Source organism: Tardiphaga sp. (assembly GCF_044340795.1).
GTDB lineage: Bacteria > Pseudomonadota > Alphaproteobacteria > Rhizobiales > Xanthobacteraceae > Tardiphaga.
Genome location: NZ_JBIISY010000004.1, coordinates 1 through 56,772 on the forward strand (window position 1 = coordinate 1; position 56,772 = coordinate 56,772).

General features: G+C 62.5%; 53 protein-coding genes (1 of these 53 only partly in view). 22 read left to right on the forward strand and 31 right to left on the reverse strand.

Annotated features, from left to right (window positions below):
• The coding region (locus ACIQ17_RS01195; protein WP_398464515.1) for an ABC transporter transmembrane domain-containing protein at positions 1-1,296 on the reverse strand (1,296 nt) is incomplete at its 3' end.
• 303 nt (positions 1,297-1,599) lie between these two features.
• Between ACIQ17_RS01195 and ACIQ17_RS01200 the strand changes: the two genes are divergently transcribed.
• The 4 genes from ACIQ17_RS01200 to ACIQ17_RS01215 all read left to right on the forward strand — a co-directional run bounded on the left by ACIQ17_RS01200 (position 1,600) and on the right by ACIQ17_RS01215 (position 6,317).
• Positions 1,600-2,976 (forward strand): glycosyltransferase family 4 protein, encoded by a 1,377-nt coding sequence (locus ACIQ17_RS01200; RefSeq protein ID WP_398464517.1) that lies wholly within the window; start codon positions 1,600-1,602, stop codon positions 2,974-2,976.
• 1 nt (position 2,977) lies between these two features.
• Entirely contained in the window at positions 2,978-4,111 is a 1,134-nt protein-coding gene (locus ACIQ17_RS01205) for a radical SAM/SPASM domain-containing protein (protein ID WP_398464519.1), read from the forward strand.
• A gap of 20 nt (positions 4,112-4,131) precedes the next feature.
• On the forward strand, positions 4,132-5,400 hold the full coding sequence (locus ACIQ17_RS01210) for a glycosyltransferase family 4 protein (RefSeq protein WP_398464521.1): 1,269 nt from the start codon (positions 4,132-4,134) through the stop codon (positions 5,398-5,400).
• Positions 5,401-5,606: 206 nt separating this feature from the next.
• The gene (locus ACIQ17_RS01215; protein ID WP_398464523.1) at positions 5,607-6,317 is read left to right on the forward strand and encodes a hypothetical protein; all 711 of its coding nucleotides are present in this window, start codon (positions 5,607-5,609) and stop codon (positions 6,315-6,317) included.
• Between the two features lie 94 nt (positions 6,318-6,411).
• Here the strand turns inward: ACIQ17_RS01215 and ACIQ17_RS01220 are convergent, their stop codons facing one another.
• Together ACIQ17_RS01220 and ACIQ17_RS01225 are read right to left on the reverse strand one after the other, a co-directional pair.
• Positions 6,412-6,639 (reverse strand): hypothetical protein, encoded by a 228-nt coding sequence (locus ACIQ17_RS01220; RefSeq protein ID WP_398464525.1) that lies wholly within the window; start codon positions 6,637-6,639, stop codon positions 6,412-6,414.
• A gap of 322 nt (positions 6,640-6,961) precedes the next feature.
• Positions 6,962-8,155, reverse strand: coding sequence for a serine hydrolase domain-containing protein (locus tag ACIQ17_RS01225; protein WP_398464527.1), 1,194 nt, complete (start codon positions 8,153-8,155; stop codon positions 6,962-6,964).
• A gap of 19 nt (positions 8,156-8,174) precedes the next feature.
• On the opposite strand from ACIQ17_RS01225, the gene ACIQ17_RS01230 reads away from it, so the two are divergent.
• Positions 8,175-8,513: a hypothetical protein gene (locus ACIQ17_RS01230; RefSeq protein WP_398464529.1), complete on the forward strand. Its 339-nt coding sequence runs from the start codon at positions 8,175-8,177 to the stop codon at positions 8,511-8,513.
• 124 nt (positions 8,514-8,637) lie between these two features.
• On the opposite strand, the gene ACIQ17_RS01235 is transcribed toward ACIQ17_RS01230, so the two are convergent.
• The gene (locus ACIQ17_RS01235; RefSeq protein WP_398464531.1) at positions 8,638-10,284 is read right to left on the reverse strand and encodes an amidohydrolase; all 1,647 of its coding nucleotides are present in this window, start codon (positions 10,282-10,284) and stop codon (positions 8,638-8,640) included.
• 161 nt (positions 10,285-10,445) lie between these two features.
• Between ACIQ17_RS01235 and nthA the strand changes: the two genes are divergently transcribed.
• The 3 genes from nthA to ACIQ17_RS01250 are packed head-to-tail and all read left to right on the forward strand — an operon-like array spanning position 10,446 to position 12,144.
• A complete protein-coding gene (gene nthA / locus ACIQ17_RS01240) occupies positions 10,446-11,093 on the forward strand; it encodes a nitrile hydratase subunit alpha (RefSeq protein WP_398464533.1) in 648 nt (215 codons plus the stop codon).
• Positions 11,093-11,752, forward strand: a complete 660-nt coding sequence (gene nthB / locus ACIQ17_RS01245; protein WP_398464535.1) for a nitrile hydratase subunit beta — start codon at positions 11,093-11,095, stop codon at positions 11,750-11,752. Before nthA ends, nthB begins: the two co-directional genes overlap by 1 nt.
• An 8-nt stretch (positions 11,753-11,760) precedes the next feature.
• A complete protein-coding gene (locus ACIQ17_RS01250; RefSeq protein ID WP_398464636.1) occupies positions 11,761-12,144 on the forward strand; it encodes a nitrile hydratase accessory protein in 384 nt (127 codons plus the stop codon).
• 126 nt (positions 12,145-12,270) lie between these two features.
• Here ACIQ17_RS01250 and ACIQ17_RS01255 read toward each other — a convergent pair whose 3' ends face one another.
• From ACIQ17_RS01255 to ACIQ17_RS01275, 5 genes are all read right to left on the reverse strand, one after another.
• On the reverse strand, positions 12,271-13,422 hold the full coding sequence (locus ACIQ17_RS01255) for a serine hydrolase domain-containing protein (protein ID WP_398464537.1): 1,152 nt from the start codon (positions 13,420-13,422) through the stop codon (positions 12,271-12,273).
• A gap of 216 nt (positions 13,423-13,638) precedes the next feature.
• Positions 13,639-13,833, reverse strand: a complete 195-nt coding sequence (locus ACIQ17_RS01260) for a hypothetical protein (RefSeq protein WP_398464539.1) — start codon at positions 13,831-13,833, stop codon at positions 13,639-13,641.
• Between the two features lie 977 nt (positions 13,834-14,810).
• The gene (locus tag ACIQ17_RS01265) at positions 14,811-15,812 is read right to left on the reverse strand and encodes an NADP-dependent oxidoreductase (RefSeq protein WP_398464542.1); all 1,002 of its coding nucleotides are present in this window, start codon (positions 15,810-15,812) and stop codon (positions 14,811-14,813) included.
• Positions 15,813-15,879: 67 nt separating this feature from the next.
• On the reverse strand, positions 15,880-17,202 hold the full coding sequence (locus ACIQ17_RS01270; RefSeq protein WP_398464544.1) for a bifunctional folylpolyglutamate synthase/dihydrofolate synthase: 1,323 nt from the start codon (positions 17,200-17,202) through the stop codon (positions 15,880-15,882).
• Positions 17,195-18,202, reverse strand: coding sequence for a RimK family alpha-L-glutamate ligase (locus ACIQ17_RS01275; RefSeq protein WP_398464546.1), 1,008 nt, complete (start codon positions 18,200-18,202; stop codon positions 17,195-17,197). The genes ACIQ17_RS01270 and ACIQ17_RS01275 overlap by 8 nt, the downstream gene beginning before the upstream one ends.
• 373 nt (positions 18,203-18,575) lie before the next feature.
• On the opposite strand from ACIQ17_RS01275, the gene ACIQ17_RS01280 reads away from it, so the two are divergent.
• Together ACIQ17_RS01280 and ACIQ17_RS01285 are read left to right on the forward strand one after the other, a co-directional pair.
• The gene (locus ACIQ17_RS01280) at positions 18,576-19,349 is read left to right on the forward strand and encodes a ferredoxin--NADP reductase (protein ID WP_398464548.1); all 774 of its coding nucleotides are present in this window, start codon (positions 18,576-18,578) and stop codon (positions 19,347-19,349) included.
• A gap of 174 nt (positions 19,350-19,523) precedes the next feature.
• On the forward strand, positions 19,524-21,164 hold the full coding sequence (locus ACIQ17_RS01285) for an FMN-binding glutamate synthase family protein (RefSeq protein WP_398464550.1): 1,641 nt from the start codon (positions 19,524-19,526) through the stop codon (positions 21,162-21,164).
• A 228-nt stretch (positions 21,165-21,392) separates the two neighbouring features.
• Here ACIQ17_RS01285 and ACIQ17_RS01290 read toward each other — a convergent pair whose 3' ends face one another.
• The 3 genes from ACIQ17_RS01290 to ACIQ17_RS01300 form a co-directional block, all read right to left on the reverse strand.
• Complete coding sequence (locus ACIQ17_RS01290) at positions 21,393-23,387, reverse strand: carbohydrate porin (protein ID WP_398464552.1); 1,995 nt, start codon at positions 23,385-23,387, stop codon at positions 21,393-21,395.
• 278 nt (positions 23,388-23,665) lie between these two features.
• Complete coding sequence (locus tag ACIQ17_RS01295; protein WP_398464554.1) at positions 23,666-23,935, reverse strand: hypothetical protein; 270 nt, start codon at positions 23,933-23,935, stop codon at positions 23,666-23,668.
• Between the two features lie 219 nt (positions 23,936-24,154).
• Positions 24,155-24,976 (reverse strand): creatininase family protein, encoded by an 822-nt coding sequence (locus ACIQ17_RS01300; protein WP_398464556.1) that lies wholly within the window; start codon positions 24,974-24,976, stop codon positions 24,155-24,157.
• An 84-nt stretch (positions 24,977-25,060) separates the two neighbouring features.
• On the opposite strand from ACIQ17_RS01300, the gene ACIQ17_RS01305 reads away from it, so the two are divergent.
• From ACIQ17_RS01305 to ACIQ17_RS01325, 5 genes are read left to right on the forward strand one after another with little or no spacing between them, the layout of a single operon-like run.
• Entirely contained in the window at positions 25,061-26,098 is a 1,038-nt protein-coding gene (locus tag ACIQ17_RS01305) for an ABC transporter substrate-binding protein (RefSeq protein ID WP_398464558.1), read from the forward strand.
• A gap of 12 nt (positions 26,099-26,110) precedes the next feature.
• On the forward strand, positions 26,111-26,884 hold the full coding sequence (locus ACIQ17_RS01310; RefSeq protein WP_398464560.1) for an ABC transporter ATP-binding protein: 774 nt from the start codon (positions 26,111-26,113) through the stop codon (positions 26,882-26,884).
• Positions 26,881-27,705 carry an ABC transporter permease gene (locus tag ACIQ17_RS01315; RefSeq protein WP_398464562.1) on the forward strand — a complete coding sequence of 275 codons (825 nt, stop codon included), beginning with the start codon at positions 26,881-26,883 and terminating at the stop codon, positions 27,703-27,705. The genes ACIQ17_RS01310 and ACIQ17_RS01315 overlap by 4 nt, the downstream gene beginning before the upstream one ends.
• A complete protein-coding gene (locus ACIQ17_RS01320; RefSeq protein WP_398464564.1) occupies positions 27,705-28,688 on the forward strand; it encodes a 2-hydroxyacid dehydrogenase in 984 nt (327 codons plus the stop codon). Before ACIQ17_RS01315 ends, ACIQ17_RS01320 begins: the two co-directional genes overlap by 1 nt.
• 20 nt (positions 28,689-28,708) lie before the next feature.
• A complete protein-coding gene (locus ACIQ17_RS01325; protein ID WP_398464638.1) occupies positions 28,709-29,392 on the forward strand; it encodes an AprI/Inh family metalloprotease inhibitor in 684 nt (227 codons plus the stop codon).
• Here ACIQ17_RS01325 and radC read toward each other — a convergent pair whose 3' ends face one another.
• The 4 genes from radC to ACIQ17_RS01345 form a co-directional block, all read right to left on the reverse strand.
• On the reverse strand, positions 29,393-30,106 hold the full coding sequence (gene radC / locus ACIQ17_RS01330; protein WP_398464566.1) for a DNA repair protein RadC: 714 nt from the start codon (positions 30,104-30,106) through the stop codon (positions 29,393-29,395). It abuts the gene before it with no gap.
• Positions 30,107-30,302: 196 nt separating this feature from the next.
• A complete protein-coding gene (gene map / locus ACIQ17_RS01335) occupies positions 30,303-31,127 on the reverse strand; it encodes a type I methionyl aminopeptidase (RefSeq protein ID WP_398464568.1) in 825 nt (274 codons plus the stop codon).
• Between the two features lie 119 nt (positions 31,128-31,246).
• Entirely contained in the window at positions 31,247-31,960 is a 714-nt protein-coding gene (gene sfsA / locus ACIQ17_RS01340; RefSeq protein WP_398464570.1) for a DNA/RNA nuclease SfsA, read from the reverse strand.
• 4 nt (positions 31,961-31,964) lie between these two features.
• The gene (locus ACIQ17_RS01345; RefSeq protein WP_398464572.1) at positions 31,965-33,287 is read right to left on the reverse strand and encodes a mechanosensitive ion channel family protein; all 1,323 of its coding nucleotides are present in this window, start codon (positions 33,285-33,287) and stop codon (positions 31,965-31,967) included.
• A gap of 223 nt (positions 33,288-33,510) precedes the next feature.
• Between ACIQ17_RS01345 and ACIQ17_RS01350 the strand changes: the two genes are divergently transcribed.
• Positions 33,511-35,307: a potassium/proton antiporter gene (locus tag ACIQ17_RS01350; RefSeq protein ID WP_398464574.1), complete on the forward strand. Its 1,797-nt coding sequence runs from the start codon at positions 33,511-33,513 to the stop codon at positions 35,305-35,307.
• A gap of 1 nt (position 35,308) precedes the next feature.
• Here ACIQ17_RS01350 and modC read toward each other — a convergent pair whose 3' ends face one another.
• From modC to mepA, 6 genes are all read right to left on the reverse strand, one after another.
• On the reverse strand, positions 35,309-35,992 hold the full coding sequence (gene modC / locus ACIQ17_RS01355; RefSeq protein WP_398464576.1) for a molybdenum ABC transporter ATP-binding protein: 684 nt from the start codon (positions 35,990-35,992) through the stop codon (positions 35,309-35,311).
• A 1-nt stretch (position 35,993) separates the two neighbouring features.
• Complete coding sequence (gene modB, locus ACIQ17_RS01360) at positions 35,994-36,689, reverse strand: molybdate ABC transporter permease subunit (RefSeq protein ID WP_398464578.1); 696 nt, start codon at positions 36,687-36,689, stop codon at positions 35,994-35,996.
• A gap of 106 nt (positions 36,690-36,795) precedes the next feature.
• Positions 36,796-37,581, reverse strand: a complete 786-nt coding sequence (gene modA, locus ACIQ17_RS01365; protein ID WP_398464580.1) for a molybdate ABC transporter substrate-binding protein — start codon at positions 37,579-37,581, stop codon at positions 36,796-36,798.
• Positions 37,582-37,755: 174 nt separating this feature from the next.
• Entirely contained in the window at positions 37,756-38,253 is a 498-nt protein-coding gene (locus tag ACIQ17_RS01370; RefSeq protein ID WP_398464582.1) for a hypothetical protein, read from the reverse strand.
• Between the two features lie 2 nt (positions 38,254-38,255).
• The gene (locus ACIQ17_RS01375) at positions 38,256-38,465 is read right to left on the reverse strand and encodes a molybdopterin-binding protein (RefSeq protein WP_398464584.1); all 210 of its coding nucleotides are present in this window, start codon (positions 38,463-38,465) and stop codon (positions 38,256-38,258) included.
• 148 nt (positions 38,466-38,613) lie between these two features.
• Positions 38,614-39,546: a penicillin-insensitive murein endopeptidase gene (mepA, locus tag ACIQ17_RS01380; protein ID WP_398464586.1), complete on the reverse strand. Its 933-nt coding sequence runs from the start codon at positions 39,544-39,546 to the stop codon at positions 38,614-38,616.
• A gap of 380 nt (positions 39,547-39,926) precedes the next feature.
• Between mepA and ACIQ17_RS01385 the strand changes: the two genes are divergently transcribed.
• From ACIQ17_RS01385 to ACIQ17_RS01395, 3 genes are all read left to right on the forward strand, one after another.
• Positions 39,927-42,149 carry an EAL domain-containing protein gene (locus ACIQ17_RS01385; protein ID WP_398464588.1) on the forward strand — a complete coding sequence of 741 codons (2,223 nt, stop codon included), beginning with the start codon at positions 39,927-39,929 and terminating at the stop codon, positions 42,147-42,149.
• Positions 42,150-42,405: 256 nt separating this feature from the next.
• Positions 42,406-43,023, forward strand: coding sequence for a glutathione S-transferase family protein (locus ACIQ17_RS01390; RefSeq protein ID WP_398464590.1), 618 nt, complete (start codon positions 42,406-42,408; stop codon positions 43,021-43,023).
• Between the two features lie 56 nt (positions 43,024-43,079).
• Positions 43,080-45,155, forward strand: coding sequence for a pyridoxamine 5'-phosphate oxidase family protein (locus tag ACIQ17_RS01395; RefSeq protein WP_398464592.1), 2,076 nt, complete (start codon positions 43,080-43,082; stop codon positions 45,153-45,155).
• 123 nt (positions 45,156-45,278) lie between these two features.
• Here the strand turns inward: ACIQ17_RS01395 and ACIQ17_RS01400 are convergent, their stop codons facing one another.
• The 4 genes from ACIQ17_RS01400 to lepA all read right to left on the reverse strand — a co-directional run bounded on the left by ACIQ17_RS01400 (position 45,279) and on the right by lepA (position 48,952).
• Positions 45,279-46,511, reverse strand: coding sequence for an ABC transporter substrate-binding protein (locus ACIQ17_RS01400; protein WP_398464594.1), 1,233 nt, complete (start codon positions 46,509-46,511; stop codon positions 45,279-45,281).
• 101 nt (positions 46,512-46,612) lie between these two features.
• Positions 46,613-46,807: a DUF2283 domain-containing protein gene (locus ACIQ17_RS01405; protein ID WP_398464596.1), complete on the reverse strand. Its 195-nt coding sequence runs from the start codon at positions 46,805-46,807 to the stop codon at positions 46,613-46,615.
• A complete protein-coding gene (locus ACIQ17_RS01410) occupies positions 46,804-47,067 on the reverse strand; it encodes a DUF4258 domain-containing protein (RefSeq protein ID WP_398464598.1) in 264 nt (87 codons plus the stop codon). Before ACIQ17_RS01410 ends, ACIQ17_RS01405 begins: the two co-directional genes overlap by 4 nt.
• A 79-nt stretch (positions 47,068-47,146) precedes the next feature.
• On the reverse strand, positions 47,147-48,952 hold the full coding sequence (lepA, locus tag ACIQ17_RS01415; RefSeq protein ID WP_398464600.1) for a translation elongation factor 4: 1,806 nt from the start codon (positions 48,950-48,952) through the stop codon (positions 47,147-47,149).
• Between the two features lie 140 nt (positions 48,953-49,092).
• Here lepA and ACIQ17_RS01420 point away from each other — a divergent pair, with 140 nt between their 5' ends.
• Entirely contained in the window at positions 49,093-50,739 is a 1,647-nt protein-coding gene (locus ACIQ17_RS01420) for a glycosyltransferase family 39 protein (RefSeq protein ID WP_398464602.1), read from the forward strand.
• 100 nt (positions 50,740-50,839) lie between these two features.
• On the opposite strand, the gene ACIQ17_RS01425 is transcribed toward ACIQ17_RS01420, so the two are convergent.
• The 5 genes from ACIQ17_RS01425 to ACIQ17_RS01445 all read right to left on the reverse strand — a co-directional run bounded on the left by ACIQ17_RS01425 (position 50,840) and on the right by ACIQ17_RS01445 (position 54,784).
• A complete protein-coding gene (locus ACIQ17_RS01425; RefSeq protein ID WP_398464604.1) occupies positions 50,840-51,115 on the reverse strand; it encodes an HPr family phosphocarrier protein in 276 nt (91 codons plus the stop codon).
• A complete protein-coding gene (locus ACIQ17_RS01430) occupies positions 51,112-51,513 on the reverse strand; it encodes a PTS sugar transporter subunit IIA (protein WP_211911731.1) in 402 nt (133 codons plus the stop codon). Before ACIQ17_RS01430 ends, ACIQ17_RS01425 begins: the two co-directional genes overlap by 4 nt.
• A gap of 188 nt (positions 51,514-51,701) precedes the next feature.
• Positions 51,702-52,172 (reverse strand): HPr kinase/phosphorylase, encoded by a 471-nt coding sequence (locus ACIQ17_RS01435; protein ID WP_398464607.1) that lies wholly within the window; start codon positions 52,170-52,172, stop codon positions 51,702-51,704.
• Positions 52,169-53,971: a stimulus-sensing domain-containing protein gene (locus tag ACIQ17_RS01440; protein ID WP_398464609.1), complete on the reverse strand. Its 1,803-nt coding sequence runs from the start codon at positions 53,969-53,971 to the stop codon at positions 52,169-52,171. The genes ACIQ17_RS01435 and ACIQ17_RS01440 overlap by 4 nt, the downstream gene beginning before the upstream one ends.
• A gap of 111 nt (positions 53,972-54,082) precedes the next feature.
• A complete protein-coding gene (locus ACIQ17_RS01445) occupies positions 54,083-54,784 on the reverse strand; it encodes a response regulator transcription factor (RefSeq protein WP_233023325.1) in 702 nt (233 codons plus the stop codon).
• A 216-nt stretch (positions 54,785-55,000) separates the two neighbouring features.
• On the opposite strand from ACIQ17_RS01445, the gene ACIQ17_RS01450 reads away from it, so the two are divergent.
• Together ACIQ17_RS01450 and ACIQ17_RS01455 are read left to right on the forward strand one after the other, a co-directional pair.
• Positions 55,001-55,741 (forward strand): HugZ family protein, encoded by a 741-nt coding sequence (locus tag ACIQ17_RS01450; protein ID WP_398464612.1) that lies wholly within the window; start codon positions 55,001-55,003, stop codon positions 55,739-55,741.
• 182 nt (positions 55,742-55,923) lie between these two features.
• On the forward strand, positions 55,924-56,772 hold the 5' portion of the coding sequence (locus ACIQ17_RS01455; RefSeq protein WP_398464614.1) for a phosphoenolpyruvate carboxykinase. Its footprint extends 765 nt past the window's final position; 849 of the gene's 1,614 nt are visible here — the first part of the coding sequence; the start codon lies at positions 55,924-55,926; its stop codon lies beyond the right edge, outside the window.

Below are 56,772 nucleotides of genomic sequence, written 5' to 3' on the forward strand. Positions count from 1 at the left end.
CTGCCAGACCTGGGCGAGGCGCAGGATCGGTGCGTTCACGCGATTGGCAAGCAGGTTGAACGCAACCAGCTCACCGACGGTGAGGGCACCGTCAATGACGAGCTTTGCGCCAAAATACAGGATCATGGCACTGACGATCTTGCTGATGAACTGGACCGACTGGCTGGCGTAGTTGCCGAGATTGAGAACACGAAAACTGGAGGTGACATAGCCGGCAAGCAGCTCCTCCCAACGACGTTGCATCTGGGGCTCGACGGCCATGGATTTCAGCATCTCGATTGCAGTCACGCTTTCGACGAGAAACGCCTGGTTTTCGGCGCCGCGCTGGAATTTCTCGTCCAGTCGCCGCTGGAAAAGCGGCGTCGCGAAGGCGGAGATGGCGATATAAACCGGAAAAGCGGCGATCACGATCCAGGCCAACAGCGACGAATACGCAAACAGGACCGCCACGAAGATCAGGGTAAAGAACAGATCGATCACGATGGTCAGGGACGAACCGGTCAGGAAGTTCCGGATGTTCTCGAGTTCGCGAACCCGGGCGACGGAGTCGCCGACACGCCGGGCCTGGAAATAGCCGATCGGCAGAGCAAGCAGGTGCCGGAATAGCCGGGCGCCGAGTTCGACGTCGATGCGATTGGTCGTGTGGGACAGGAGGTAAGTGCGCAAGGTCGCGAGGATGGTCTCGAACAATGCGATGGCAAGAAGGCCGATCACAAGCACATCAAGCGTGCTCATGCCGCGTTGCACGAGCACCTTGTCGACGACGACCTGAAAAAACAGCGGTGAAACCAGTGCGAAGATCTGCAGGAAGAAAGATGCCAGCAGAACTTCGCCAAGAAGGGCGCGATATTTGTAGATCGCGGTGACGAACCAGGCGATGTCAAATCGCCGGGACAGATCCGACAGCGACGCGCGGCGCGTCATCAGCACGAGCTGACCGCCCCACACGAGCGACAGCTCGGTCTGCGACATTATTCTTGGTTGGCTTTTTCCAGGCTCGAGCACGATCACCTGCTCGCCCTCAGCCTTCCCGAGCAGGAGGAAACCGCCGGTTTTCAAAATCGCGATGGCAGGCATCGGGGTTTTAGGAAGGCGGCTCCAGCTGCTGCGCACCACGCGCGCTTTCAGGCCAAGGTCCTTTGCACTTCGCAGCATTTCCACCACGCCAATCGGCTTGCGCCCGAACTGATGGCGGATGCGCTCAGGATCGACGCTGACACCCTGAAAGCGGAGCATCATGACAAGGGCGATCAATCCTTCATCAAATGACGCGGTGGACTCAGCTCCTTCCTGCATCGTTCACTCTTTTGGAAAACGCTCATACGGTATGACGATGCTGGTCCGGTCCGCCGCGCGTGACGATCGCGCAGTCGGACAGGGATGTTGGCTGATCGACACCATAGTCCATCGCAAGGACTGGAGTTGACCGCCGTCAATATGACCTTCCCACCCGCCTCTAGGCTTCAGGAGGTGCTCAAGCATCTCGCATTCAAAAGAGCCAAGGGGCGGGTCGCGTATGCCGTTCAATCTGGAAAGATATGCCGCAGCGTCCCGGATGTTTCCGTTGTCTGCGCCAGATGCAGGACCGGGGCTGAGCCGATGATCGTGTCGCCGCTCGATCTTGGCGCCGATGCAACGCCTGCGGGGGCTGTCCAGCAGCGGCATTCCATCACGCGTTCGCTTCAGCCCGCGAGCCGGTCGTTCGATGCCGCGATGGATGGCGCAGCTTCCGCGTCCGACGCGGTTCGGAAGATCCTGTTCGCAAACAAGTTTCTGTTCCGCAATGGTGGCTCTGAAGCGGTCATGTTCGACGAGATGGCGTGGCTCGGGCAACGCGATCTGGAGATCGTCGACTTTTCCATGCGTGACCGGCGCAACCGTCCATCACGCTTCGAACGGTATTTCGTTTCGGAAAAGAGCTACCGTGGCGGATCGCGCATCAACAAGCTGAAGTCGGTCGCCTCTCTGATCCGGTCGAAGGAGGCGGTCGATAACATCGTCCGGCTGATCCGTGACGAAGCACCGGATGTGGTTCACTGCCACAATATCTATCACCAGCTGACGCCGTCGATCATCAGCGCGGCCACGCGGCTGCGGACTCCGGTTGTTCTGACGCTGCATGACTACAAGCCCGTTTGTCCCGTCTACACGCAATTGTCGAATGGCGAGGTCTGCAACAGTTGTTCCGATGGGAAATTCGAAACGTTGCTGTCGAAGCGTTGCGCCGATGGCTCGCTCGGCAAGAGCGCCCTGCTGTGGGCCGAAGCGCGCTTTCATGCGCTGGCCGGGAGCTATCACAAAGTCAGCAGGTTCATTGCGCCAAGCATGTTCATGCGCGATGCCGTTGCTCGTCGGTTCGGTGACGACAAGGTCGTCCACATCGCCAATGGGATCGATGCCAGCCGGATCGCGGTGTCGTCCCAGGATGATGGCTACGTGCTTTATCTCGGGCGGCTCTCCGCCGAGAAAGGTGTGGCGACGCTGCTGAAAGCCCATGCCGCCGATGACGGCGCGTGGCGGCTGGTGGTGGCCGGAACGGGGCCGCTGCTGCAGGACTATCAGGCGAACTATCCCGCCGCCGAATTCCCGGGTTATCTGAGCGGCAATGATCTGGCTGAGGTGATCCGCAAGGCGGCGATGGTCGTTGTGCCGTCGGAGTGGAATGAGAACAGTCCGCTCTCGATCCTCGAGGCGATGGCCTACGGCAAGCCCGTGGTCGCATCACGCATCGGTGGCATTCCCGAACTGGTTCGGCACGGCAAGACCGGACTGCTGTTCACTCCGAAGAACCATGAAGAACTCGGGATCGGCATTCGGACACTGCTGTCCAATGCCGAGCGGCGGGCATCCATGGGCGCAAAGGCCCGCGAGACTGTCGAAAAGCATCATTCCCTGGAGGCACACGGCGCGGCCCTGTTGGCGCTGTATCGAACCGTTGCGTCGGAATTCAACAGGCAGAGCAAGGCTGGACTGTAACATGGACCTGACCATCATCTCGACCTTCCGTTGCAATTCGAAATGCCAGATGTGCTACATCTGGCAAAATCCGACGGATCCGCGCGAGGAGATATCCCTCGAGACACTGTCGAAGCTGCCATCTGGTTTCGACAATCTGAACGTCTCCGGCGGCGAGCCGACGCTGCGGAAAGACCTCGGCGAACTGGCCGATCTTCTCTATCCGAAGGCGCGGGTTCTGGAGATCTCGTCCAACGGACTGCATCCGGAGCGTCTCGTTCCGATCATCAAGAAATACCCGAACATCAAGGTGCGTTTTTCGGTCGAGGGCGATCAGAAGACGAGCGATACCATCCGCGGCGAGAAGGGCGGCTACGACACCAAGGTCGCCGGGTTGCGTATGTTGAAGGAGGCCGGCGGTACCGATCTCGGCTTCGCCATGGTGATCCAGGACGAGAATGTCGACCAGCTCGTGGACGTCTATGAACTCGCCCGCAAGGAGGGGTACGAGCTCGCGACCTCGACGCTGCACAATGCCTGGCAGTTCTACAAGAACGACAACTATTTCTACGACCGCCGCGCCGTGGCCCGCAAGGTCGAGGGGTTGGTTGAGGCGCTGCTGAAGAGCTCCAAGCCGAAGAATTGGTTCCGGGCCTATCTGAACCTCGGCCTCATCGAGAAGATCCTCGGGCATGACCGGTTGATTCCGTGCAGTGCAGGCAAGGATTTCGCCTTCATCGATCCGTGGTCGGACATCTGGGCCTGCAACGTGCGTTCGGACCTTCCGCTCGGCAATCTCGCCAAGCAGTCCTGGGACGAGGTGATGAATAGCGAAACGGCGCGGCAGACCATGCGGAAGGTGGCCGGCTGTGCACAGAACTGCTGGATGGTGACGACCGCACGCACCGCGATGCGCTCGCGGATCGTGCCGCAGATGCCGAAGCAGGAGCCGCTGATGTGGGTCCTGAAGAACAAGGCGAAAGTGTCGATGGGCAAGAAGATCTGCTTCGACAGCTACATCGACTACTCCGACGCCAGGCCATCTCCGATCGTCCCGCGGCCATCCTTCCTCGGTCAGGCGGTCAAGGCCAAGCTCGTAAAAGGGCGGATCACGCCCGATGAGCACTACCCTCTGAAATCGTTCATCAACGACTAAGCGTCAAGGGAGGCGATGCCGTGAGCAGGAGCGAGATCTATACATTCGGATTCCGCGGGTTTCCCGAAGTTCAGGGCGGTATCGAGACGCATGCAGAGAACCTCGCGCCGCGTCTTGCCAGGCTTGGTCATGACGTCACGGCCTGTGTGCGGTCACCTTACATGGAGAAGCGGTCGGGGGAGTATGCGGGAGTACGCATTCTGCGACTTTGGACCGTGCGGAATGCCTATCTCGAAACCCTGCTGCACTCGGTCATCTGCGCCGTGGTGGCTGCGGCGCGTCGGCCACGTCTTGTGCACGTTCATGGCATCGGGCCCGCGATCGTGACGCCGTTGCTGCGCTTGTTCGGGCTTCGCGTCGTCGTCACTCATCATGGCGAAGACTACAATCGGGAGAAGTGGGGATGGGCGGCACGTAACATCCTGCGGGCCGGTGAGTTGCTCGGCATGTACTTCGCGCATAGGCGGATCGCCGTCAGCCACAGCATCGGCAAGCTGATCGAGACGAAATACGGAAAATCATGCGACGTGATTCCGAATGGCGTCGTATTCTCGGAAATGCCGGTCGAAACCGACAAGATCCGTGAACTCGGCCTGGAGCCCGGGCGCTATGTCCTGACGGTGGGACGCCTCGTGCCGGAGAAACGCCAGCTGGATCTGCTGCATGCATTCCGGGAGATGAACGGGCAAGGTCTGAAACTGGCCATTGTCGGACGTATCGATCACAAGAATGACTATGCCGATCGTCTGGTCGCGGAAGCAAAGGCGCAGCCGGATGTCGTGATGGCCGGCTACCAGAGCGGCGAGACGCTGCGGCAGCTCTATGCCCATGCCGCGCTGTTCGTGTTGCCGTCGTCCCATGAGGGATTGCCCATCGTATTGCTCGAGGCCCTGAGCTACGGCCTGTCGGTACTGGTAAGTGATATTCCGTCCAACCGGGAAGTCGTGTCGGATCGGGCACGGATCTTCGAGGTGGGCAATTGCCGGGAGCTTGGCACCAAGATCGCGACGTTGACGGCGAGCATGCCCGGCGTCGCGGAGCGTGAAGCCGTGCGTCTGGAGAATATTCGGCGCTACGACTGGAACGATATCGCGACCCGGACGTCCGACGTCTATCTGGCGGCGCTCGATCAGGTGCGACCGACTGATGTGGCAGTTGCGTCTGCCAAGCTCCCCGGTGAGCTCCTGGTCACGCGGCCGGTCCGTCCGGCACCGGTGCCGCGTCCTGTCCTGGTGAAATCCGACGTCACCATGACCGGGGTACAGAGCGATCTGCGGAGCCGGCCATAGGAGGACAAGGCCTCAGGCTGGCATGGTCATATTTCCGGTCGGCCTGTTTCCCTTTCGTGCCAGGGATGAGGGAGAACAACAGAATAAATTCGTCTGGTTGGTCGAGCCGAATATGCTAACATGAAGGCGTCGCGATCCGGGGGAGGGTCTGACTGGGTACATCATTCGGTGCACTCAATTGAGGCTCCGGGACGATTGTTATTCTGGTGTCGGATTCGGAAGTTCAGAGCGAAGTTCATCCTCTTCTGGAGGGGCTCTCACTTTCTGCGGATGCTTACATCCGTGGCAACGTCGCGCGTGATGCGCCCTATGTGCCGGATCGCCTGAGACCTTCCATCATCGACATCAGCGACCGGCTGGCAACTGTGCTCGATGCATTGTTCGAAATCGACGCACTCTGTGATGATGCGGCGGTTCTGGGCTTGATGGCCGAATCGCAGCATCCTTTCGGCGACATCAGCGCCTATCAGGCTCACCGCATGTTCGAAGCGCACAAGTCCTGTTTGGATGGTGCCTTTCCGGAAGCTCTGTTCCGACTGACCAACGCGTTCAATGCAACGCTCCAGGCAGCTTCCGCCGATGAAGAGCAGATCGATCTCGCGCGGATCATGCGCGAGGCGGGCGGCGGTTGGCAGTTTTCGGCGGTGCGATCCGAACACGGGTCCGGGGTTGGCCGCACTGACCAACCGCTAGGTGGTGCCCCGTATGCGGAAGGTCGGCAACTCCGGGAATGGCCGCCGCTTGCAAGGGTCTCCGATCACCAACAGTCCGAACTACGGCGGCAGTTGCGGGATCAGCATGAATGCATGCAGGCGGCCCTGACGGCAATCCTGAAAGCCCACGGTCCTGCGCTTCTCGAACTGGTCGATCGTCACAATGCGATGATGCAGAATTTCGAACGTCGTTCACGGGAGTAACGAAGTCGCATCGCCGACAATGGCCGAGAGGGATGAGATATTTGGAGGCGGGATTGCTCGCTAATCCAGCGATCGAAAGTCTTCGGAATGTACATCAATCCCTGAGTGCGATGATGTTTTCCTGAGCTTGTCCTATCCTGAGCGCTGCCGCGCGATATTTGCTGGCGACGGGGTCATCGGTGTAAGTGATCAGGCATTCCCATCCATATTCAAGCCTGTAGATGAAAATATCGAGACCTTGCGGCCATGGCCCGAGCTGGCGAATGGCCTCCGATTCAATGACTTGAATGATTTCACTTGAGGTCATCACATTCTTGGACATGTGTTGCTCAAATTATGCGGCGCGATCAATCTCGTGAACGATGGCTGGGATGCGGATATGTCACTTGAGGCCCGGTGTCTCAAGGCTGAGAGGCTGACAGTCGCAGGTGATTCAACGGACCAGATCGAATTACAATCTTGATATCATCTGTATCATATTACGACTTTCAGCGCGCCATCAACCATACTTACGTTGCGGCAACTATCGTTTTGAAAAAAGAATCTTGCATCGCCTGTAATTCATACTCGCGCCTCCGCAGTCCCGTGCGAAGGCCTGGGTTGATGATGTTAAGTATCAAGCCGGCGGGACAGCGTCAGAGAGGTCATCCAGCCAGATAATCGCTTGCCGCATCCGCGAAGTTGAGTGTCAGTTCGGTCAGTTGCGCATCCAGTGGTGATGCCTGGGACGAGGCCTTGGCGATCACGATGTGATGGGCGCGATCGACGAACAGGTGCTGGCCGTGAATGCCAAGCCCCATGGCCGTCCGGCGATCGCGCGCGACATACCATTTGTTGCGGTAGTGCATCGAGCGACCGCCGAAATAGGGCGCGAGATCGCCATTGGCCCAGGCTTGGGGATCACCGTTTGCGAAGATGTCGTCGATCCACCTTGCAGGAATGATCGAGGTACCATCGCGCTTTCCGTTCTGCAGCATCAATTGCCCGACACGTGCGAGATCCGGCACCGTCATGCAGATGCCGCCGGCGCAGCGCGGTGCGCCGTAGCGATCGACGGTGACATAGGCGGGGTGCTGCGCACCCAGCGGCCTCCAGATGTGATCGCTCATGAGATCGGCGAAGCGCGTCCCGGTGGCGCGCTCGAGGAGCCAGCCCAAGAGATCGGAATTCGGCGAGACATAGTGAAACGGGCCACCATCGGCACCGTCGCGATCGGTCAGGGTGGTGAGGAAATGGCGGAGATCGTTCGGGCTGTCGCCGGGCCCGAGCGGATTCCATCCCGTCGCCTTGCGATATTCCACGATCGGACCGGACGTGGCGAAATAGTTCTCGTCGAATTTGAGGCCGACGCGCATGTCCAGCACATGGCGGACGGTTGTTGTTGCATAGACGGAAACGCGCAGCTCCGGAATGATCGCGGTGACAAGTTGATCCGGGTCCAGCGCGCCCGTGGCGACGACGCAGCCCGCGACCAGCGCGGTCATCGATTTCGAAACCGACATCAGGATGTGCGGCGTGTGTGCGGTCATCCCATTGGCATAGTGCGCGAAGACGAGCTTGCCGCGATGCAGGATCACCAGACCATCGGTGTCGGTCTCGCGGATGAACCGGTCGAGCGAAAAGGTGCTGTCACGATGTTTGAAAGACAGCGTCGAAAGGTCTTTCGGCTGTGCGTCGAGCTGCCAGAGATTGTCGGGCGCATTCGGGATATCCGCCGATGGCACGATCTCCCGCACATGATGAAACCCCCATTTGTTGTAAGGGCCCGTGCGCCAGTTCGCCAGGCTGGCCTGATCTGCTTCGGGGGACGGGAAACCGGACATTAACGGTGGCGACATCTGCTTCTCCAGGGGACGCATGGTTAAGCAAATTCTGACCGTTTCAGCGTGGCGCGTCGAGAGCCACGAATCGCGCGATTTCCGCGGGTTTTCCGCGAAACGGAAGCGAAGCAACGGCATCGCGGAACGCAATGCCGTTTGCCTTCTCTCAACCATCGAGGCCGTTCATCTGCCGGAAACCACGCCTGTTAGGCCGCGGGAAGTTCGCCCGAGCGATGCTGCCTCCACGATCGAAAAAAATTTCGACATGGAGGCGAATTTGGCTCTTACCGTTCTTCCCTATATCGCTGCAGCGCTCGGCGTTGCTGTCTTCGCACTTGCCACCGCGCCTGCGCGCGTCGAGGAGGATGCGAACTAGTTGTCGTCCCGGCGAATGCCGGGACCCATAACCTCCGAAGTCGTGGCGTGGCTCCGTTGCTGCCACATCACGCTTCGCAGCGAACTCCGTGTCTATGGATCCCGGCATTCGCCGGGATGACACGTCACTCTGCCGCTGTCGCGATCTGCCCGAGGCGATCGAACACGACCTCGCCGCCGAGAATGGTGAGATCGCAGCGCGCATCCATTTCCACCTGCTCCGGTGCCACGCTGAACACGTCGTGGCTCAGCACTGCGATATCCGCGAGCTGGCCCGGCACCAGGCGCCCCACATTGTTTTCGGCAAACTGCGTATAGGCGCCGAAGTAGGTATAGGCGTGGACCGCCTCGGCCATCGACAGCTTCTGGCTTTCGCCGAGCACCGTGTGCCGGTTCGACATCCGCGTGGTCATCGTGAACAGGTTCTTGAACGGATCGGTGGTGGACACCGGCGCGTCCGAACTCGCGGCCGGATGCAGGCCGGCTTCGATCCACTTGCGCATGGGATAGGCGACGTCGGTGCGCGCCTGGCCGACATTGGTGATGTAGAGATCGCCGAATTCATACATGAAGACCGGCTGCGGCACCGGATCGATGCCGCCCGCCGCCATGCGTGCGATCTGGCTGTCCGAGAGAAAGCCGCAATGCTCGATGCGGTGGCGGCGGCCGAGGATCGGATTGGCTTCGGTGCCGGCCTTCTCGATGCCCGACAGCACCTGCTCGATGGCGGCATCGCCGATGGCGTGGATCGCGAGCTGATAGCCGCGATTGTGATAATGCGACAGGAAGTCGTGCATTTCCTTGTCGGTGTAGCAGAAGATGCCGCGATTGGCGGGATCGCCCACCAGATAAGGTTCGCTCATTGCCGCAGTGAGCCCGCCGGCGCTGCCATCGCCGAACACTTTCATGGCGCCGTAGCGCAGCTTGCCCACCTCGCGGCCGAAGCGATAGCCGGCGTCATAGGCCTTGTCGCCGATGCCGTCGGTATTGCCATAGATGCAGACCCAGGTGCGGATCGGCAGCGTGTCGGTCTTTGCCAGATGCTCATAGGCATCGATCTCGTCCATGCCCGCAGCCATGCCGACCGCGGCATCCATCACGCTGGTGAAACCCTGCGACAGCATGAAGCGGCTGGCGTTATCGATCGCATCGCGCAGGCGCTCGCTGCTCGGCTTCGGCGCGGCATCGACAATCAGGCGCAGCGCGCGCTCGGCGATCAGGCCGGTGAGCTTGTTGTCGCGCCGCTCGATCATGCCGCCATCGGGCTCCGGTGTGTTGTGACCGATGCCGGCTGCGCGCATCGCTTGCGTATTGATCACCGCCACATGGCCGCAGGTGCGTTTCAGATAGACCGGATTGTTCGGCGCGACGGTGTCGAGCTCCTCGGCGGTCGGGTGGCGGCCTTCGGCGAGTTCGTTGTGGTCATAGCCGCGGCCATTGATCCATTCGCCGGGCTTCATCGTCTTCGCCTTTTCGGCGACGCGGCGCAGGATTTCGCCGATGCTGTTCGCGCCGGTCTCCGGGCGAAGATTGATCTCCGTCATGGTCAGGCCGAGCGGCAGGAGATGCATATGTGCGTCATTGAGGCCGGGGATGGCCGTGCGGCCGGCCAGCTCGATCACCCGCGTGTCGGGCCCCGCCATCTCCGTGATCTCAGCGGCGCTGCCGGTGGCGAGCACGCGGTCGCCGGAGAGGGCGATCGCCTCGGCAAAACCGTCGTTGAGGCCGCAGAAAATGCGGCCGCCGGTGAGGATCAGGCTGGGCTTGGACATGGTGGACCTTCCGTCGTCGTTGACATCAGGCGAATGGCGCAAATCCGTAGCGCCCGCAAGATTGTAGAGTGGGCAGCGCGCCTGCGGTTTCGGCAGGGGATCGCATGTTGCCTGTGCGCGGCATCTGTGGTGCATTCAGCGCAAATCTGGGAGATGCTGCCATGAGCGGGCACGATCATCACGACCACGGTCATCATCACGGGCATGACCATGACCATTCGGAATTGTCCGAAACCGAGCTGCGCGTGCGTGCGCTGGAAAGCATTCTGGTCGAGAAGGGCTATGTCGATCCCGCCGCCCTGGATGAACTGATCCAGACCTACGAGACCAAGGTCGGCCCGCGCAACGGCGCCCGCGTCATCGCCAAGGCCTGGAGCGATCCCGCTTACTACGACCGCCTGCTGAAGGATGCGACGCCGGCCATCGCCGAACTCGGCTATGAAGGCCGCCAGGGCGAACACATCGTCGCGGTGGTGAACACGCCGGATACCCACAACATGGTCGTGTGCACGCTGTGCTCCTGCTATCCGTGGTCGGTGCTCGGCCTGCCGCCGGTCTGGTACAAGGCCGCGCCGTATCGATCGAAAGCGGTCCGCGATCCGCGCGGCGTGCTGGATGACTTCGGTGTGTCTCTGCCGAAGGAGACCAGGATCAAGGTGTGGGATTCCACCGCCGAGATCCGCTACCTCGTCGTCCCGATGCGGCCGAAGGGCACCGAGGGCTGGAGCGAGGAGAAGCTCGCCGATCTCGTCACCCGCGACAGCATGATCGGCACGGGCGTCGCGCGTATGCCGGCGGAGGTGGCGTGATGGACGGTGCGCATGACATGGGCGGTCATCAGGGGTTCGGCAAGGTCGAGCCCGAGGTGAATGAGCCGATCTTCCACGGCGAGTGGGAGCGCCGCATGCTCGCGATGACGCTGGCCATGGCCAAGCCCGGTCAGTGGAACATCGACATGTCGCGCTATGCCCGCGAGAATCGCTCGCCGCGCGACTATCTCAATCGCACTTATTACGAGGTCTGGCTCGGCGGGCTCGAAGCGCTGATGGAAGAGCGCGGCCTCGTTTCGCGCGAAGAGCTCGACAGCGGACAGGCGCTGCTGCCGCGCAAGAACGTGCCGGTGCTGAAGCCGGACGAAGTCGATGCCATGCTCCGTCGCGGCGGTCCCACCGAACGCCCGACCGATGCGCCTGCGCGCTTCAAGGTCGGCGATCGCGTCCGCGCCAGGGTGATGGCGCCCACCACGCATACGCGCCTGCCACGCTATGTCCGCGGCCATGTCGGCACCATCGAGCTGCTGCACGGCGCCCATGTGTTTCCGGACAGCAATGCCATGGGCCAGGGCGAAGCGCCGCAATGGCTCTATACCGTGCGCTTCGACGGCAGCGAGCTGTGGGGCGAAGACGGCGATCCCGATGCTTCGGTGTCGGTGGACGCGTGGGATTCCTATCTGGAGCCGGTGTCGTGACCGACGGGATGACCGATGACCGCGCAGCCGCGATCGTTGCGGTTGCATCGATTCCGGACATTCCGCGCGATATCGACGGCCCGGTGTTCAATGCCCCATGGGAGGCGCAGGCTTTCGCCATGACGGTCACGCTGCATGAGCGCGGCGTCTTCACCTGGACGGAATGGGCAGCGGCGCTCTCCGCCGAAATCAAGCGCGCGCAGGCGGAAGGCGATCCCGATACGGGCGAGACCTATTACCGGCACTGGCTGGCGACACTGGAAAACCTGATCGCGGAAAAGGGCGTGACCACGCGGAGCGATCTGCATCGCTACCGCGATGCGTGGGATCATGCAGCCGATCGTACACCGCATGGGCAACCGATCGAGCTGAAGCCGGCGGATTTCGCGTAGAGAGACTGACGCGCTGTGCTCTCCACGTCATGGCCGGGCCTGACCCGGCCATCCATCTTCGACGCGCGCTGCAAAGGTGGGTGCCCGGGTCAAGCCCGGGCATGACGGAGTGTCTTCACTCCGCAATTACACAACCGCTTCCACCAGCGCATTGAAAAACGCATTGTCCGATACCGCGGGATTGATCATGGTCGGCGGCTTCGAGCGTGCGCCCAGCACGACGCAGATCACGCGGTGCTTCGGATTGATATACATCAGCTGGCCGAAAATGCCGCGCGCGGTGAAGGCGCCGTCGTCGAGCGAGCCGTCCGCATTCGGCACGATCCACCACATGTAGCCATAGTCGACGCGCTTGCCGCTGATCTGTCGCGCCGAGCCGGCCTCGCGCACCCAGCCTACCGGCAGAATGCGCTCGCCATCGATCACGCCGTCGTCGAGAATGAAGCGCCCGAAGCGCGCATAGTCGCGCAATGTCGCGAAGAGTCCGCTGCCGGCCACTTCGAGGCCGCCCGGCGCCTCCAGCCACCACGCACCGTCCTGTTCCACGCCGAGCTTCGACCAGATCTTCTCCGACAGGTAATCGCTCAACCACTTGCCGGTGGCCGCTTTGATCAGCGCGCCGACCACATGGGTGTCGCCGGTCGAGTAGCAGAACTGCGTGCCCGGCGGCGCTGCGCGCGGGCGCTCGGCCATATAGCGCATCACGGCGCCGGATTGCTGGGCGATCTGGATCTCCAGCATCTGCCGGCGTTCGGAATTCGCGTCGGTCTGGTCGTCACTCCACTTCACGCCCGACGTCATCTGCATCAAGGTCTTCACCGTCACGCCGTCGAAGGCGGTGCCGTTGAATTCCGGCAGATAGGTGGTCAGCGGCTCGTCGACGCTCTTGATGAAACCGTCCTGGATCGCCGCTCCCACCAGCGTGGTGCTGAAGGATTTTGCCATCGACATCGACAGCCAGCGGGTATGTTCGGTGATGCCGAGATCGTAATGCTCGAGCCTGACTTCGTCGTCCTTCATCACCAGCAATCCGGAGATGCGGTTGCGCGAGACATAATCATAGATGTCATAGGTCGCGCCGTTGGAGACGATGGGGAAATCCGGCAGCGAGCGATCGCTATAGGTCAGCGGCCGCACCGGCGCCCCCGCCTTGACCGTGCGGGTCGCAAAATTCATCTCGGGGGTGACGAAGGTTCGCTGATGCTCGATCGGCATGGACTTGCCGGCATAGGAGCGAACAATGGCGTCGCGGAGGGCGCGGGACTGTGTGTCGGTCAATGCTTTACCTGCTCATCCGGCGCGTCGGTGCGCCGAGACGGGGATAGGGCAGGGATGCCGGAGTGTCGAGATCGCTCAGGCGATAGCTGCGATGCAAAGCTTTGCAGTTTTAGGATGGGTAGAGCGCAGGCGTGTTGCGCCGAAGCGAAACCCATCGGCCGAATTCGCCGCATCGATCGAATGATGGGTTTCGCTACGCTCCACCCATCCTGCGCTTCAACGCACCGCTGACGCATTCGAGCTTGTAAACGCCGTCGGCTGGCCGGCCTTGATCACGCGGGCGGTCTGCACATCGCCGTCGCTGCGGGAGAACAGGCCGAAGCCGGTCACAACGATGCCGGCGACGAGGGCGACGACGACGATCTTCAGATGCGTGCTGCGGTCTGCGCTGTGGATCGAGTGGTTGTTCATAACGGCCTCCTGCCGTCTTACGCGGCCACCTGTTGAGGCCAAGACGTAAGCCCGGCAAGTTTCCGGCCGATGGCGTGAATGTAGAAATTTGTTTCGTGCTGCCGGAGTTTTGTTTCATCGCGTCACAGCGAGTGCGTCTTGCATCCCACTGAAGCGACGCGCCGGAGCGCGTGCTCTTCTCCCACCATAATGTTCCTGTTTTGTTCTTGACGAAATCCCGCAAAGGATTATGTTCCGTCTCGTCCGGCCCCGGTGAGAGGGGCGAGCGCGATCGTCACGTTCGCGGGGCCGGATGCGGTGGGCGCCAAGGTTGGGGCGTCGCGCGGTGCCTGGAAGAGGCTCGCCTGCGGGCGGGACGGATCGGTGCCAGACCTGCCACTGGCGCGGAGATGTCTCACCTTCGGACCAGCCGATCCCGGGAAACGCGTGACGGACGACCCTCTCGGCGGCGTCCGGGATCATGCTGCTGCGTCCCCCGGCCCTTCGCCTTGGGCCAAATAACGGGGATCTGACCGCTCCCCTGGGCAGGCAGCGGCCCCCGAACACCGCGTGCGGAACGTCGAGCTTGCTCGATCATTCCGAAAGTCCTGATGCATTCCCTTGCGGAGTACCGCATCGGCATCAGGCACCAAGGGTGCATCGAGCACCCGGCGTTCCGCGCGCCCTTTCTTGGGAGGGCGGAGGGAAAGCGCAAAACTCGGGCGCTTCGGCGCCGCGAGAACGGGATCGCGTGAGTTCAGGAAATGACGGGGCTGTTTGACAGGTTGAAGACGCGACGCGCGGACAGACGTGCTCCCTCCCTCAAGCGGCGTAGCCGCGCAGTGGGGAGGGCCGGGGTGGGGTGTCTCACCACGTGACGTCGGAATGTGGAGACACCCCACCCGTCTCGAAGCTCGCTGAACGCTCGCTTCTCAGCACCCTCCCCAATCGCTTCGCTCCGGGGAGGGAGAAGAGGAGTGTCACATCGGGCGCGAAAACTACACCTTCACCATCCGCTTGCCCCGGTTCTCGCCCGCCAGCAAGCCGATCAAAGCTTGCGGCGTGTTCTCGATGCCGTCGATCACATCTTCCAGCACCTTGATCTTGCCGGATGACACCCAGCCCTGCAGTTCGCTGAGTGCCAGGTCGCGCTGGTTCATGTAGTCCATCACGATGAAGCCCTGCATGGTGAGGCGCTTCACCACGATGAGGCCTGGCACCCCGCGCGGGCCAGTGGCCGAAGGCGCGCCGTCATATTGCGAGATGGCGCCGCAGCAGGCGATGCGGCCGTTGAGGTTCATCTGCGGCAGGCAGGCTTCGAGGATGTCGCCGCCGACATTGTCGAAATAGACGTCGATGCCGTTGGGTGCTGCGGCCTTCAGCGCCTTGAACACCGCGCCGTCCTTGTAATCGACAGCCGCATCGAAGCCGAGTTCGGAGGTCAGCCACTGGCATTTGTCGGCGCCGCCGGCGATGCCGATCACGCGGCAGCCTTTGAGCTTGGCGATCTGCCCGACGATGGAGCCGACAGAGCCCGCAGCCGCGGAGACGACGACCGTCTCGCCTTCCTTCGGCTTGCCCACATGCAGCAGGCCGAAATAGGCGGTGAGGCCGGCAATGCCATAGATCGACAGCAGATGCGTCATCGGCTCCATACGCGGCATTTTTGTCAGATGTTTCGCCGGCACGGCGGCGTAGTTCTGCCAGCCGGTGTCGCCGAACACGATGTCGCCGGGCTTGAGCGCGTCGGATTTCGACGACACCACTTCGGCGATGCCGCCGCCGGCCATGACATTGCCGGTCTCCACGGCTGCGCGGTAGGTGGCGCCGTGCATCCAGGCGCGGTTGGCGGCGTCGAGGGAGATGTAGCGAATGCGCAGCAGCGCCTCGCCGTCCTTCGGCTCGGGCATGCGGCCCTCGGTGAGCTTGAAATGCTCAAGGCCAAGTTTGCCCGCGGGCTTCTCCATCAAGAGAACCTGGCGATTGATGGCGTCGGTCATGTCGTGCCTCCCATGTTGTTTGTTGGGAGGCAGGTTACGTGGCATGAACGGCTGGGGCAATCGCGCCTCAGAAAAACTGCAGCTCCTCAGCCCTGCCGCCGCGCAGCACCGTTGCATATTCGATGGCGACGAACAGGCCGCCGGCCACATAGATCTTGCGCGGCACGGTGCGGGCCAGTTGCTGGCTCAGTTTCACCGCATCTTCCATCGCATTGGCCACATGGATGCGCGCCGTCGCATGCGCCTTTCGCGCGGCGCCCCCGACCAGCCGCGCATCGGCACCCTTGTGATGCGCGCGGGTGCAGACGATGGCGCCGAAATGCGGCGCCAGCTGTTGCGCGATCTCGTCGACATTCTTGTCGGCGGAGACGCCGAGCACCAGCAGCCAGTCGTCCTTGCCATGCACCGCATGCAGCCCGCGCAGCGCCTGCATCACGCCATCCGGTGTGTGGCCGACATCGATCACAACAAGCGGATCGCGCTGGATGACTTCGAGGCGGCCGGGCCACGTCGTCTCGCGCAGCCCGGTGCGGATCGCGTGATCGACCTTGGTTGCCTCGGCATCCGGATGCATCCGCTGCATCCACAGCAGGAACAGCGCTGCGGCGATGGCAGCATTGTTGAGCTGGAATTCGCCGTGCAGCGTGATCTCCAGCCCGCGCAATTTCGTCTCGCCGATACGGCAGTTGAAATTCTGCGCCTTGCGCGACGTCACCACGCTGCTGATGGTGATGCCATCGCCCACATGCAGGCCGGCCACGTGGCGGTTGCGATTGTATTCGGCGAGATGCGCGCGCAACGGCAGGCAGTTCTCGCCATAGATCACGGTGCCATGGCTGGCACAGGCATCGCTCTTGTCGGAGGCGATCAGCGCCAGCGAACTGCCGAGCAGCGCAGTATGTTCGAGATCCACCGAAGTGACACAAGTGAGCGTGGCGCCGATCAGTCGCACGGGATCGTAGCGACCGCCGATGCCAGCCTCGAACACGGCGAGATCGCAGCCCATCTCCTGGAAATACAGGCAGGCCAGCGCGAATTGCGCCTCAAAGGCACCGAATGTCTCGGTGACGCCGTGATGGTCGAGATCGGTGATCGCGGTCGCCACGCGCAGCACGAGGGCTTCCAGCAATTCGTCATCGACGGGCTCGCCATCGATCTGGAAGCGCTCGTTGAAGCGATAGAGATGCGGTGAGGTGAACAGCCCGGTGCGCAGGCCAAAGGCACGGCCGATGTTCGCGCAGAACGCGGCGGTGGAGCCCTTGCCGTTGGAGCCGGTGATCACGATGGAATGCCGCTGCAGCCGGTCCCGATCGATGCAGAGCGCATCGAGAAGCAACGCCAGCCGCGCAAGGCCGATGCCGCCGGTGCCATATTTGGGCAGGTTAAACATCGATCAGGCCCAGCGATGTGAAGGTATGGCGCCAGATGCGCAGGATGAGGTCATCGCGGCCGGAATCTTCGAGAAAGCGGATCGAGGGATTGGCATTGACCTCGATAACGCGCAACGGCTCGGTGTCATCATAGACACGTGTGAAGAGATCGATCCCGCCCGCACGCAGGCCGAGCGCACGCAAGGCTTTTCGCGCAGCGGCGAACACGGCTTCGGCATTGCTTGGCTCTTCGAAGGCCATGCGGCCGCCGGCGCTCAAATTGGTACGGCCGAACAGATAGACGTATTCGCCCCGTTCCGGAACGTGATCCAGTTCAACGAACAGCGAATGGAGCGGGGCCGCGGAGACGCCGTGCGCTTCCATCTGCGGCAGCCGCGCCGCAAGCAGTTTGCGCACTGACCTTCGGCCGTCGCCGACCAAAACAGGGACGGCCTTGGACACGCAGTAGACGATCTCGTCGTCGAGCACGAAGACGCGATATTCGGGGCCCATGCGCACGGGCTGGATGAGGATCGCATCATAATGTCGTTCGATGCTCTCCAGATATCGGTTCAGATCGTCGACCCCGCTCACGATCTGGGCGAAATCTCCGCGCGAACCATTGAGCGGTTTGATGAAGGCGTGGTCGTCCAGGCTGTTGAAATAAGCGAGCGCATCGGCGCGCTCATGGCCGGGCGGGCGATGTCGGCGATGCCGATCGTGCAGGAAGAAATAATCACCGTCCAATGTGGCGACGCCGGCGCGGGCCATCAGCACATTGGCCATGTGCTTGTCATTGGCCAGTGTGGCCGCGGTCGCGGTGTTCTGCGGGAAGAACGAGCCGCGCCCGGCACCGAACACGGCGCTCTTGCCGGCACCGGTCACCTCGAAGATCAGTCCGGTGCCATGGTCGAGTTCGGCAAAGCCCAGCCCCAGCACGCCTGCGGCATATTCCGCATAGATCGTCTGGTCGGGGTAATAAGCCGGCTTGCCGGCCCGGATGGCGCGTATTGGGGTCATGAGGCCTTGCGCCGGTCATTGAACGAAGTCGCCGCCGATGGCGACTCCCTTAGGCGCGGGAAATTACCGGAACGGATGCCACCAATCCAGCAGCGCACGCGATCGGTTTTGGCAAGGATAGGTCCCGAAATGAGGATTTTGAGAAATTAAATGTCCCAGATCAAATTTGGCCCTTGCCGGCCGGTAACCTGATTTGCAAATTTGTGACCCGCCTCGGGCAATCCGCAATTGCACTTTTTGGCATCTTTCAATAGATGTCATTCGCATCTGCGAAAACCCCAAATTAGCTAATCGCCGCAAGGGTTTCTCAGCATCTGAAGCGGCTCTGAATGTAATCGTTCTAAGCTAAGCCCGCACCGGAAAATCATATCCCATGAGCGCCTTTCACCGTGAAACCGTGATCTCCGTCCAGCACTGGACCGACACGCTGTTTTCCTTCCGCGCCACGCGCGACACCTCGTTCCGTTTCCAGAACGGCCAGTTCGCCATGATCGGCCTCGAAGTCGATGGCAAGCCGCTGCTGCGCGCCTATTCCATGGCCAGCGCCAACCATGAGGAAGAGCTCGAATTCTTCTCGATCAAGGTGCCTGACGGCCCGCTGACCTCGCGCCTGCAGAAGATCAAGGAAGGCGACACCATCCTCGTCGCCCGCAAGGCGGTGGGCACGCTGGTCACCGACAGCCTGCTGCCGGGCAAGCGCCTCCTGATGCTGTCCACCGGCACCGGCCTCGCCCCCTTTGCCAGCCTGATCAAGGACCCCGAAGTCTATGAGCAGTATGAGCAGGTCGTGCTGGTGCATGGCTGCCGCCAGGTCTCCGAGCTGGCCTATGGCGAGCGCCTGGTCGAGCGGCTGCAGAAGGACGAGCTGTTCGGCGAGCTGATGAAGGACAAGTTCACCTATTACCCGACCGTCACCCGCGAGCCCTTCCGCAATCGCGGCCGCATCACCGACCTGATCGAGTCCGGCCAGATCTTCAAGGATATGGGCCAGGGCCCGCTCGACATCGCCACCGACCGCGTCATGCTGTGCGGCAGCCCGGCGATGCTCGAGGATCTCAAGCACATGTTCGAGAAGCGCGATTTCACCGAAGGGAGCGGCAACAAGCCCGGCCACTTCGTGATTGAAAAGGCCTTCGTCGAGCGCTGAGCGACGATCCCGCACTCCGCCGCATTGCAAAACCCGCGCTCCGGCGCGGGTTTTGTCGTTTTAAGCCGTGACAAGACTTGGGTGAGCTTGATGCGCTAGGCTGGCGCCCAATCTGTGATGTCTGCGTCATCCGAACTTCGTAAGGCTGACTGCCCACCACTTGCGAGCAGGTCCATGCAAACCCTGATGCTACCATTCACGCCGCGCTACATCGTGTTGACGATCTGCAGCGTGGCCACCCTGTTTCTGATCGGGATGGGCATCTGGGATCACAGGCTAATTCATCTGGTGACCATTCCCGCAGCCATCTTCGGCTGTCTCGCCGCGCTTGGCTTCCATGATCTGTTTCAGAAGGATCACGCGGTCCTGCGCAACTATCCGATCTCGGCGCATATCCGCTTCCTGCTCGAAGAGATCCGCCCGGAGATGCGGCAATATTTCTTCGAGAGCGAGAAGGACGGCATGCCGTTCAGTCGCGATACGCGTGCCGTCGTGTATCAGCGCGCCAAGATGGTGCTCGACAAGCGCCCCTTCGGCACCCAGAAGAACGTCTATGAAGAGGGCTATGAGTGGATGAACCATTCGGTGGCCCCGAAGCCGCATGCCACCGAGCAGTTTCGCATCACCATCGGCGGCCCGGATTGCCTGCGGCCGTACTCTGCCTCGGTGCTCAATATCTCCGCCATGAGCTTTGGCGCGCTGAGCCAGAATGCGATCCGCGCGCTCAACGCCGGCGCGAAGAAAGGTAATTTTGCCCACGATACCGGTGAGGGCGGTGTCAGCCCCTATCACGAGCAGGAGGGCGGCGACCTGATCTGGGAAATCGGCTCCGGCTATTTCGGTTGCCGCACCCCGGACGGCGCGTTCGATCCCGACAAGTTTGCCGCGCGTGCGGCGCTTGACCAGATCAAGATGGTCGAGCTTAAAGTGAGCCAAGGGGCAAAACCCGGCCATGGTGGCGTGCTGCCTGCCGCAAAGGTGTCGGAGGAAATCTCGCGCATCCGCGGCGTGGCGATGGGCGAGGACTGTATCTCGCCGCCCTATCACAAGGCATTCTCGACCCCGATCGAGATGATGCAGTTCATCGACAAGATGCGTCGTTTGTCCGGCGGCAAGCCGACCGGCTTCAAGCTGTGCATCGGCCATCCCTGGGAATTTCTCGCCATCTGCAAGGCGATGCTGCACACCGGCATCTATCCGGATTTCATCGTTGTCGATGGCAATGAAGGTGGCACCGGTGCGGCGCCGCTGGAATTCATGGACCATCTCGGCATGCCGATGCGCGAGGGCGTGAACTTCGTGCACAACGCGCTGATCGGTATCGGCGCGCGCGACCGCATCAAGATCGGCGCGTCCGGCAAGATCGCGACCGCCTTCGACATCGCCCGCGCGATGGCGCTCGGCGCCGACTGGTGCAATTCGGCGCGCGGCTTCATGTTCGCCCTGGGCTGCATCCAGTCGCTGAGCTGTCACACCGATCGCTGCCCGACGGGCGTGGCGACGCAGGACCCGACCCGTGCGCGTGCGCTCGCCGTGCCACAGAAGACCGACCGCGTGCTGAATTTCCACGAGGCCACGCTGCATGCGTTGGCCGAACTGATCGCGGCGGCCGGCCTCGAACACCCGCAGCAGATCCGCGCGATGCACTTCTCGCATCGCTCCCCGGACAATGACGTGATGTCGTTCACCCATCTCTATCCGCAGCTGCATGTGAACGAGCTGATCCACGGCACCAATGACAAGCGCTTCCGCGAGGCCTGGGCGATGGCGCAGGCGGATTCATTCCAGCCGGTGGATGTGAGGGGGGCGGCTTAGCTTGTTGGGGCACACATGGGCGTCCGAGCTTGGGGACCCCCATCCCCGGCCCTTCCCCGCAAGGGGGAAGGGGGCATGACGTGCAGTGCTTTTGGTTAAGCGCTGATACTCAAATCCTGCACTCGTCGCAGTTGATGGAGCTCGCAGCCTCTTCTCCCTTCCCCCTTACGGGGAAGGGCCGGGGATGGGGGGCCACCGAGCGACATAGACCGGCGGCACAATAGCGCCTCAAAACTCCCCGTGCAGGCGCCCGGTGAAAATCGATACCGGCCCGCGATCGGCATTGTAGGCGGGGTTCACGATCAGCTGGTAATCCGCCGTGAACGTAAAGTTCTTGTCGATCGAATAGGCATAGAACGTCTCGAGGATCCGCTCGGTGCCGTAATTCAGCCGCCCGTCGCCGATCAGCAAGCCATTGCCGCCCGCCGCCAGAAAATCGCGATGCGCGGCGGACAGGCCGTTGATGGCACCGCCGATGCCGATCGTATCGGCGGCGCGGCCCCAGCGTCCACCCTTGATCGACAGGCCGCCGGAGATGCTGCGGTCGATATCGGTGAAGGACAGGATCTCGTTCTGGCCATCATTCCAGCTGGCGCGGCCGAACAGGCCGATCTCGTCGGCGATTTCCTGCTCGCCATTGAGATAGAAGCCGTACTTGTCGCGCGGCCTGCGGATCGAGGCCATCACGTCATTGATCTCGAGCAGCGGATCGGTGGCCGCGATCGCCAGCGCGCCGCGATAGCTGCCGGTGTTGCCGCGATTGATGAAGGCACCGACGCGCACCTTGCCCGGCCGATCAAAGACTTGGTGTCGCTCCTCGAACTCGACGACGGCACCACCGCTCTTGAAGGTGAGGATGTCGCTGTTCGGCTGCGAGGGCACCTGGAACACGCCGGCGCGCACTGCCCAATCCTTGCGGTTGAGTTCAAGCACGCCACCGCGGGTGAAGCCGGGCAGGTCAGCCGGAAAATCGTAGGCTGCCGAAGCCCACATCGCCCAGTTCATGAAATCGGCGCGGGGGTCCTTGGCATAGGCATTGCCGTCGAAGAAATCGCCCACCGAGAAGCGGCCGACCGTCAGGGTGATGCGGTCGATGTCGCGCTTGCCGGCGATCTGGTTGGGGGCATCCGGCACGTCTTCCTGCTCGCCGCCAAGGCCAAAGGTCTGGCGGAACATGTAGCGCTGCGGGCGAATTTTCGGATAGGCGCCGCCGGCCTTCTGCGCCTCGCCATTGGGGAAGCCGGCCACGCCGAGCGTGCCGTTGAAACCGAAGCCCTGCGCCAGTTCGGGATTGAAATAGAACTCGCCGCCATCCCACAGCCGCCAGCCGAGGAAGGCGGTCGTGGTGAAGGTCTCACGGAACTGCTTGCTGCCTGACAGGCTGTTGGCGCCTTCATAGGGCGAGCGGAAGCTCGGATAGCCGGAGCCGATCAGCGTCGTCTGGACATGCACATTCCAGTCTGTTGGCTGGCGCGCGATCGGCGTTGCCGGCATCCAGGACGGCAGGTCGTTGAACCGGTAGTTCATGCCGAGCTTGACGGTATGAATCTTCGGGTCGACCTCCACAGCGGGCAGGCCGAAACCGGCAAGCCCGTAGGTCTGCCGGGACAGGTCGATATAGTTGTATTCGACTTTGGCGGTCCAGTTGCCGCCGACCGCGGTCTCGACACCGGCACCGACAGTCCAGCCGACATGATCCTTCTGGTCGGTCGAGAAGATATTTCCGTCGGCATCCAGCACGTTCAGCTTGGTCTTGCCCCAGGCGAAGCCGGCAGTGGCATAAGGCAGCCAAGTCCCCATCGCGTAACCGACGCGTCCACGCGCGGTGGCGAAATAATCGAAGGTGGTGTGGTACGGATCATTGCCGATCCGCGCAGTATCGGCAGGGCTGATGAAGGTGGCATCGACCTCGACGCCGAGCACGAGATTGTTGTTGAGCTGCCAGTTATAGCCGCCCTGATAGCCGCCGATCAGGCCGGTCGCCGTGGGGGGCAAGAAGACGCCCTGCGAAGGAAGCGGATTGCTGTTCGCGCCGATCTGCGCGCCGCCATAGCCCACATGAGCGCCAAGATAGAAGCCGCTCCAGTCATAGGCAGGCGCAAGCCGCGCCTTGACGGGCAGATCGGCTGCTACCGCGATACCACCATGCGCGAGAACGCCGAGCGCGGCTCCGGCGAGAGCGCGCTTCCTGGAAAAACCTCGCGAAAAATACCGGCTCGTCACTCAGCGTCACCCTTACACGTCGCCGATAACGGCCACTCGATATTCCATAGAAGCGGCCGATTCGTACGCGCGGCGCGGCCACAGTCGCAATGTTGTTGTTTGCAATGGGAGCGGCGGCGTCGCCAGGCTCCGTCCGTTATCTGACATCGCTTTATGACGGCTCGATTACAGAAAAAGAAGACCCGCCCGGGGGGACAGCCGGGCGGGTCATATGGTCAGGCACGGGGTGGATGAGGCGCCGTGCCGGACGCAACTCCACTTTGTCGATCAGCGGTCGATCAATAATTGCAGACGCGGACCCGGCCCATATAGTTGCCGTAGACGTCATACTGGCGGGTCCAGCCGCAGCGATAGCCGTAGCCATAACCATAGCCGTAATTGTTGGCGGCGATGGCGCTGCCGACAACGGCGGCGCCGACGACACCGGCCGCGATGCCGAAGCCGATGCCCGGGCCCTTGGCCTGGGCCTGCTGGGTGGACGACGCCATGGCGCCGGCGGCGGTCATGGCAACGAGGGCAACAGCGGCAATCCTGGACTTGATCGACATGAGAAACTCCATCCTGTTTAGGTGCAGCCGGTATTGGCTTGCATGTCCATCAGTCGGAGGATCTTTGAGACGGGTTCGAGGGCGGTTCGAACTATTTGGTTTCAGGATTGTGTTGTTAATGAAACATTCCGGTTGTCATTGCGAGGAGCGTAGCGACGAAGCAATCCAGTTCTTGGCATTCTGGATTGCTTCGCTGCGCTCGCAATGACGACAGAGAGACTACGCGCCTGCATCCGGTTCGCGATCGAACACAGTGACGTCAAAGCGATGCATGTCGTCGAGCAATTCGCAGAAGGCGTTGGCGCCATGTTGCAGCAACTGCTCACCCTTCTCCGCACTTGCCTGTGTCGCATCGCCAATCGCGCCCGACGCATGCAAATCCTCTGCCTGCCAGGCGAATGGCGCGGGACGGCCGGCGGAGAGCCGGCGATATTGCTTCTCCATCGCAATCGTTGCCGGCACGAAATTCGCGATCTTGTCCTGGCGCACATGGGTGCGATAGCGCGCCAGCATGATCGACGTCTCGACGGCGCCGCCATGGATGCCGTGGCGAATTTCCTCGTCGCTGAACAGCCCATCCGGCACGCCGAAACGCGACCAGCTCGTGGTCGCAACCAGCATGCCATATTCGGCGCGCAGGTCCTGTGCGGCCAGCGTCATCGCCGCGCTGTTGCCGCCATGGCTGGTCACCATCACCAGCTTCTGCACACCCGCGCGCGCGATGCTCTCGCCGATCGCCGTCCAGCTTTGCAGGGCAATCTCCGTCGGCAGCGTCAGCGTGCCGGGAAAGGAGAGATGCTCGGTGGAGATGCCGACCGGCTGCACCGGCAGGATGGTCGCCGGAATGTCAGCAGGGAGCAGGCGTCGCACCTCGGCGAGATAGGCTTCGGCGATCATCACATCCGTTGCGAGCGGCAGATGCGGACCATGCTGTTCTGTGGCAGCCAGCGGCAGCACCGCGATCCATGATGACGGATCGCCCCTGGCGATGTCGGGCCAGTGAATGGCAATCCAGTCACGATGCGGTACGGATGATGTCATGGCAGGCATTTCTTTGCGGCGGAGCGGGTAGTCAGTCCCGCGATTGCTTCCTATCATGGGGCAGAACACGTTACGGAGTCCAATATGGGTCGGTTTTCCCTGCTGCGCGCGTTAACCATGGGCGTGGCGATGATGTCAGCGTCGCTCGCGCCTGTTTTTGCGCAGGGCAAGCCCGACCAAGGCAAGCTCGACAAGGTCTCGTTCGGCACCAACTGGGTCGCCGAGGCTGAGCATGGCGGGTTTTTCCAGGCGGTGGTGGACGGCACCTACAAGAGTTACGGTCTCGACGTCACCATCGTGCCGGGCGGCCCGAATGTGAACAACCGGCTGTTGCTGATCTCGGGCAAGCTCGATTTCTTCATGAGCGCCAATACGCTGCAATCCTTCGATGCTGTCGCCAACGACGTGCCCGTCATCGCCATCGCGGCGATCTTCCAGAAAGACCCGCAGGTCTTCGTCTCGCATCCCGATCCGAAGGTGACCAAGCTCGAAGATCTCAAATCGAAAACGCTGTTCATCTCCAAGGAAGGCATCGTCGGCTATTTCCAATGGATGAAACTGGAATTCGGTTTCAGCGAGTCCAGGGTGAAGCCCTACAACTACAATGCGCAGCCCTTCATCGTGGACAAGAACAGCGCCATGCAGGGCTATGTCACGTCGGAGCCTTTCCTGATCGAGAAACAGGCCGCCTTCAAACCCAATGTGATGCTGCTCGCCGACTACGGGCTCAATGGCTATTCGACGCTGATCGAGGCGCGGCGCGAGACGGTGGAAAAATCCCCTGATCTCGTGCAGCGCTTTGTCGATGCCTCGATCATCGGCTGGTACAACTATCTCTATGGCGACAACAAAGCCGCCAACGAGATGATCAAGAAGCTGAATCCGGAAATGACCGATGAGCTGCTGGCCTATTCGACGGCGACCATGCGCGACAAGGGCATCGTCGATTCCGGCGATACGTTGAAGAACGGGATCGGCGCCATGAGCGACGAGCGCGCGGCGAGCTTCTTTGACAAGATGTCCCGTGCCGGCGTGGTGAAGCGCGACATCGACTATCGCAAGGCTTACACGCTGCAATTCGTCAACAAGGGTGTCGGCATCGATCTCCGGCCGAAGAAGTAGCCGGTGGCGTCGGTGTCGTCTCGCGATGAGTTTGCGATCCGCCTGAACGGCGTGACGAAGACCTATGACAACGGCACCCGTGCGCTCGGTCCGCTTGATCTCGACATCCGCAAGGGCGAATTCGTCTCGCTGCTCGGCGCGTCCGGTTGCGGCAAGTCCACCGCATTGCGGTTGATCGCCGGGCTGGCAGCGCCATCCTCTGGATCAATCGCTGTTCCCGCACGGGCATCGCGGCACGGCATCGGTTTCGTGTTTCAGGAGCCGACTTTGATGCCGTGGACCACGGTGCGCGAGAATGTGCGGCTGCCGCTCAAGCTTGCCCATGTCCCGGATCAGGAGTCGACGCCGCGCGTGGCCGCGGCGCTGGCACAGGTCGGCCTGGCCGATTTCGCCGATGCCTATCCGCGCGAACTCTCCGGTGGCATGAAAATGCGGGTATCGCTGGCGCGTGCGCTGGTGACCTCGCCGGATATCCTGCTGCTGGACGAGCCCTTCGCCGCGCTCGACGAAATCACGCGCTTCAGACTCAACAATGATCTGCGCGCGCTGTGGCGCCAGCTCGGCAAGACCGTCGTCTTCGTCACGCATTCGGTCTATGAGTCCGTCTATCTGTCCCAGCGGGTCGTCGTGATGACGTCGCGTCCGGGCCGCGTTCATGCCGAATGCCATATCGATGCGCCCGAGCCGCGCGATGACGCTTTCCGCACCTCGGTTGCCTATGCCGGCTTCTGCCGCGAGGTCTCGCAAGCCCTGATGCAGGCGAGCGAGGCGGAGGCGGTGGCATGAAGGGGCTGGAGCCGTTGCCATCCGTGGAGCGTGCATCCGGCGAGGGGCGCTGGCATCGCATCGTCTGGCCGGTGGTCGTCTTCCTCTGCGGTGTCACGGCGTGGGATCTCGTTGTCCGCATCGGCGAGATCCAGCCATACATTCTGCCGGGGCCGTTGCTCGTCCTCAAAACGCTGATCGCGGATTGGCCGATCCTGTCGGCGTCGCTCGGCGTCACGTTGCTCACGGCGCTGGAAGGTTTTATCGCGGCAGCTATCGGCGGTATCGCGCTCGCATTGCTGTTCAATCAGTCGAAGTGGCTCGAATATTCGTTGCTGCCCTATGCGATCGTGCTGCAGGTGACGCCTGTGATTGCCATCGCGCCCCTGATGCTGATCTATCTGCCGCAGGACGCCGCGGTCGTCGCCTGCGCCTGGATCGTGGCTTTCTTTCCGGTGCTGGCGAATACGACACTGGGGCTGAATTCGGTGGACCGGAATCTCGCCGGCCTGTTCCAGCTCAACGGCGCCTCGCGCTGGCAGACCCTGCGCTATCTGCAACTCCCGTCTGCCATGCCGTATATTCTTGGCGGGTTGCGCATTGCCGGTGGTCTGTCCCTGATCGGGGCCGTGGCCGCGGAAATCGCGGCCGGTGCTGCGGGCTCCGGCTCCGGGCTTGCCTATCGCATCACGGAGTCCAGCTATCGCCTCAATATTCCCCGCATGTTCGCAGCGCTATTGATGCTGTCCGTGGCCGGGATTGTGATTTATATGCTGCTCGCGCTGGCGTCGCATCGGATGCTGCGGCGCTGGCATGAGAGTGCACTGCGAAAGGAAAAATGATGGGGACGGGAATCTCTTCGGAAAAGATCGACCTGCTGGTCTATGGACCGTCGAAGGCGCTGATCGAGAACGGTTTCTCGGATCAGTTCATCCTGCACAAATATGAAACGCTGCCCGATCTCGAGCGTGTGCCGGCGGGCATTGCCGAGAAGATCCGCGGCATCGCGGTCACCGGCCAGGTGCCCGTCAACAGCGCGATGCTGTCGAAATATCCCAATGTCCAGATCGTCTCGTCATTCGGCGTCGGTTACGACCACATCGATGCGAAATACGCAGCCGAGCATGATATCGTCGTCACCAACACGCCGGACGTGCTGACCGAGGAAGTCGCCGACGTCGCGCTCGGCCTGTTCATCGCCACGGCCCGAGAGTTCGTGAAAGCTGACAAATATGTCCGGTCGGGCCTGTGGCTGACCCAGGGCTATCCGCTCACCGTGGGTTCGCTGCGCGATCGCAAGGTCGGCATGGTGGGTATGGGGCGCATTGGCCAGGCCATCGCGCGCCGCCTCGATGCGTCGCTGGTGCCGGTGGTCTATCATTCGCGCAATCCCGCCGCGGGCGTCGATTATCAGCACTATCCGAACCTCGTCGAGATGGCGAAGGCGGTGGATACGCTGATCGTTATCACGCCAGGCGGCCCGTCGACGGCCAATATCGTCAATGCCGAAGTGATGCAGGCGCTCGGTCCGCGCGGCATCATCGTCAATGTGGCCCGTGGCTCCGTCATCGACGAGCCGGCGCTGATCCAGGCACTGAAATCGGGCACCATCCTTGCCGCCGGCCTCGACGTGTTTGCGCAGGAGCCCAAGGTGCCGGACGAGTTGAAGGCGCTGCAGAATGTCGTGCTGCTGCCCCATGTCGGCTCGGCCTCGGTGGTAACGCGCAATGCCATGGACCAGATGGTGGTCGACAACCTGAAGCTCTGGTTCGGCGGCAAGCCGATCCTCACGCCGATTCCTGAAACGCCGGTCAAGGCCCGCTGAACATGCGTGCGCCGGTCCGCATGACGCAACTCGTACTGGCTCTGGCCGGCGCGATGTTTGTTGGCGTATCGGCGCAGGCGCAGGATGCTGCGGCGCTGAAGAAGAGCATGGTCGGGCAGTGGGAGCTGTCCAGCACCGATCGCAGCAAGACCTGCGTGGTGACGCTAAAGCCCGACAATTCTCCGCAGGGATTGAAGCTCGACCTCGAGCCCGATTGCGCCAAGGCGTTACCTTTCACGAAGGACATCGTTGCCTGGAGCATCAAGGGCCTCGATATCGTCCGTCTGCAGACGCCGGCAGGCGAGCCGGTGATCGACCTCACCGAAGTCGAGAGCGGGATCTTTGAGGGAATTCGCTCCGGCGAGGGCGTCTATATCCTGCAGAACCTCGCCGCCGCGCGCTCGCTGTCGAAAACGATGGATTCGATGATCGGCGACTGGTCCATCGTCCGCGGCAATGGCCGCGCGATCTGCGGACTGACGCTGACCAACAACGAAGCCAGCCCCGACAATTTCCAGCTCTTCCTCAAACCCCGCTGCGACGCGCTGGTGGCGAATTTCAAACCGACCCAGTGGCGCCTGGAGCGTGGTGAACTCTTGATGTTCTCCGCGTCAGGCGAGACCTGGCATTTCGAGGCGGATGATAACGCGCAATGGCGGCGGATGCCGGACATGGCGGATCCGCTGATTTTGCTGAGGCAATAGTCAGATCACCTTCATCCCCTTCAGGCTGGCATGGCCGTGCTTGCCGACGATGATGTGGTCATGCACGGCGATTCCGAGCGGCTTGCTGACCTCGATCACCGCCTTAGTCATCTGGATGTCTGCCTGCGATGGGGTGGGATCGCCGGAGGGGTGGTTGTGCACCATGATGATCGCAGTGGCGGACAACTCCAACGCCCGCTTCACCACCTCGCGTGGATAGACCGGTGTGTGGTCGATGGTGCCGACCTGCTGCACCTCATCGGCGATCAACTGGTTGCGCTTGTCGAGAAACAGGATGCGAAACTGCTCCTTGTCGGCAAAGGCCATGGCCGTGCGGCAATAGTCGATCACCGTGGCCCATGACGAGAGCACGGTGCGCTGCTTCAACTGGCCCTTGGCGACGCGGCTGGAGGTGGCGGCGATCAGCTTGATTTCGGTGATGGCCGCTTCGCCGAGGCCGCCGATCTCGCGGAGCCGCGCATCCGGCGCGTGGACGGTTTCGGCGAAGGAGCCGAAAGCCTGGATCAGCGCCTTCGCCAGTGGTTTCACGTCGCGCCGTGGCAGCGCGCGGAACAGCACCAGCTCCAATAACTCGTAATCACTCAGGGCATCTGCACCGGCGGAGCGGAAACGATCGCGCAACCGCTCGCGATGGCCGTGGAAGTGTGGCGCTTCGGCGAGGCCGGGCAGGAGACTGTTCGATGGTGCGGGCATGCGAACTCGCTGATGCGTGTCCGCGAGCATGCCGTGGCGGAAAGTAAATGCAACTTAAAAGTGCTTTCCTCCGTCCCTCATGGTGAGGGGCGCGCCCTTGCGCGCGTCTCTAACCATGAGATGGCCAGGTGCTCGCTTGCGGCCATCCTTCGAGACGCCGCTGCGCGGCTCCTCAGGATGAGGGGGGGAGTTATGGTCAGGCCGCCGCCAGCGGCTTCTCATTGTGCCGCTTCGACAGCGTGAACACCTCGACGCCGGTCTCCGTCACACCCACGGTATGCTCGAACTGCGCTGACAGCGAGCGGTCGCGGGTCACTGCGGTCCAGCCGTCGGACAGCACCTTCACATGCGGCTTGCCGAGATTGATCATCGGCTCGATGGTGAAGAACATGCCCGGCCGCAGCTGCACGCCTTCGCCGGGGCGGCCGATATGGATGATGTTCGGCTCGTCATGGAACAGGCGGCCGAGGCCATGGCCGCAGAAATCGCGCACCACGCTCATGCCCTGCGGTTCGACGAAGCTCTGGATCGCATGGCCGATATCGCCGGTGGTGGCGCCGGGCTTCACCGCCGCGATACCGCGCATCAGCGATTCATAGGTCACTTCGACCAGACGCTCGGCCTTGCGCGGCAATTCGCCGACGCCATACATGCGGCTGGAATCGCCATACCAGCCATCGACAATGAAGGTGACGTCGATATTGACGATGTCGCCTTCCTTCAGCGCCCGCGCTTCCGGCATGCCGTGGCAGACCACGTGGTTGATCGAGGTGCAGGTGGAGAAGCGATAGCCGCGATACATCAGCGTCGCCGGGAAGGCGCCATGGCCGAAGGCGAATTCGCGGACGAAATCGTCGATCGCCGAGGTCATCAGGCCCGGCTTCACCAGATCAGTGAGCGCATCCAGACATTCCGAGACCAGTGCGCCAGCCTTGCGCATGCCCGCAAACGCCGATTCGCCGTGCAGCTTGATCTGCCCGGTCTTGCGCAGGGCGGTGTCGGAGGCGTCGGTATAGCTCATGAGAAAATCTGGTGCTGTGACAATGGGATGATGGAGCCCTAATTTAATGATCAGGGCGGTCAGCGCAAGCCAAAGCTGTCTCTCGGAGCGTCATGGCTGGGCCGCACGACCCCGCCAAGTCACGGCTCGATCGGCACTTTTCCGGCCAACACGATGCTGCCATGGTCGATCGTGCAGATATAAGCGAGGGCCTCGACACCTGCGTCCCGCGCCTTGTCGAAGGCACGGCCATAGGCGGGATCAATGTCCCGGGCGACGGCGACCCGCTGGCTCGAGCCGATCTGCACCACGAACAGCAGTACCGCGCGGGCGCCGAGCGCCACCATGGCCGCGAGTTCCTCCAGATGCCGGGCGCCGCGGGCCGTCACCGAATCCGGGAATTCCGCCAGACCCTTCTGGCGCATCATGTGGACGTTCTTCACCTCGACATAGCAGGGCGGCCGGTCGGGATGTTCGAGCAGGAAATCGACGCGCGACGCTGCGCCGTATCTCACCTCCCGCCGTGTCGTGGCGTAGCCGGCCAGTTCCGGGATCGCGCCTGCGGCGAGAGCTTCCGCGACGATGGCATTGGGGTGGATGGTGTTGACGCCGACGAGCTCCGGGCCATTGCCGAAATCGGCTTCCACCAACTCCCATGAATACGGGAGCTTTCGCGTCTTGCTCGCCGACAGGGACAGCCAGACCCGTGCGCCCGGCGCCTGCAGTCCGATCATGGCGCCGGGATTGGCCACATGCGCGGTGATCAGGCTGCCATCGGCGAGTTCGACATCGGCAAGAAAGCGCTTGTAGCGGCGGATCAATGTCGCCGGCACCAGGTCGAGCGGCAGCTTCATCGGCTCATTCCGACTCGTTCGTTACTTCGGCGATGGTCTCCACCGGCAATGCGCCGCCGCGGATCTTGATCTCGCGCACCGGATACGGCACGCGGATGCCCTCGCGCTTGAACGCGTCCCACAGCGCCAGCATCACCTCGCTCTTCACGGCATCCATGCCATCCGGCGAGTCGATCCAGAACGTCAGCGAGAAGCGCATCCCGGTCTCGGCAAATTCGCCGAGCAGGCAGTTCGGCGGCTTCACCGTCGACGCCCGCGCCGATGCCGTGGCGCAATCGATGGCGAGCTTGCAGACGAGGCGCGGATCGGCGTCGTAATTGGTGCCGAAACTCACCTTCACCAGCGTATCCTTGTCCGTATAGGTCCAGTTCACCACCTTCTTGGTGATCAGGTCTTCATTCGGGATCAGGAACTCGCGGCCGTCTCCCGCGGCCACCGAAATGTAGCGCGTATTCATCGCGCTGATGCGGCCGGAGCTGTCGCCGATGGTGACGAGGTCGCCGGGCTTCACCGATTTGTCGGCGAGCAGGATCACGCCACTGATGAAATTGGCGACGATCTTCTGCAGGCCGAAACCGATGCCGACACCGACCGCGCCGGAGAAGACAGCGAGCGCCGCCAGATTGATGCCGACGGCACCCATCACCAATGCGACGGCGAACACCATCATCAGGACCCGCACCAGCTTGGTGAGCAGCACCTGCACCGATGGCGTCAGGTCATGCGACTGGCGGATACGGCCTTCGAGGAAGTTGCTGATGATATTGGCCACCCACAGCGCCAGCGCCAGCAGCACCGCGAGCTTGATGACCAGCAGCGGCGTTAGCCGGAGGCCGCCGAGATCGATGCCGGGGCCGTCGAGGAAGGCGATGGTCGGAGTGAGCAGGTTCAGAATGCTGAGCGCCGCCACGAACCAGGCGGAGATCGATACCAGCCGCACGATCAGCGGGTTGTGGATGATGCTGGTGACCAGCCGGATCACCAGCCAGGCCAGCGCCAGCTTGGCGACGACCGCGAGCAGGTAGCTGCGGCTCGGCAAAGTTGCGCTCAGCATGATTTCGCGGGCGATGACCGTCAGGACCACGAAGGCGGCGGTGCCGATGCTCTCGACCAACACGCGGATGAACATGCGCAGGGGTGCCGGCCATCCCATCACCAGCGATGTGAGGTCGATCTTTGCGCGCGCCAGCGAGCCGATGGCTGCACTGATGCCGGCCGCGGCCAGCATCAGTGCGAACTGGAGATAGAACCATGGCGACGCAAACTCGGCGCCCAGCGTCTTCGTCGTCTCGAGAACGAAAGTATGGGCATCGGTCAGGTCGAGCATCGTCAGGGTCTCATGTCGCGCAGGGGCGGTGCCGGCGCCGATGTGATTCGAGTGATGGTCAGGTTCACACAGTCGTTATGGCGACACCATTGTCCGGCGTTGCCGTGATGCCACCAAAATCGCAGCAATCATACCACCAGCTCAACCTTGGGCAGAATTCGTTTGGCGTCACGGAAACGCGACGATAAGCATTGAATGCAAGCGTTTCGGCGTCCGGAGCCCCATGGCCTCACTCGACTCAGTCAGTATCGCAATCCTGCTCGGCGCCGTTCTGGTGATGGCGGGCATTCTGTCGAGTTTGCTCGCGCTGCGCTTCGGCGCTCCGCTGCTGCTGTTCTTTCTTTTCATCGGCATGGCGGCCGGCGAGGCGGGGCCGGGCGGCCTGCATTTCGACGATGTGAAGACGGCCTATGTGGTCGGCTCGGTGTCGCTGGCACTGATCCTGTTCGATGGCGGGCTGAAAACCCATTTCAAGGCAATCCAGACGGTGCTGGCACCGTCGATGATGCTGGCGACGGTGGGGGTCCTGCTCACAGCGCTGATCACCGCGCCGGTCGCCAAGTATACGCTCGGCATGAGCTGGACCGAGGGGCTGCTCACCGGTGCCGTCATCGCCTCCACCGACGCCGCGGCGGTGTTCCTGCTCGTGCATGCACAGGGGCTTCGCCTGCGTCCGCGCGTCGGCGCGACGCTGGAAGTGGAGTCCGGCACCAACGATCCGTTCGCGGTGTTTCTCACCCTGACCCTGGTGAAACTGCTGTCGCTGGGCGATGCGTCGGCCGGCCATGTGGTGATGGAGTTTCTACAGGAATCGGTGCTGGGCACGCTGATCGGCATGGTCGGCGGCCTGCTGGTGGTGATGGCCATGAACCGCGTGGCGCTGCCGCAGGGCTTGCACGCGCCTTTCGTCTGCACCGCGGCGCTGGTGATCTTCGGCCTCGCGCAGATCGCACATGCCTCGGGTTTCCTCGCCGTCTATCTGGCCGGCATGGTGATCGGCAACCGGCCGACCCGCGCGCATAATTCGGTGGTCACCTTCCTCGACGCCGCCACCTGGCTGGCGCAGATCGTCATGTTCGTGATGCTGGGGCTCCTGGTGTCGCCGGAGCGGTTGGTGAGCAGCATCCTGCCGGCGATTGCCGTGGCCGTGGTGCTGATGGTGATCGCGCGGCCGCTGGCGGTGTTTCTCTGCCTGCAGCCCTTCCGCTTCAACTGGCGCGAAAAGGCGTTCGTCTCCTGGGTCGGCCTGCGCGGCGCGGTGGCGATCTTCCTCGCTTCGATCCCGATGCTGGTCGGCCTGCCCAATGCGCATCTCTATTTCGATGTCGCCTTCGTGGTGGTCATCATCTCGCTGCTGTTTCAGGGCTGGACGCTTGGTTATGCCGCCCGCCTGCTGCATGTGGCGCTGCCGCGCACCGATCGTGGTCCGCGCCGCATCGAGCTGGATCTGCCCGGTCAGCTCGAGCAACAGCTGGTCGGCTATTCGGTGCGACCCAAGAGCCTGTATCTGAAGCGTGGTTTGATCCCGTCCTGGTCGAAGCCGACCCTGGTGATCCGCGACGAGCATATTCTGACGCCGGAAGAGGCCGCACCGGTCGCGGCCGGCGATTATCTCTATCTGCTGGCGCCGCCGGAGAAGGCGGAATCGCTCGATCGCTTTTTCGTCGACATGCCGCCGAGCACTGCGCCCGATCCGCATTTGCTCGGCGACTTCATGGTGCCGGGCGAGACGACGCTGGGAGATCTCGCCGCCATCTACGGCATTGCGATCGACCCCGCACAGGCGTCGCTGACGCTGGCGGATTATTTCGACATCCATCTTGATCGCGCGCCCAAGGTCGGTGCCGCCGTGCCGATCGACACCATCGATCTCGTCGCCCGCAGCCTTGGCGGCGGACGCGTGAACGTGGTTGGCCTCCGCCTGCCGGAAGACGAGCCGGAGCCGATGCCGCGCTTGAGCCGGGCAGAGGTGTTCCGGAGCAAGCTGAAGCGGACGCTGTCGGGATTGTCGGGGGCTTAACTTACGCTGCGGGCACGACCCATTTCGGCAGCACCTCGGTGCCGCCATGGCCAATGACGCGCCCGCCCTTGAGCAGCACCACATTCGTTGCCAGTTGCCGCATTTCGTCGGCATCGTGGCTGACCAGCACCATCGGCACGTCGCCTTCGTCACGCAGGCGGATCAGATAGGGCATGATTTCCGCCTTGCGCGCCTCGTCCAGCGCGCCCATCGGCTCGTCCAGCAGCAGCAGGCGCGGCTTCGCGAGCAGCGCCCGGCCGAGCGCCACGCGCTGGCGCTCGCCGCCGGACAGGCCGCCGGGGCGGCGCAGCAGGAGATGGCCGATATCGAGCATGTCGGTGATGCGCTTCTCGTCGGCATCGTCGCGATTGAGGAAATTCATGCGACGGCCGTAATCGAGATTCTGTGCCACGCTGAGATGCGGAAACAGTCGCGCGTCCTGGAAGACGTAGCCGATCCGCCGCCGATAGGCGGGCAGGTCGATGCGCTTGCTGCGGTCGTAGAGCACGGCCTTGTCGATGGCGATGAGGCCGCGATCCGGCGTCACCAGTCCGGCGATCATGCTGACCAGCGAGGTCTTGCCGGCGCCGGACGAGCCGAACAGGCCGGTGACACGGCCCTCGCTGGTGAAGGCGACATCGAGCGAGAAATTGCCGAGCTGTTTGAAGATATCGACGCGCAGCATGTCAGTTCCCGTGCAGTCGCTTGGTCGCGCGCCGCGCAAACCATTCTGAGGCGATCAGGGCGACGACCGCAATGCCGATCGAGATGAGAACGAGCCGCGATGCTGCCGCGTCGCCATCCGGCGTCTGCAGCAGCGAATAGATCGCCGATGAAATCGTTTGCGTCTCACCGGGGATATTGGACACGAAGGTGATGGTGGCGCCGAATTCGCCGATCGCCTTGGCAAAGCCCAGCACCATGCCGGCAAGAACGCCCGGCAGCGCCAGCGGCAATGTCACGGTGATGAACACCTTGAGCGGCGATGCCCCGAGCGTGCTCGCAGCCTGTTCCAGGCGACGGTCGACGGCTTCGATGGAGAGCCGGATCGGGCGCACCAGCAGCGGGAACGACATCACGCCGCAAGCCAGCGCAGCGCCGGTCCAGCGGAAGGCGAAGACAATGCCGAAATGTTCGGCGAGAAAAGAGCCCAGCACGCCGCGCTTGCCGAACATCACCAGTAGGAGATAGCCGGTGACGACCGGCGGTAGCACCAGCGGCAGATAGATGAAGGCATCGACAAAGGCCTTGCCCCAGAAATCGCGGCGCGCGAGCAGCCACGCCACCGCAATGCCGAGCGGGGTCGAGATCAGGGTCGCAATCACGGCGACCCTGATCGAAAGCAGGATCGCCGTCCATTCTTCGGGAGTGATGTCGAACATGGATCGGCATTTCTTTCGTCATTGCGAGCGGAGCGAAGCAATCCAGTTCTTCGCTTGCGGCTTCTGGATTGCTTCGTCGCTTTGCTCCTCGCAATGACGGCTGAGCTCAGGTCGTTGGCTTGGCCAGGAAGGTGAAGCCGTATTTCTCCATGATGGTCCTGGAGGCCGAGCTCTTCAGGAAAGCGATGTAGTCGGCTGCTTCCGTCTTGGCCTTGGCGGTCGCTGCCACCGGATAGACGATTGCCGGATGCGAGTCGGCCGGGAAGGTGCCGATGACCTTCACACCCGGATCGATCTTGGCGTCGGTGGAATAGACGATGCCGAGCGGCGCCTCGCCGCGCGACACCAGCGTCAGTGCGGCACGCACGCTTTCGGCCATCGCGAATTTCGGCTCTGCCGCGGTCCAGCTGCCGAGCTTCTCTAGTGCCGCCTTGGCATATTTGCCGACCGGTACCGATTTCACGTCGCCGGTGGCGATCTTGCCGTCACCGGCAAGCTTGGCGAGGTCGAAACCCTGGCCGATCTTGACGTCGGCGAGCTTGGAGTCCTTGCCGGCGATCAGCACGATGCTGTTGCCGAGCAGGCTGACGCGGGTGGCCTCGTTGATGTCCTTCTTGCCGACCGAATAGTCCATCCATTCCTGGTCGGCCGAGATGAAGATGTCGGCGGGGGCGCCCTGTTCGATCTGCTTGGCAAGTGCGGAGCTTGCAGCGTAGCTGGACGTCACCTTGACGCCAGTCTTGGCTGTATAGGCGGTGTTGAGCTCGTCCAGCGCATTCTTCATCGATGCGGCGGCGAAGACGGTCAGGCTCTTGTCCTGCGCCTGCGCAGGCGTGAAGGTCGATCCGAGCAGGATCGAGAAAGCGGCGAAAAGTCCGGCAATGCGTTTCATGTTGGCGCTCCATGCGTGAGCGCAGCGCAAAAGGCGCGCAGCTCAGGCGTTGGTGAGGTGGGATCTGCGACAGGCGGAAGCGCCGTTCCGGCAATCCCGGGGACTTACGGTCCATCCGGGATATCGCGCCGCGACAATACTCAGGCGGGCGAGAGGGGTAAAGGCCCCGTGCCCTTATTCGGCGGGTAGCACTGCAAGGCTGATGCTGGCCTCGGTCGCGCCCGAGATCTGCACGGCAAAGGGACCGCCGGAGAGATCGAACTTCACGACTTTGCGGATGCCCGTGCAGTCGGTGGCGCCGCTGAACTCCATCGGCTTCAACTGTTCGCCATCCTGGATCACGTCGATCCAGGCATTGGAAGACAGGCTGACCGTATAGGCACCGGCTTTCGGCGGGGACTTGAACTTCACGAAGCCGGCAAATGTGCCGTCTTTCGGCTTACGCTCGGGTTGGCGGGGAAGCTTGGCCTCGGCCGGAGTCTTGAGTTCGAGGTCCGCCTTTGCGGGGATTGCGAGCTCATTTCCTGAGGCCGCCTTGAGGCGGTCTTGCGACGTCAGTGCGGCGCGCTCCTTGTCGACCGGCCACTTGAACTTGTCGCAACCGCTCGGCTCGGCCGCCCAGGCGGGCGCCGAGCTCAGCAGTGCAAGCGCGACAATCAGACGCGCTGCCATGATCAGTCCACCGCGATCATGACGTCGGAGGCCTTCACGACCACCACGACCTTGCCGCCGACCTTCAGGGCGAGATCGTCCACGGCTTCATTCGTGATCGAAGACGTCATGACCTGACCGCCGCCGATATCGACGCGGATATGGGACGTGGTGGCGCCCTTGGTCACTTCGAGGACGGTGCCCTTGATCTGGTTGCGTGCACTGATGCGCATAGTGGTCTCGCTTGATTTTGCCGGACCGCAATCGGTCGCAGCGAGGAGGGAAGGGACGGACCGTCGGCCCGACCGGTCGCCCGCTTGCGGCACGGCGACGATGGCATTTTAGCCTGTTTTCGCGACACCACGATAGGGACTGGATCGATCACGGTGCCGTCAGGACCTGGCGGCAGGCTGCCGGCATATCCGCCAGGGTCATGGGCGGTTTCGGCTTCGGCGGCACCGGCGGTGGTTTCGGATGCAGCACGGCGTCGCTGAACCAGTAGGCGAGGTCGCTTGCTGCACAGCCTTCGCCTTCGTTCGGCGGAGTCTGGGATTCGCAGTCAGCGGCGCCTGCCGGACATTTGATGCGGATGTGGAAATGATAGTCGTGGCCGTACATCGGCCGCACCTTCGACAGCCAGCTGCGATCGCCTTTGGCCTCGCGACACAGCGCTTTCTTGATGGCCGCATTGACGAAAATGCGCTCCACCGCCGGCTCCTGCGCCGCGGCGCGGATCACCGGCAGATGTGTGGGCGTCCAGGTGGCAGGATCGATGTCGAGGCGATCCTTGCGGACCATCATCACCGCCGACATTTCCTCGCGCTCGTTGCGCGACAATTGCCGGTTCGGCATCGGCGTCAGCCAGATATCCGCATCGAGGCCGATCTGGTGGCTGGCATGGCCGGTAAGCATCGGGCCGCCACGTGGTTGCGACATGTCGCCGACCAGAAGGCCGGGCCAGCCCGCGATCCGGTTCGCCTTGGCGGAAACGCGCTCGATCAGTTCGACCATCTGCGGATGCGCCCAGTTGCGGTTGCGCGACAGCCGCATCACCTGCCAGGTCGGTCCGTTCAGTGCCAATGCCTCGGCACCGGCAATGCAGCCTTTGGCATAGAAGCCGACGACCTGCGGTGCCGAGCGCGTCGGCAGGGCCTTGCGGCCGAACAGTTCCTTGGCCGGCGTGGAGGGATCGTTGGGATTGGCGAGCGGCGGCAGTGGCCTGGGATCGACCGTGCCTTTGGTCTGCGCCAGCGCACTGGACGCTGAAGCAAGGGCAAGCGGCAATAGCAGGCTGAGAATCAGGCGGGAGCTCATGGCCGGACTATAGCCGAGGCAGCTGACAAGTCAGCGCGGGGCTGCCGTCAGCCGCGCAACTCGCGCAACTTTTACGCGGTGCTAACCATCCTGCCGTGTGGCGCAATTTTTTGCTGCGGATTCATCGCAGCATTTCTCGACCGATCATTCGCTTCCAGCGCGCGCATTTGCAGTCGCTTGCTCCACTTTGGAACATGTCTAGTCCGCAAATTAAGGGACTATTCACGTATTGCGTATGGGCATGCCCGCTGTGTGTGCACCTCTTATGGCTATTCGCGCACTGCTTGCGGTAACAGCATGCGGCGGGCGCGGTTGCTGATACCGTTTGTTCAGAGACTTCCGGCACAGAATGTCGCACGCAGAATGCGAGTAGAATCTGGATGCCGAAGGACCGGCCCAAGAAGACTGGACTGAAGGCATCGCACAAACCGCGCTTCAATCGCGCGAGGGGTGTTGCCAGGAAGCCATTTGCAGCCGCGCCGAAATCCATCGGCGTGATCGGCGAACTCGCGCGCCAGCGCGCCCAGGCCGAAGCTGCCATCGTCGATGCCCGCAAGTCCCATGAACGGCTGCGCGAAGCCATCGACATCCTTCCGCAAGGCATCGTGTTTCTGGATCCCGAGGGGCGTTACATCCTCTGGAACAAGAAATATGCCGAGATCTACAATGGCAGTTCCGATCAGTTCGCGCCGGGTGCCCGGCTGCAGGACACGATCCGCGTCGGTGTCGAGCGCGGTGAGTATCCGGAGGCGGCGGGCCGCGAGGACGAGTGGATCGCCGAGCGTGTCAACAGGCTGTTTCATCCCGGCGAACGCCACGAACAGACCCTGGCGGACGGCCGCGTCATCCTGATCGACGAGCGGCTGACCGAGGATGGCGGCGTCGTCGGCCTGCGCGTCGACATTACCGAGTTGAAGCAGCGTGAAGCCTCGTTCCGGCTGCTGTTCGAAAGCAATCCGGTGCCGATGATCGTCTGCGCTCTGGCGGACGAACGCATCCTCAGCGTCAATGATGCCGCGGCGGAGCATTACGGCTATACGCGCGCGGAATTCGAGAAGCTGACGATCCGTCAGTTGCAGGCTTTCGAGGCCGCCCCCCCCTGGGGCGGCGATCATGTCGCCGACGAACAGGCCGCGCGCACCTGGAAACACGTCAAGGCCGATGGCGAACTGATCGATCTCGCCATCTATTCGCGCCAGCTCGTCTACAACGAGCAGCCGGCGGTGATGCTGGCGCTGATGGACATCACCGAGCGCAAGCGCGCCGAGATGCGGCTCGCTTTCATGGCGCATCACGATTCGCTCACCGGGCTGCCGAACCGCAACCTGCTGCGTCAACGCCTCGACGAGACGCTGTCCCATGTCCGCCGCAGCGGCGAGAAGCTCGCGGTGCTGTTTCTCGGCCTCGACAATTTCAAGGGCGTCAACGATTCACTCGGCCACGAGATCGGCGACAAACTCTTGCGTGGCGTGGCGCGGCGGCTGCGTTCGACATTGCGGGAAGAGGATGCACTGGCGCGTCTGAACTCGGACGAATTCGCCATCATCCAGACCGGCATCCACCGGCCCGAAGACGCGGTGTTGCTGGCGCGGCGCCTGCTCGATGCCATCGGCGAAACCTTCCTGCTCGATGGTCATTCCGTGGTGATCGGCGCCAGCATGGGCATCGCCATGGCGCCGGGCGACGGCGACGAATCCGAGCGACTGCTGAAAAACGCCGACATGGCGCTGTCGCGCGCCAAGAACGATACCCGCGGCACGTTCAGTTTCTTCGAGACCGGCATGGATGCCAAGGCGCAGGCGCGCCGCAAGATCGAGAACGATCTGCGTGCTGCGATCCAGGACGACCAGTTGCGGCCTTATTACCAGCCGCTGGTCGATCTTAAGACCGGCCGTATCACCGGCTGCGAGGCGCTGGTCCGCTGGCCGCATCCGGAGCGCGGCATGATCTCGCCCGGCGATTTCATCCCGGTGGCGGAAGACACCGGCCTCATCAATGTGCTGGGCACCCAGATCCTGCGCCGGGCCTGCAACGAGGCCGCGCGCTGGCCCGATGAAGTCCGCGTCGCCGTCAACCTGTCGCCGCTGCAATTCCGCGTGGGAAATCTGCTGTCGGTGGTGATGGATGCGCTGAAGAATTCCGGCCTGCCGCCACGCCGGCTGGAGCTGGAAATCACCGAGACGCTGCTGCTGGAGAAAAGCAATCAGGTGCTGGCGACGCTGCACGCGCTGCGTTCGCTCGGCGTGCGCATCTCCATGGATGATTTCGGCACCGGCTATTCGTCGCTCAGCTATCTGCGCAGCTTCCCGTTCGACAAGATCAAGATCGACCAGTCCTTCGTGCGCGATCTCGGCGCCAATCGCGATGCGCAGGCGATCGTGAGCTCCATCATCAGTCTAGGGATGGGATTGGGTGTCACGATCACGGCCGAAGGCGTCGAGACCGAAGCGGAGCTGGCCTGCCTGCGCCATGAGGGCTGCCATGAAGGGCAGGGCTTCCTGTTCAGCCGCGCCCGGCCGAATGAGGAGATCGTGGAGCTGTTGCGGGCTCAGGCGATGACGAGCGGCGTCGCCGATCAGCCGGATTGCGCACAGGTCGCGTAGCTGGACCCGTCGATCGCTGCCGTAGGATGGGTTGAGCGGAGCGATACCCATCACGGCGAGCGCCCGGCAGCGATGGGTATCGCTCCGGCGCTACGCGCCTCCGCTCAACTCATCCTACCGATCTTCCGAAACGCGATCATTTCATTTTGTGCAATAATGAAGTGCGCAGGCCGCGCATTCTCTCCTTATCGCTCAAGGAGCAGTTTGTGTTGGCGGATCGGGAATGGACCCGGCCACCAACTCAGGACCTGCTTCCATGAAGCTCTACAATTTCCCCCTGTCGGGCCATGCCCATCGCGCGCATCTGTTCGTTTCGCTGCTTGGTCTGCCATGCGAATTGATTGACGTCGATCTCGCATCAGGGGCGCACAAGAAGCCCGAATTCCTTGCGCTGAATCCGTTCGGTCAGGTGCCGGTGCTTGATGACGAAGGCACGGTCGTCCCGGATTCGAATGCAATCCTCGTCTATCTCGCCAAGAAGTCCGGTCAGGCCGCGTGGCTGCCGGAAGATGCGGAAGGCGCCGCGGCTGTCCAGCGCTGGTTGTCTGTCGCTGCGGGTGAACTGGCCTATGGGCCCGCGGCGGCACGCTTGATCACCGTCTTCGGTGCCCAGTTCAATCCGGATGAGGTGATCGCGCGCGCTCACACATTGCTGGCGCGGGTCGAGGCGCATCTCGCCGGTCGCGACTGGCTTGTCGGCGATGGCCCGACCATCGCGGATGTCGCGCTCTACAGCTACATCGCCGGCGCTCCGGAAGGGAATGTGGATCTGTCGGGCTATGCCCGCGTCAACGCATTCCTGCGCCGGATCGAAGCGCTGCCTGGCTTCGTGCCGTTTCCCAAGACGCCTGCTGGACTTCTGGCCGCGGCCTGACCGCTGCATGGCGGGCGTATCGACATGCGCCCGCCTCCTTCCGTGAGGGTGGATCAATGACCGATCAGCACACATTGACGAAGCTCGACCTCTGGCATGCCGGCGAGAAAACGATCCAGCAACAGGTCGGTGTCTCGGCTTACATGGACGAGGTCGGCAAGCGCGTGGTGCGTGATTACATGCCGACCCAGCATCGCGATTTCTACACGCAGATTCCGTTCATCGTGCTGGGAAGCGTCGACCGCGCCGGTGACGCATGGGCGACACTGGCCATCGGCCATCCCGGCTTCATTTCATCCCCGACGGCGCAATCGCTGGACATCGATGCATCGCGGGATCCCGGCGATCCCGCCAGCGAAGGTCTCCGCGAGGGCGATGCGATCGGGTTGCTCGGCATCGAGATGCATACCCGCCGGCGCAACCGCGTGAATGGCATCATCGGACCGTCGGTCAATGGTGCGCTCCATTTCGAGGTCGACCAGAGCTTTGGAAATTGCCCGCGCTACATCCAACTCAGGGATTATGAATTCGCCCGCGATCCCCGCGAGGCTTTCACGGCAGAGGTCGAAGAGAGCGTGGCGCTAGGTGCGCATGCGCGCGGCATGATCAAGGCGTCGGACATGTTCTTCGTCGCATCCTATGCCGAACGCGAAGATCGTCGGCAGGTGGATGCCTCGAGCCGCGGTGGCAGGCCCGGTTTTGTGCGCATCAATGCCGACGGCACGCTCACGATTCCGGATTTCAACGGCAACCTGTTCTTTGCGACGCTCGGCAATATCCTGCTCAACGGCAAGGCCGGCCTGCTCTTCGCCGACTATGAGACCGGCGATGTCCTGCAGATGACGGGTGACGCGCAGGTGGTTCTGGACTCGCCGGAGATCGCTGCCTTTCAGGGCGCTGAGCGTCTCTGGACGTTCAAGCCGCGCCGCGTGATCGTGAGGCGCGGTGCGCTGGCGCTGCGCTGGTTCGCGCGCAAGGATGGTGCGTCACCAGCATCGCTGATGACGGGCGACTGGCGGCAAGCGGCGGATCGGCTCAAGGCTGCAGAGCTGGCGAGCCAATGGCGGCCTTTCAAGGTCGTCGACGTCGTGAATGAGAGCGCAACGATCCGCTCATTTCATCTGCAACCCGCCGATGGCGTCGGCCTCCTGCCGCATCAAGCCGGACAGTATCTCCCGATCCGCTTGCCGGTGGGTGAAGCGGGCAAGATGACCATCCGAACCTATACGCTCTCGGTGGCGCCGTCCGATCGCATCTACCGCATCAGCGTGAAGCGCGACGGCGCGGTGTCGCAATGGCTGCATGACCGCATCAAGGTGGGCGACGTCATCGAGGCGCGCGCGCCGGCCGGTGCGTTCACCATCGATGCCACGCATCAGCGGCCGGCGGTTCTTGTCGGCGCTGGCATCGGAATTACGCCCATGCTCGCGATGCTGAAACATGTGGTCTATGAGGGCCTGCGCAAGCAGAAAGTGCGGCCGACCGTTCTCGTGCAGTCCGCCCGTTCCAGGAAGGATCGCGCCTTCACGCGTGAACTGGAGGAACTGGAGGAGAAGGCGGGCGGGGCCGTGCGCATTCTCCGTGTCCTCAGCGATGTCTCGGACGCCGAAGAAGGGGCGGACTACGACGCTGCGGGGCGCGTCGATGCCGAGCTCCTGTCTCGCTTCGTGCCGATCGAAGAAGCCGATGTCTACCTGTGTGGACCGCCGCCCTTCATGCAGGCGATCTATGACGATCTCCGTCGACGCAACATTCCGGATGTGCGCATCCATGCGGAAGCTTTCGGCCCGGCGTCATTGGTGCGGATCGAGGATGGGCCGGACATGACGCTGACGCGCCGGCCGCCGGCATCCGCGCCGGTCCATGTGGTGTTCACGGAGTCCATGAAGGAAGCGCGCTGGACGCCGGAATCAGGGACGTTGCTCGGTCTGGCGGAGGCGCGCGGTCTGAACCCTGACTACAGTTGTCGGGCGGGCAATTGCGGCACGTGCAAAGCGAAGCTTCTGGTGGGGGCGGTCACCTATGTGCAGGAGCCCACTGCGGAGATCGCGGAAGACGAGGTGCTGATCTGCTGCGCCGTCCCGGCGGCGTCTGAAGGCGATGAGGCGAACCGTCTTCATATCGTGCTGTGATGATGGTTTCCGTCTCAAACTGTCATCGCCCGCGAATGCGGGCGATCCAGTAAACGCCGACGTCGCGTACTGAGTTGCCCGGTCAAGCCGGGCAACGACAGTCGAGTGTGAAGCGCGGCGGCCTCAATCCTTCTTCACATACTGGCAGCCACCGTCCTTCATCGGGCGGAAGACCTGATCGCCCGGGACTTCCGCGAGCACCTTGTAATAATCCCACGGATACTTGGACTCTTCCGGCTTCTTCACTTCCAGCAGGAACATGCTGTGCACCATGCGGCCGTCCTCGCGCAGGACGCCGTTGTCGGTGAAGGCGTCGCGGATCGGCGTTTCGCGCATCTTGGCGAGCACCGGCTTGGTGGCGCGGGTGCCCGCGGCCTGCACGGATTTCAGGTAATGCAACACGCCGCTATAGGTGGCGGCCTGGTTCATGGTCGGCATCCGCTTCATCTTGTCGAAGAACTTCTTGCCGAATGCGCGGGTGCGGTCATTGAGGTCCCAGTAATAGGCCTCGGTGATGATCAGGCCCTGGGCCATCTTGAGGCCGAGCGAGTGGATGTCCGAGATGAACATCACGATGCCGGCGAGCTTCTGGCCGCCGGCGACGATGCCGAATTCCGACGCCTGCTTGATGGTGTTGATGGTGTCGCCGCCGCCATTGGCCATGCCGACGATCTTGGCCTTCGACGACTGCGCCTGCAGCAGGAAGGATGAGAAGTCCGCGGTGTTGAGCGGATGCTTCGAGCTGCCGACGATCTTGCCACCGGCCTTGCGGATGACATCGCCCGTGTCGCGCTCGATGGAATGGCCGAACAGATAGTCCGCCGTGATGAAGTACCAGCTGTCGCCGCCCTGCTTGACGATGGCGCTGCCGACGGTCTGCGCATTGCCATAAGTGTCGTAGGTCCAGTGCGCTGTGTAGGGCGAACAGGACTTTCCGGTGATGTCCGATGAGGCGGCATCGGTGACGATCATGATCTTCTCGAACTGTTTCGACATCTCCATCGCGGCGAGCGCGGTGGCGGAGGTTGGCAGGTCGATGATCATGTCGACGCCCTCTGCCTCGTACCATCGGCGGGCGATGGTCGCCGCGGCGTCGGCCTTGTTGAGCGGATCGGCGGTGACAAGCTCGATCGGCTTGTCGAACATCTTGCCGCCGAATTCCTCGATGGCGATCTTGGCCGCCTCGACATTGCCTTGGCCGCCGATATCGGCGTAGACCGAGGCGAAATCCGCGATGACGCCGATCTTGAGCGGAGCGTTATTGGTGGATTGTGCGGCCTGCTGGGCCACGGCTGAAGCGCCGAAAAGCAATGAGACGGCAAACGTCGTTGCCGCCAGCGCACGATGCGCGGTCATGAAGTCCCTCCCAAATTTTCAAACGCGCCGTTTTCGGCGTCGCGGGGAAGAGAATGAGGGGAGGTGGGCGGGGCGGCAAGAGGGAGTTTGGGTGATGCGGCTTATGCCGCATCCGACAAAAGCTCGGCGGCCAGCAGCGAGCGCGCGTCTAGCATCTCGATACCAACAATGCGTCCTTCTGCATCGTAGTCGAAGATGATGTTAGGCGCGACTTCTTCGCTTTCGAGAATTTGGCCGCTCGAAAGGCGAATATAGGCTGCATTGTCTTCGGCGTGATATTGAACCGTGGGCTTCATTTTGGCTCTCGCGCGCGTCGGTCGAAGAATACGGTGATGATATGTATTTCGTGGTCTGTTTCCAAGCAGACGACACGGAGAATGCGGCCGCCAAATTCGGGAATGGCACGAAACCGTCGCTCTCTGTTTGGTCTGGGGTCGGGGCGAGACCAAGTTGGCTGACGAGCCGTTCTGTCGATCCAGTCCATTTCGAGCTTGCGCTCGAGGATCGCATCATGAGCGTGCGTCGTGAACGTCAGAAGCTTGTTCACGTCCGCCATGATGCAGCGATCCGCTATTGAGGCCGGATCAGCTTATGAAAATTGCAACAAGGAATCAACTTTAGGTTTATGTTCTGCCTCAGCTATCCACCTTCAGCGCGGCGATGAAAGCTTCCTGCGGGATGTCGACCTTGCCGAACTGCCGCATCTTCTTCTTGCCCTCCTTCTGCTTCTCCAGAAGCTTGCGCTTACGCGAGATGTCGCCGCCATAGCACTTCGCGGTCACGTCCTTGCGCAGCGCGCGGACGGTTTCGCGGGCAATCACCTTGCCGCCGATCGCCGCCTGGATCGGGATGACGAACATGTGCGGCGGGATCAGCTCCTTCATTTTCTCGACCATGGAGCGACCGCGGCCTTCGGCGCGGGTGCGATGGACCAGCATGGAGAGCGCATCGACCGGCTCGGCATTGACGAGGATCTGCATCTTGACGAGATCCGCGGCGCGGTAGTCGGTCAGGTGATAGTCAAACGAGGCATACCCCTTGGAGATAGACTTCAGGCGATCGTAGAAATCGAACACCACTTCATTGAGCGGCAATTCGTATTTCACCATCGCGCGGGTGCCGACGTAGGTGAGCTCCTTCTGATTGCCGCGGCGCTCCTGGCACAGCTTCAGCACGGAGCCGAGATATTCGTCGGGGGTTAGGATCGTCGCCTCAATCCACGGTTCGTGGATCTCGGAGATCTTCACCACATCCGGCATGTCGATGGGATTGTGGATCTCGAGCTCGGTGCCGTCGGTCAGATACATGTGATAGATCACCGACGGCGCAGTGGCGATCAGGTTGAGATCGAATTCGCGGCTGAGGCGCTCCTGGATGATTTCCAGATGCAGCAGGCCGAGGAAGCCGCAGCGGAAGCCGAAGCCGAGCGCGGCCGAGGTTTCCATTTCGAACGAGAACGACGCGTCGTTGAGGCGCAGCTTGCCCATGGCGCCGCGCAGGGTTTCGAAGTCGTCGGCGTCCACGGGGAAGAGACCGCAGAACACCACGGGCACGGCGGGCTTGAAGCCCGGCAGCATGTCGGTGATCGGCTTGCGGTCGTCGGTGATGGTATCGCCGACGCGGGTGTCGGCGACTTCCTTGATGGCCGCGGTGATGAAGCCGATCTCGCCGGGGCCGAGTTCGTCCACATTGACCATCTTCGGCGTGAAGTAGCCGACGCGCTCCACGTCATAGGCCGCATTGGTGCCCATCATGCGGACGCGCTGGCCCTTCTTCAGCACGCCGTCGATGACGCGCACGAGCACGACGACGCCGAGATAGACGTCGTACCAGCTGTCCACCAGCAGTGCCTTCAGCGTCGCGTCGCGGTCGCCCTTCGGCGGCGGCAGGCGGGTGACGATGGCTTCCAGCACATCGGGCACGCCGAGGCCGGTCTTGGCCGAGATCATCACCGCGTCGGAGGCGTCGATGCCGATCACGTCCTCGATCTGCTTCTTGACCTGGTCGGGCTCGGCGGCGGGCAGGTCGACCTTGTTCAGCACCGGCACGATTTCGAGGTCGGCGTCGAGCGCGTGATAGACATTAGCGAGGGTCTGCGCTTCCACGCCCTGGGAGGCGTCGACCACCAGCAGCGCGCCTTCGCAGGCGGCCAGCGAGCGGGACACCTCATAGGCGAAGTCGACGTGGCCGGGCGTGTCCATCAGGTTGAAGATGTAATCCTTCCCGTCATGCGCCTTGTAATGCAGGCGGACGGTCTGGGCCTTGATGGTGATGCCGCGCTCGCGCTCGATATCCATCGAGTCCAGCACCTGCTCCTTCATCTCGCGCGCCTGCAAGCCGCCCGTGATCTGGATCAGGCGGTCGGCCAGGGTCGATTTGCCATGGTCGATATGGGCGACGATGGAGAAGTTGCGGACGTTGGAAATCGGGGAGGTTGTCATGGGCGCGGGATAGCATCCCAAGCCCTGATGCGGCAACCGAAATGGGGCTTTCCGGGTGGTTTCACAAGGCCATTTGGGGCGGCATTTTGTTCAAGCCATTCTGATTTTACTCGCCGGGAAAACAGGCTAGGCAGGGCCCCATGAAAAGGCCCGACCGCAGTCGCAAATCCCCCGCCATCGCCGCCCCCGTCAAACGCCGCAGCCTCGCTGCGCGGGCACGCCGGGCGGCGGCGCGCGTGGCCGCCTGGGCGGTCGATCCGCAGCTGGCGCCGGTGCTCGTGGTCGGCTTTACGATCGCCCATGCGGTGCTGTGGACCGCCATCCTGACCCAGGTGAAGGCGGCGCAGGATGTGCATTTCGACGTCGCCGAGGCCTATGCCTGGGGGCAGAAGTTCCTGCTCGGCTATGGCAAGCATCCGCCGCTGTCGGGCTGGATCGCAGGGGCCTGGTTCAGCGTCTTCCCGACCACGGACTGGGCCTCCTATGCGCTGGCCATGGCCACGGTGGGTGTCGGCATGATCGCCTGCTGGGCGATCGCGCTGCATGTGGTGGATCGCCGCCGCGCCTTCTTTGTCCTGGTGATGGTCGCGCTCTATCCGATCTTCAACTTCAAGGGCTTCAAGTTCAACGCCGACCTCGTGCAGCTGATCACCTTGCCGCTGCTCGTCCTGGCTTATCTGCATGCCTTCGAGAAGCGCACGATCCGCTCCGGCGTGCTGCTCGGCCTCGCCGCTGCGCTGGCCTTGATGTGCAAGTACTGGGTGGTGACCATGATCGGCGCCATCGGGCTTGCGGCCCTGATTCATCCGCAGCGGATGCTGTTTCTGCGCTCACCGGCGCCGTGGCTGGCGATCGTCACCATGGTGGCGGCGCTGCTGCCGCATATCGAGTGGGTGCGCAGCGTGGCCTTCGCGCCATTCCGCTATGCGACCGGCACTTACGTCATCTCGTCACACTGGCAGAGCCTGCAGATGGTCTGGGGCTATATCGGACACAATGTCGCGCTGCTGCTGTTGCCGCTGGCGATCGCGGCAGCGGTGCTGGCCTGGGCGCCGCGCTGGTGGTCCCTGCTGGCGCGCGATCCACGCGGTTTCGTCCTGCGGCCGTGGTCGATCCGCGATAACCCGTCGGTCAATCGCGATCAGGCGCTGAACATCTGGCTGATCCAGGGCATCGTTGCCGTCGGGCCGCCGGTCGGCGCGCTGATCTTCGACATCTATATCAAGACCGACTGGGGCATCTCGCTGTTCTTCCTGGTGCCGCTCGCCTTCATTGCGATCCCGTCACTGCGGATGCCGCGGGTCGCGTTGCCGCGGATTGCGGCGGTGTGGCTGGTGCTTTCGCTGGCGATATCCGGCCTCGCGCCACAGATTGCGATCGCCAGCATGCCGCGCGACGAGAACGGCAATTTCGCTCATGTGTCCTATTCGCAGCTCGCGAAGCAGCTCACAGAGATGTGGCACGTCCGTGCACACGCACGCTGGAGCGCTGTGGTCGGTTATGTCGAGATCGCGGATCAGATGACATTCTACAGCGCCGATCATCCCCTGCCGTTCGTGCATTACGAAAAGCTCGGCTCGGGGCTGCTGTCGCTGGAAGAGGCGAGGCGCACCGGCTTCATCGGGATCTGCGATCCCGCCGATGCCCGGTTCGAGACCTGCGAGACCTGGATGAAGGAGAATGCCACGGGCGCCGAGCGCGTGGTGATTTCGACGCGACGGTTCTTTCAGGGGCAGTCGGGGATTTCGTCGCGCTGGCACGTCTATTTCGTGGCGCCGGGGAAGTGAAAAATCGTAGGGCGGATTAGCGCAGCGTAATCCGCCGGCCGATTGAATAGTTGAAACTCCGCGGCGGATTACGCCTTCGGCTCATCCGCCCTACGGCCGGCTACTCCTCACCGAACTTGTCGATCACCAGCTGCGAGATCGCATCCAGCGCTTCCTGGGCCTGGGGGCCTTTTGCCGTGACGACGATGCTTGTGCCGATGCCGGCGGCGAGCATCATCAGGCCCATGATCGAGGTGCCGCCGACCGTCTCGCCGTTGCGGGTGACCGTGATGTCGGCGCTGAACTTCTCCACCATCTGCACGAATTTGGCGGAGGCGCGGGCGTGGAGGCCACGCTTGTTGGTGATGGGCAGTTCGCGGGAAAGAGGTTCGCTCATTTGCCGGCGAGCACGCGGCTGGCGATGGTGACGTATTTGCGGCCGGCTTCCTGCGCCATGGCGATGGCGTCCGGGAGCGTGCGCTCTTCGCGGACCTTGGCGAGCTTCACCAGCATCGGCAGATTGATGCCGGCAAGGACTTCGACCTTCGGCCGGCTCATGCAGGAGATGGCGAGGTTCGACGGCGTGCCACCGAACATGTCGGTGAGGATGGCGACGCCATCGCCGCTATCGACGCGGTTGACGGCTTCAATGATATCGCTGCGACAGAGGTCGGAGTCATCTTCCGCACCGATCGTCACGGCTTCGATTTGTTGTTGCGGACCCATTACGTGTTCGAGCGCCGCCTTGAACTCGTCGGCAAGGCGCCCATGGGTCACAAGTACCAGACCAATCATCGGAAACTCCTCGTGGGCGCATTGGTGCACCGCACGAAAGCGCCACTTTGACCATCCAGAGCCTCTGCGCAAGAGGACTCTTCGCGAAACTCCCGTAAAATACGACCTATGTCGGGGGAGGATCAGCGGGCCTAATCGGTGGCGAGTGTGGGACTAATATGGTTACCAATTCCCTTCGGGCAATCGTCCTATGGTCGCAGCGACGGAATGCCCTCGGTTGTCGTCAGATAGGCCGCTACCAATGGTAGCGGGGAGAAGCCGGATCCAACCGGGATTCGGGGAATTTCGACGTCGTGCAGCCGGGTCCGCAGCGCTTCCGCGTCAGGAAGCCGCGCGGCGTCATGCGCGTCGAGATCGACCACCAGCCCCACAATGGCAGCGGTGGCGCAATCGAGGCGCCTGATACCCAAACCGCGGATTTCCAGCAAGCCAATCAGTTCGGGAGCCGGGCGGACACGGAGCAGCCCGTCATCCGTCACATCCAGAAAAGCGCGGTCATCGGCTACCAGCATTGCTTCCGGCAGTTGTCCGGCCTGGGCTGCGAGGATCAGGTCGAACACCAGCCGCGACTTGCCGGATCCGGATGGCCCGCGGATCAGCACGGCGCGGTCGCCGAGGAGGACGGCCGACGCATGGATGCTGATATGGGGGGGGCTCATGTGGCCGGCAACCGCACCACGAAGCGGGCGCCGAGCACCGGCACCTCGCCATCGGCCGTCGCGGCGCCGATGCGGTTCTCGGCCCAGATAGTGCCGCCATGGGCCTCGACGATCTGTTTGGAGATCGAGAGGCCGAGGCCGGAATTCTGGCCGAAGCCCTGATGCGGGCGGTCGGTGTAAAAACGCTCGAAAATGCGCTCCAGCGCATCCGGGCCGATACCGGGACCGTCGTCATCGACCACGACCTCGATCTTTCCCTTCAGGCGGCGGCAGGCGATCCGCACCTTGCCGCCCGACTCAGAGAAGGACTGGGCGTTGGTGACGAGATTGGTGATGACCTGACCAAGACGCGAGTCGTGACCGGGCACGGAGAATGTATCGCTGGACGGGCCTTCAAAACGGGTCTCGACGCCGACATCGTGTCCAAGCTTCGTCTCGTTGGCGACGGCGGTGAGCGTATTGAGCAGCGTGCGCAGAGCGACCGGTGCGACATCGTTGCGCTGCAGTTCGGCATCGAGCCGGCTGGCGTCGGAAATGTCCGAGATAAGGCGGTCGAGGCGGCGCACGTCATGCTCGATCACTTCGAGCAGGCGGCCGCGGCTGTTCTCGTTCTTCGCCAGCGGCAGCGTTTCGACAGCGGAGCGCAGCGAGGTCAGCGGATTCTTCAGTTCGTGCGAGACGTCGGCGGCGAACATCTCGATCGCCTCGATGCGGTTATAGAGCGCGCCGGTCATGTCGCGCAGCGCGCCGGAGAGATGGCCGATCTCGTCGCGGCGGTCGGTGAAGTCCGGGATCTCGACGCGGGTGCGGATGCGGCGGCGGACGCGCTCGGCGCTGTCGGCGAGGCGGCGGACCGGACCGGCGATCGTCGACGCCAGCAGCAGCGACAGGACGATCATGACCGCCATGGCGACGGCGAACACTTTCAAAATTGCCAGACGCTCGGCGGTGACCATCTGGTCGATGTCGTCGCCTTGTGTCGACAGCATCAGCGCGCCATGCACGGCGCGGAAGCGTTGCACGGGCACTGCGACCGAGACGATGACTTCGCCGCGGTCGTTGATGCGGACCATGCTGTTCTTCTGGCCGCCGAGGGACTGCTGCACTTCCTGATAGCCGTTGCCGTTTTCCGGCCCGAGTTCGCGATATAGCGGCAGGTCGCCGCGGTTGAGCCAGGTGCGAATGGCGATGGTGGTCTTTTCCAGCAGGCCCGGCTTCTCGGTGGTCGGTGGCGGCAGGTCGAAGCGCAGCACGTCGCCGCGGCCATAGAGGCTGCGGCTGTCGAGCAGTAGCACGCCGTCGCGGTCATAGATGCGGGCGCGCGTCTTGGTCGGCGAGATCAGCCGGCGCAGCACCGGCGCGACACGCTCGGGATTGATTGGGAAGTCGAGATTGTTGAACTCGTCCGGGGCGCCATAGCTTTCGCCCGGCTTGAGATCGAGCAGGCGGTCGGGATCGATGGTGATCGTATTGGTCTCGACCGTGGCCGAGGCGGCGATGGCGCCGGCGATGATCTCCGCCTGAGTGAGAAGGCTCTGCGCACGCGCGTCGATCAGGCCGGCGCGGAATTGCGAGAGATAGAGGACACCGGCGACGAGGGCGCAGAGGCCCGCGAGATTGAGCGAGACAATGCGGCGCGTGAGGCTCGAAAAGGTGAGCGCGACGAAAAACTGCCGAAGCCGGCTGATCCAGTCGAGCGGACGCCGCCAGCCGCCGGATGGTGTCTCGTCGGATGCATCGGGTGCCTGCGGCGAGCCGCCGGAGCCACGTCGTCCATCAGGCTGCGTTCGATCCAGCAATGCCTACACTGCCCGCTTGTTGCCGATTGTCGCGATTGCGCTCGCTGCGCGGAGTCTAGCGCAGCGAGACGATCACGTCAGGCCCGAAACGGGCCGTGAAACCTTGTGAGATCAGGTTTCCTTGAAGCGGTAGCCGACGCCGTACAGCGTCTCGATCATCTCGAAATCGTCGTCGACCACCTTGAACTTCTTGCGCAGGCGCTTGATGTGGCTGTCGATGGTGCGGTCGTCCACATAGACCTGATCGTCGTAAGCCGCATCCATCAGCGCGTTGCGGCTCTTGACCACGCCGGGCCGTGTGGCCAGCGCCTGCAGGATCAGGAATTCGGTGACGGTGAGGGTCACCGGCTCGTTCTTCCAGGTGCAGGTGTGCCGCTCCGGGTCCATGCGCAGCAGGCCGCGATCGAGCGCCTTGGCGTCGGTTTCCTTCGGCACGGCCGCGGGGTCCTTCGGCGCCGAGCGCCGCAGTACCGCCTTCACACGCTCGACCAGCAGGCGCTGGGAGAACGGTTTGCGGATGAAATCATCGGCGCCCATCTTAAGGCCGAACAACTCGTCGATTTCCTCGTCCTTCGAGGTGAGGAAGATCACCGGCAGGTCCGACTTCTGGCGCAGGCGGCGCAGCGTCTCCATGCCGTCCATGCGGGGCATCTTGATGTCGAGGATCGCGAGGTCCGGCTGGCTGGTGCGGAAACCGTCCAGGGCCGACGCGCCATCCGTATAGGTCATGATCCGATAGCCCTCGGCTTCGAGCGCGATCGATACGGATGTGAGAATGTTGCGGTCGTCGTCGACCAAAGCGATTGTGGGCATGAGCCTGCTTTCCGAAGCGGGATGGTCTGTACGGCGGGGATTGAATATTCCGCCGTATGAGGTGGCCTTAAAAACACAGTCAACCAGCAATGCAAGCTGGGCTGAAGTGTGGCCAAGTTCCCTTAACGCTTGAATGGGGCGCCAGTTCCACATTTATATACGCGGCTTCGGACACTGGGAACAGCCACTTTCGGCAATGATTATCGGGATTTAATGATGCAGCCGACTGCCGATTTCGACCCCTCGCATGTCACCCGGTCCCTGCTGCGGCGCTCCCGGCAGGGCGCGCTTGCAACCCTGTCCCTCGGCACAGGGGCCCCTTATTGCTCCCTGGTGAACGTGGCCAGCCACCCCGACGGCACGCCGATTCTCCTCATTTCACGGCTGGCCCTGCACACGAAGAACCTGCTCGGAGACCCGCGGGTATCATTGATGCTGGATGAGCGGGCGCCGGGGGATCCGTTGGAAGGCGCCAGGATCATGCTCGGCGGCGTTGCCGAAGAGGCCGCGGACACCGACCGCGAGGTGCTTCGACGACGCTATCTCAGCGTCCATCCAACCGCGCAAGTCTTTGTGGATTTTAAGGATTTTTCCTTCTTTCGGATCAGGCCGACATTGCTGCATCTGGTCGCCGGTTTCGGCCGCATCATCGATCTCTCACCCGGGCAGTATCTGACGGATCTCCGCGGCGCGGAGAGCGTGGTGGAGGCGGAAGAGGGCGCCATCGAACATATGAATGCCGATCACCGCGATGCGCTCAATCTCTACGCAACAAGACTTCTTGGCGCGGAAGAAGGCGATTGGCGCTGCACCGGCTGCGATCCGGACGGACTCGATCTGCACAACGGAACGTCGACGACGCTGCGGCTTGATTTTCCGCGGCGGATCGTCACGCCGATGGACTTGCGGAAGGTGCTGCGGGAACTGGCAGAGCAGGCCCGCACTTTGAACGGTTGAGCCACACCCATGGCCATGCTTGGAATAAACCAAGTCAGGTGACAGTTGCTTGGCTTTTCACATCTTCGTCACTATTAGATCGCCCGATCAAGGCCGGAGCGGTTATAGTGACGGCTACCGCTTCAATGCGTGGCTGGAGGCAGCCGCGCATATGGAATAGCGGACTCTAAGGAGGACTATCCGTGCAAGAGACGGGCGTACGCAACAGTGCCTATGGCGCTGACAAATTCGGACTTAAAAATCTCAAAGCGGTGAACTGGAATCTCGGCGCACCGCAGCTCTACGCACACTCGCTGCGCAATGGCGAAGCGGAGTTGTCATCGGATGGCGCGCTCTGCGCAGACACCGGCGACTTCACCGGTCGCAGCCCGAAGGACAAGTTCACCGTCAAGGACGCGTCCACCGAAAACATGTGGTGGGCCGGCAACCAGTCGATCACCCCCGAGCAGTTCGAAGCGCTTTACACCGATTTCAAGAAGCACGCCGAAGGCATGACCCTGTTCGCGCAGGATCTCTATGGCGGCGCTGATCCGACTTTCCAGATCAAGACCCGCGTGTTCACCGAACTCGCCTGGCACTCGCTGTTCATTCGCACGCTGCTGATCCGCCCGGAAGCATCTGCGCTGGCTGACTTCGTGCCCGAGCTCACCATCATCGATCTTCCGAGCTTCCGCGCCGACCCCAAACGTCACGGTTGCCGCTCGGAGAACGTCGTGGCCATCGATTTCGCCCGCAAGATCGTCCTGATCGGCGGGTCTTATTATGCCGGCGAGATGAAGAAGTCGGTATTCACCACGCTGAATTACTATCTGCCCGCCAAGGGCGTCATGCCGATGCATTGCTCGGCCAATGTCGGCCCGGATGGCGACACCGCGATCTTCTTCGGCCTGTCGGGCACCGGCAAGACCACGCTCTCGGCCGATCCGAAGCGCACGCTGATCGGCGATGACGAGCATGGCTGGGGCAAGGATGGCGTCTTCAACTTCGAAGGCGGCTGCTATGCCAAGACCATCAAGCTGTCGGAAGAAGCC

Coding starts and splice junctions, on each gene's coding strand:
- nthA (WP_398464533.1), top strand. CDS start 10,446: ATGAGCGGGCACGATCATCACGACCACGGTCATCATCACGGGCATGAC.
- ACIQ17_RS01400 (WP_398464594.1), bottom strand. CDS start 46,511: ATGACCGCGCATCGTGCGCTGGCGGCAACGACGTTTGCCGTCTCATTG.
- ACIQ17_RS01435 (WP_398464607.1), bottom strand. CDS start 52,172: ATGAGCCCCCCCCATATCAGCATCCATGCGTCGGCCGTCCTCCTCGGC.
- ACIQ17_RS01375 (WP_398464584.1), bottom strand. CDS start 38,465: ATGCGCATCAGTGCACGCAACCAGATCAAGGGCACCGTCCTCGAAGTG.
- ACIQ17_RS01220 (WP_398464525.1), bottom strand. CDS start 6,639: ATGTCCAAGAATGTGATGACCTCAAGTGAAATCATTCAAGTCATTGAA.
- ACIQ17_RS01305 (WP_398464558.1), top strand. CDS start 25,061: ATGGGTCGGTTTTCCCTGCTGCGCGCGTTAACCATGGGCGTGGCGATG.
- map (WP_398464568.1), bottom strand. CDS start 31,127: ATGAGCTATACCGACGCCTCCGACACCGCCCTGCGCAAGACCGGGCAG.
- ACIQ17_RS01315 (WP_398464562.1), top strand. CDS start 26,881: ATGAAGGGGCTGGAGCCGTTGCCATCCGTGGAGCGTGCATCCGGCGAG.
- modC (WP_398464576.1), bottom strand. CDS start 35,992: ATGCTGCGCGTCGATATCTTCAAACAGCTCGGCAATTTCTCGCTCGAT.
- ACIQ17_RS01200 (WP_398464517.1), top strand. CDS start 1,600: ATGATCGTGTCGCCGCTCGATCTTGGCGCCGATGCAACGCCTGCGGGG.
- ACIQ17_RS01270 (WP_398464544.1), bottom strand. CDS start 17,202: ATGTTTAACCTGCCCAAATATGGCACCGGCGGCATCGGCCTTGCGCGG.
- ACIQ17_RS01385 (WP_398464588.1), top strand. CDS start 39,927: ATGCCGAAGGACCGGCCCAAGAAGACTGGACTGAAGGCATCGCACAAA.
- ACIQ17_RS01250 (WP_398464636.1), top strand. CDS start 11,761: ATGACCGATGACCGCGCAGCCGCGATCGTTGCGGTTGCATCGATTCCG.
- mepA (WP_398464586.1), bottom strand. CDS start 39,546: ATGAGCTCCCGCCTGATTCTCAGCCTGCTATTGCCGCTTGCCCTTGCT.
- ACIQ17_RS01295 (WP_398464554.1), bottom strand. CDS start 23,935: ATGTCGATCAAGTCCAGGATTGCCGCTGTTGCCCTCGTTGCCATGACC.
- ACIQ17_RS01420 (WP_398464602.1), top strand. CDS start 49,093: ATGAAAAGGCCCGACCGCAGTCGCAAATCCCCCGCCATCGCCGCCCCC.
- ACIQ17_RS01230 (WP_398464529.1), top strand. CDS start 8,175: ATGGTTAAGCAAATTCTGACCGTTTCAGCGTGGCGCGTCGAGAGCCAC.
- ACIQ17_RS01445 (WP_233023325.1), bottom strand. CDS start 54,784: ATGCCCACAATCGCTTTGGTCGACGACGACCGCAACATTCTCACATCC.
- ACIQ17_RS01430 (WP_211911731.1), bottom strand. CDS start 51,513: ATGATTGGTCTGGTACTTGTGACCCATGGGCGCCTTGCCGACGAGTTC.
- ACIQ17_RS01280 (WP_398464548.1), top strand. CDS start 18,576: ATGAGCGCCTTTCACCGTGAAACCGTGATCTCCGTCCAGCACTGGACC.
- ACIQ17_RS01205 (WP_398464519.1), top strand. CDS start 2,978: ATGGACCTGACCATCATCTCGACCTTCCGTTGCAATTCGAAATGCCAG.
- ACIQ17_RS01450 (WP_398464612.1), top strand. CDS start 55,001: ATGCAGCCGACTGCCGATTTCGACCCCTCGCATGTCACCCGGTCCCTG.
- radC (WP_398464566.1), bottom strand. CDS start 30,106: ATGCCCGCACCATCGAACAGTCTCCTGCCCGGCCTCGCCGAAGCGCCA.
- ACIQ17_RS01275 (WP_398464546.1), bottom strand. CDS start 18,202: ATGACCCCAATACGCGCCATCCGGGCCGGCAAGCCGGCTTATTACCCC.
- sfsA (WP_398464570.1), bottom strand. CDS start 31,960: ATGAAGCTGCCGCTCGACCTGGTGCCGGCGACATTGATCCGCCGCTAC.
- ACIQ17_RS01425 (WP_398464604.1), bottom strand. CDS start 51,115: ATGAGCGAACCTCTTTCCCGCGAACTGCCCATCACCAACAAGCGTGGC.
- lepA (WP_398464600.1), bottom strand. CDS start 48,952: ATGACAACCTCCCCGATTTCCAACGTCCGCAACTTCTCCATCGTCGCC.
- ACIQ17_RS01345 (WP_398464572.1), bottom strand. CDS start 33,287: ATGCTCGACCTGACCGATGCCCATACTTTCGTTCTCGAGACGACGAAG.
- ACIQ17_RS01300 (WP_398464556.1), bottom strand. CDS start 24,976: ATGACATCATCCGTACCGCATCGTGACTGGATTGCCATTCACTGGCCC.
- ACIQ17_RS01235 (WP_398464531.1), bottom strand. CDS start 10,284: ATGTCCAAGCCCAGCCTGATCCTCACCGGCGGCCGCATTTTCTGCGGC.
- ACIQ17_RS01395 (WP_398464592.1), top strand. CDS start 43,080: ATGACCGATCAGCACACATTGACGAAGCTCGACCTCTGGCATGCCGGC.
- ACIQ17_RS01225 (WP_398464527.1), bottom strand. CDS start 8,155: ATGTCGCCACCGTTAATGTCCGGTTTCCCGTCCCCCGAAGCAGATCAG.
- ACIQ17_RS01325 (WP_398464638.1), top strand. CDS start 28,709: ATGACGCAACTCGTACTGGCTCTGGCCGGCGCGATGTTTGTTGGCGTA.
- ACIQ17_RS01350 (WP_398464574.1), top strand. CDS start 33,511: ATGGCCTCACTCGACTCAGTCAGTATCGCAATCCTGCTCGGCGCCGTT.
- nthB (WP_398464535.1), top strand. CDS start 11,093: ATGGACGGTGCGCATGACATGGGCGGTCATCAGGGGTTCGGCAAGGTC.
- ACIQ17_RS01260 (WP_398464539.1), bottom strand. CDS start 13,833: ATGAACAACCACTCGATCCACAGCGCAGACCGCAGCACGCATCTGAAG.
- ACIQ17_RS01410 (WP_398464598.1), bottom strand. CDS start 47,067: ATGGCGGACGTGAACAAGCTTCTGACGTTCACGACGCACGCTCATGAT.
- ACIQ17_RS01320 (WP_398464564.1), top strand. CDS start 27,705: ATGGGGACGGGAATCTCTTCGGAAAAGATCGACCTGCTGGTCTATGGA.
- modA (WP_398464580.1), bottom strand. CDS start 37,581: ATGAAACGCATTGCCGGACTTTTCGCCGCTTTCTCGATCCTGCTCGGA.
- ACIQ17_RS01285 (WP_398464550.1), top strand. CDS start 19,524: ATGCAAACCCTGATGCTACCATTCACGCCGCGCTACATCGTGTTGACG.
- ACIQ17_RS01265 (WP_398464542.1), bottom strand. CDS start 15,812: ATGACCGACGCCATCAATCGCCAGGTTCTCTTGATGGAGAAGCCCGCG.
- ACIQ17_RS01370 (WP_398464582.1), bottom strand. CDS start 38,253: ATGGCAGCGCGTCTGATTGTCGCGCTTGCACTGCTGAGCTCGGCGCCC.
- ACIQ17_RS01390 (WP_398464590.1), top strand. CDS start 42,406: ATGAAGCTCTACAATTTCCCCCTGTCGGGCCATGCCCATCGCGCGCAT.
- modB (WP_398464578.1), bottom strand. CDS start 36,689: ATGTTCGACATCACTCCCGAAGAATGGACGGCGATCCTGCTTTCGATC.
- ACIQ17_RS01405 (WP_398464596.1), bottom strand. CDS start 46,807: ATGAAGCCCACGGTTCAATATCACGCCGAAGACAATGCAGCCTATATT.